The following is a 41,628-nucleotide window of genomic DNA, read 5'->3' on the forward strand; positions in this document are numbered from 1 at the left end:
AGCGGCCCACGAAGCGGCCCTGTCGCGCATGGTGCAGGCCGGCGCGGTGCGGCTGACCACCATCGGCGCCCTGCTCGAATTCCAGCGCGACTGGAAAAACCGGGAACACTACGATGCGCTCATGGGCATCCTCAAGCAGCACGCCGGCGCCTACGGTTCGGGCGTGGAATATGCCTACACCATGGTACACAAAGCACCCCAATCAGCCATGGAACCCCAGGTCGTTCCGCCGAGCAACCACTGACCCAACGCTTGCTCGAACGCACATCGCCACACCCGCCTCCTCGCCGGCATCGACCGGCGGCACGGGGGCGGATCGGATGGAAGCACTGTCATGACCGTTAGCGTCGCCATTACCCGCCGGGTCCGCCCAGGACTGGAGGCACAATTCGAGGAAGAACTGCGCCAGTTTCTGCAGACCTCCTTCGCTCATGGAGGTGTGCTCGGTGCCAGCCTGCTGATAACACCCGCCGGTTCCGGCTCCCGCGAATTCGGCATTCTCAGAACCTTTCGCGATGAGAAGGAACGGGATGCCTTCTACGCATCGCCCCTGTTCGCGGCGTGGGACGAACGTGCTCGGGACATGACCGAAGACGAACCCGAGTATCGGGCGCTCGATGGCATGGAGGCCTGGTTCCGCGAACCCGGTCGCCCCCCACCACGCTGGAAGATGGCGCTGCTCACCTGGCTCGCAGTGTGGCCGGTCAGCTTCATCGTGCCTGCCGCGCTGTTCCCGCTGCTGGGTACACACCTGCCCGGCTTTCTGTTTGCCGGCTGCGTTGCCGCAGGCATCGTGGTCATCCTGACCTGGGGCGCCATGCCGCTCCTCGTCCGCCTCGCGCGGCCATGGCTGCAGGCCGTCCCGCGACCAAGAGAAGCGCCCGACAACAAGTTCCCGACGACCTCATGAAAGGAGTTCCCCAATGCCCGCCGACATGATTCTGCACAACGGACGGATACATACCGTCGATGCGCAGCGCCCCCAGGCCAGTGCGGTCGCCATTGCAGACGGCCAATTCACCGCGGTCGGTGACGACGCGGAGGTCATGGCCGAACGCGCACCGCATACCCGGATCATCGACCTGAAAGGCCGCCGGGTGATTCCCGGCCTCATCGACAGCCACATGCACATCATTCGTGGTGGTCTCAACTACAACATGGAGTTGCGCTGGGACGGCGTGCCCTCGCTCTCCGAGGCCATGGCCATGCTCAAGGCTCAGGTGGCCCGCACGCCAGCACCCCAGTGGGTGCGCGTGGTCGGCGGATTCACCGAACACCAGTTCGCGGAGAAGCGCCTGCCCACCCTCGACGAACTGAATGCCGCTGCGCCGGACACGCCGGTATTCATTCTCCACCTCTACGACCGGGCCCTGCTCAACGGTGCGGCGCTACGTGCAGTAGGCTATACGAAGGACACACCCAACCCGCCGGGCGGCGAGATCGTGCGCGACGCCCAGGGCATGCCCAACGGCCTGCTGCTGGCCCGGCCCAACGCGATGATTCTCTACGCCACCCTCGCCAAGGGCCCAAAGCTGCCGGAGGATTATCAGAAGAACTCCACCCGCCACTTCATGCGTGAAGTGAACCGCCTTGGGGTCACCGGTGTCATCGACGCGGGCGGCGGCTTCCAGAACTACCCCGAGGATTACCGCATCATCGAAGAACTGCATGCGGAAGGCCTGCTCACGGTGCGCCTCGCCTACAACCTCTTCACCCAGAAGCCGAAAGAGGAAATCGCCGATTTCAGGTCCTGGGCCGACCAGGTCAGCCCCGGCCAGGGAGATGCCCTCTATCGCCACAACGGGGCCGGCGAAATGCTGGTCTACAGCGCCACCGACTTCGAGGACTTCCGGGTCGAGCGTCCCGAGATGCCACCGAACATGGAAGAGGATCTCGACGGCGTCATCCGCCTGCTGGCCGAGAAACGCTGGCCGTGGCGGCTGCATGCCACTTACGACGAGACCATCTCGCGCGCGCTCGACGTGTTCGAAAAGGTCAATCGCGACATTCCCTTCGACGGCCTGCACTGGTTCTTCGACCATGCCGAGACCATCTCCGGACGCAACATCGACCGGGTCGCCGCCCTGGGGGGCGGCATCGCCGTGCAGCACCGGATGATGTATCAGGGCGAATATTTCGTCGAACGCTACGGTGCGCAAAAGGCCGAGGCCTCGCCCCCGGTCAAGCGCATGCTCGATATGGGCGTCAAGGTGGGCGCCGGCACCGACGCGACGCGGGTCGCCTCCTACAACCCTTGGGTCTCGCTGTCCTGGCTGGTTTCCGGGCGCACCCTGGGGGGGCTGTCGCTCTATCCGCGCCGCCATCTGCTCGATCGGGAGACCGCGCTGCGTCTGTGGACCGAGGCCAACACCTGGTTCTCCAACGAGGAAGGCAAGAAGGGACAGATCAAGGCCGGCCAGTATGCGGATCTGGCGGTCCTGTCCAAGGACTACTTCGCGGTGCCTGAAGACGAAATCCAGGGCATCACCTCGGTGTTGACGGTACTCGGCGGCAAGGTTGTGCATGGCGACGGAGAATATCGTCCGCTCGCCCCGGAGCTGCCGCCTCCCATGCCCGACTGGTCGCCGGTACGCCAGTTTGGTGGCTACTACCAGCGTGTCGAACCACCACAGCAAACGACTGCCCGCATGGCTGCCGCCTGCACGTGCACCAGCGCCTGCGGTGTGCACGGTCACGCACACGCCAAAGCCTGGAAGGCGGGTCTGGCGGTGGCTGACGAGGCGTCGTTCTGGGGCATATTCGGCTGCAGTTGCTGGGCGCTGTGAGCGATGAGAACCTTCACCAAGGCACCACCCACCGGCCCGATGCTGGGCATCGAACGCTTCGCGACGCCCGCCCTCCGCTGGATTGCCCTTCTCGGCCTGTGTGCAGCCTACCTGCAGGGCGGATTCGCCAAGGCGAGCGACTTTGCTGGTGCAGTGGCCGAGATGCAGCATTTTGGGCTGAGCCCCGCCACGCCCCTCGCAGCGATGACCGTTGTTCTGGAACTGGGCGCCTCGGCAATGATCCTGGGTGGTCTACTGCGCTGGGCAGGTGCGCTCGCGCTGGCAACATTCACCGTGTTCGCGACCTTCATTGCCAACCCCTTCTGGACGATGGCCCCGCCCGAACGGTTCATGGCCACGAATGCCTTCTTCGAACACCTCGGTCTGGTCGGCGGATTTCTGCTCGTGGCATGGCACGACCTCAAAGAACGGACCACGATCACAGGGCACGCCCAGCCCGACAACGGAACGCCGCCATGAAACCCAGCCTTCCGGTCCTTCTGAGTGCCAACGGAGGGTACGTCGACACGGCAGGCTTCCTTGCGCTGCACGGTCTATTCACTGCCCATGTTACGGGCAACTTCGTCACACTCGGCGCGGCGCTCGCCCTTGGCACCTCGGGGACGGTGGGCAAGCTAATGGCGCTGCCGGTATTCTGCATCGTGGTAATGCTGGTGCGCATGCTCGGTGACACGCTCGCCGCCAGGGGGCACACCCAGGTCCGTCCGCTGCTGGTGCTCCAATTCCTCCTGCTGACCGCCGGCTGCGCGCTCGCAATTGTACTGGGTCCATTCGAAGATGCAGATCATATCGCCGGACTAATCACTGGCATGACCCTGATCTGCGGCATGGCAGTACAGAACGCGGTACACCGGATCCATCTCCCGAGCGCGCCACCATCGACCCTGATGACCGGCACCACCACCCAGATCATGATCGACCTTGCCGACCTCGTACGCGGCGCTCATTCCGCCCAGGCCACCGAGACAAGGGCGCGGCTGATGCGCATGTCAAAAAGCCTCGGCGCATTCGCGCTAGGCTGCGGTGCAGCAGCACTCATCTACGCGGAATTTGGTATGTGGTGTTTTGCCGTACCCGTTCTCATCGCCCTCACCACCTGCCTTTGTGCCGACGCCGACGTGAGAACGCCGCCCTGACGCGCTCCCCCGATCCATGGATATCGCCCCGGCTCAAATCGCATGCGTCCACAAGCAGAGGTGGCGCCAGAAGGCAAACGCGGGCAACGGCACGCCAAACATCATCGTGTACGACGACGCATTGCACACGCTGGCGCGGAAGGTCAGCTTCCTCAACCTGGACGGGATGACCGACGCTGCCCACATTCACTGCGGCACGTCAACGCCCAAGCGCACGATGAACTGAAGCGTACTGCGGGCCGAACATCCGAGGCACGACGGCGCGTCCCGGTGTTTCGCCAAGCACACATCTACCCGCCAAGCAAGCGACGCAAATGATTGGGCAACACGAACTGGGCCCAGTGCACATCACCGTTGTAATGCTGCAAGTTGCCGATGCCACGCTCGGCAATGCGTCGATCGATCTCAGCGGCGTCCACCGACAGCGGGTCGAGCGTGGCCGACGCGGTGGCCAGCCCCCACAGGCTGCCGTACAGCGGGATGTAGAGAAAATAGGGCCTGACTACGGCAAACACCCGACGCAGTCTGGACACCAGATCGCGCACGCGCGCGGGCTGGAACACCGGAGAGCCGATATGCAGGCTGAGCGCACCGCCCGGGTTCAGCATCGCCGAGCAGGCGCGCAGGAAGTCTTCCGCGTAGAGGGCCTCGGCGGGGCCGACCGGGTCGGTCAGGTCGAGCACGATGAGGTCGAACGATTCGCCGGCGGCGGGGCCATCTTCCATGACATAGCGCAGGCCGTCACCGATACGGATATCCAGCCGCGGATCGTCGAGCGCGCCATGATGTACCGACTGCAGGTGGTGGCGCGCGATATCGATGACTTTTGGATCGAGCTCGGCGAGCACGACCCGCTCCATGCCCGGGTACTTGAACAGCTCGTCGGCCGAACCACCGTCGCCACCGCCGATGATCAGCGCACTGCGCGGCCCGGGATGAGCCATGGCCGGCACATGGATCATGTTCTCGTGATAGTAGAACTCGTCAGCCTCTGAGGTCATGAAACAGCCATCGAGCCGGAACAGGCGACCGAACTGCGGCGTGTCCCACACCTCGTACGCCTGAAACTCGGATTGACCGCGCTCGATCAGGCGCCCGCCACGGTAGAAGTATCCGGCATCGTCGTTGAGCTCCTCGAAAATCAGCCCCTCGGCTTCAGGCAGTCCGGCATCGCTCATCGATCAGACCTCAGCAGGCAAGCGACCACGAACGACCTCATGATCCACGCGATCCTCCGGCCCCATTGCTGCAATCACGCGCTCGAACACCCGTCGGGCACGATCGCTGTTGTCGCGCGAGAAATTGCACACATACACATCGAGGGTCACATCGCCACTCTCCGGCCAGGTGTGGATGGCCAGATGGGATTCGGCCAGCACCACGGTACCGGTCACGCCCGCAGCGTCTCCCGAAACCTCGTCCACGAACTGGTAGAAGTATGCACCCAGCGGTGTCAGGCCGGCGGCGCGACATTCGCCAACGCACAGCGCTTCGAGTTCGGCGCATTCACACATGAGTTTTCCCGCATCGGCACAGCGATACAGATCGGCAATCAGATGAAGACCATTCATTGACAGAATAGAACGTCCGGGTTGAAACAAGCCCGACATTCTAGCATGCATGTTTTGTCAAACATTTCTGCAAATATTACTCAATGACGTGTGGCGATGTGAAACCTGTCTGCCAGGCGGCCGTGTCGAAGGTAAAGGACGCTTGATCGCGCCGCCAGACAACGGCCTCCGGCGCAACCATCAGCCACCAGGTCTGGCTGGCACCATAGGGCGAAGGCCGCGAGAAGCCATCGATCGAAAGCAGCGCGACGCACCACGCCGGATCGGGGTCTCGCACCGAACGGTAGATAATCGCGCCGACGCCGGCATCGCGCGCCACGCGGGCAAACGCCTGTGTGCCCGCGTAGTCTGACGGATGGCCCCAGCGCTCGACATCGCGATCGAAGGGCGCCGCACGCAGGTCGACGGCCGACGTCGCCATCTGCGCACGGAATGCGGTGTGTGCCAGCGGGTCCAGCCGCTGCAGATCGACCGCATCCATCAGAAAGCGCCAGCGCCAGTAGCCGAGTTCGGCGCAGGCGGTGCGCACGCCGGCCGCACCGTAGAACACGCCGGGATCGGTGGCGGCGCGAAAGCGTGAACCGCCGCGCCGGGTGGGGTAACGAAACGGCGCAGCAAGCAGATAATCCAGCGTTTCGGCCTGGCGGGGCAGTGCGGGCTTGCCATCCTCGAGCAAGGCTTCGAGCACATCCTGCTCGTCCCGGCTGTCAACGATCTTCATCGTGGACGCGACATGCTGCGCCTCCACGATGCGCCACGCAGTGCCACGCCAGGCACGCGCCTCAGACGAGACCGCGCGAGGCGTCCAGGTACTGAACGACACGGACCAGCCCCTCGGTACTGCGTATGAGTTCAATCGGGCGCCCGTTAAGCGCGCGGTTCTCGCTCTTGAGCCATGCGCGCGCGCTGACCTCGTTGCCGACGATGGAGTCGAGCGCCCGAAATGCGCGCACGAACAGCACGGCGAATTCCCACTCCTTGCGCCCTTGATCGAGCAGATAGTCCCCGCTGTAGATTCGCGTCACCGTCGCCGGGCTGACACCGAGCACGCGCGCGAGCAAGGCACGGGATACCTCCAGCCGCTCGGCCGCGCGCGCCACCGCCTTGCTCAATACGAACGCGGCTTCAGGCTTGACTGCGGACTGGGGAGAAACCAATGCCATTGAGCACCTCCTTTCTACTGAAAGAATAGCACAATCATTTTTCCATGGAAATCAATGGACATCCGACTCAGGACGATCGAAACCGCCCGGCGCCAGCATCGTCTGCGTACTCAAGACCGCCCTCCGTCACGAACGCCACCAGCGCGGGATAGAAGCGAAGAAACCCGGCCTCCATCGCCGCCCATTGCGCCGGATCGAGCGTATCGAGGCTGGCACCGAGTGCGAGGGGTCGGCGCAATCTCCTGCCGATGCCGTCGAGCGCATGACGCAGCCCCTCGACACTGCAATAGGTGGACAGCCAGTCCTGCTCCGCCATCCGGCGCAAGGGCAAGGGCAGGCCGTCGGGTAATGCGGGATGCGCCGGTGTGCACGACAGCAACTGGGCATAGTTGTCCGCGAGAAACGCCTGCAGCGCCTGATCATTGAAGGCCGACCAGTGCCTTGCCAGCCAGTGGTCGTAGAGCATATCCACCAGCACGCCGCCATAGCGGCGCCATGGCGGCGCAAAGCAGCGCACGGCTGCACGATGTTCGGGGTGCGCATCGGTAAAGGCATCGACCCGGCGATGCAGGCGAATACCCAGCGCCAGCGCAGGCGGCAGGTCGTCCGGCAACGGCCCCTTGACGAAATCACCCAGCAGGTTGCCCAGCGGCGAGGTGCCGCTGACGTGGGCCAATTGCAGGTGCGCAAGGAAATTCATCCGCCAGTCACCCTGAGTGTCGTGTTCGCGGCCTTCGTCCGAGCTCCCGGTCGTGCCAATGCGACAGCAGCAACACCGTCACCAGCGCACCGAGAAAAGCCATGAACATGTCGGACTGGGTATCCCACTGATCGCCCTGGGTGCCGAGGAATTCGTCCGCACCCTGCCCCATCGCCAGCGCAGCCCCCCATTCGACGAGCTCATACCAGGCACTGATGGCCATGGCTACGCAGATAGACAGAAAACCCGCCATCCGTCGCCCATTGACGTAAGCGCCGGCCAGAAGAATCTCGCGTGCCGCCAGCGCCGGCACCAGCCCCTGCGCAAAATGGCCAACCTTGTCATAGGGATTGCGTGCACTCGACAGCAGGTCCTGCAGCCAGAAGCCGAACGGCACACGCGCGTATGTATAGGTGCCGCCCACGATCAGAATCACCGCATGGACAAAAATCAAGCCGTATAGAAGCGAGGTGAGCGGGTGCTTGCGGTAGCTGAGCACCAGCACCGGCAAGACAATGATGACGGGCGCTACTTCCATCAACCACGTCGCGCGATCGTAGGGTGACACGCCGGAGACGACCAGGAACAGGCAAATCAGCACTGCCGCCCCCAACAGTCGCAACTCGCGCGACGTCACCACACTTGCGGCCCGGTTCATTGCTCCACCTCGCTACGCTGCATCGTTCAAGCCTGACGGAAGGACGTCGCCATTGCACAGCGCAACATGATGCCAAAAATCAGGGCATCCAGAACCTCGCATCTTCGGTCACCGATATTTCGGGCCGGTCGACATCCACCACAGTAAAGCGAATCGGATGCGATCCGCCGTGCAGCGCACCGGGCTCGACACGAACCCTGGCTGTCGCCGACGCTGACGCCGCCGCGGGAACGACCAGCTCGAGTGGTGCCGACAGATGGATGCTGTCGATGCCCGCCACGGTGACGGCAAAAAGCCGCGGCTGTTCGCTGGCGTTGATCACCTGCAGTTGGAATGCGTTTTCGATCGATCCCTCGGTGGTCTCGGTCGCGAGCGCCGCACGATCGCGTTCGATATCGAGCTTGACCGGCACCCGCATGGCGAGCGTCCATACCGTGACCGCAAGCAAGGAAAGGAACACCACCGAGTAGATCAGCACACGTGGGCGCATACTGCGCTTGATGATCGTGGCCCGCGACGACCGGTTCTTGAGCGCGTTCTCGGTGGAGTAGCGGATCAGCCCTCGCGGATAGTTCATCCTGTCCATGACCTGATCACATGCATCGATGCAGGCCGCGCAACCGATACATTCCAGTTGCAGTCCGTCGCGGATGTCGATTCCGGTCGGACACACCTGGACGCAGATGCTGCAATCGATGCAGTCTCCCAATCCCTTCTCAGCCGGCACCACCTTCTTCGACCGCCCGCCACGCGGTTCGCCCCGCTTTTCATCGTAAGCAACGATCAGCGTGTCGGGGTCGAACATGACAAACTGGAACTGCGCATAAGGGCAGATGTACTTGCACATCTGTTCGCGCATGAAGCCGGCGTTGCCATAAGTGGCAGCACCGTAGAACAGCACCCAGAAGGTTTCCCAGCCACTGAGCGACAAGTTCAGCATTGCGCTGGCGAGTTCGCGAATCGGGGTGAAGTAGCCCACGAAGGTGAAGCCTGTCCACAGCGCCAGCACCAGCCATGCCCCATGCTTTGCCACCTTGAGTCCAAGCTTGCGCGCAGACCACGGCGCCGCATCGAGCTTCATGCGCTGCGGGCGGTCGCCTTCGATGTGGTGTTCGATCCACAGGAATAGCTCGGTATAGACCGTCTGCGGACAGGTATAGCCGCACCACAATCGCCCTGCCACCGTGGTGAAGAGAAACAATGCCAGCGCCGACAGGACGAGCAGCACCGCAAGATAGATGATGTCCTGCGGCCACAGCACGAAATCGAAAACGTAGAAGCGCCGTGCATCGAGATCGAACAGCACCGCTTGACGACCGTTCCAGGGCAGCCAGCACAGACCGTAGAACACGATCTGGGTGAGCCAGGCGAACACCCAGCGCCAACGCTGAAAGACACCGCGTATCGAGCGAGGATAGACCTTGGGGTCGGATGCAAAAAGCGGCTGAATCGGAATGACGGTCTGAGGCTTGCGCGAGTCGGACATGGATCGGTGGCCGTTGGGGTTGCGATGAGCCGGTCTGGGTGCCGACATTAAGGTGTATTTTTAATATATGTTCAGCCTAACAGCGCAGCGGTTCATAATCAACATATTGGATACACCTTCAAACCCATATGCGTCTCAGCGCTTTTTCCGATTACTCACTTCGCGTGCTGATGCTCCTCGGCGCGAATACGGATCGCCTTGTCACGATCGCCGAGATTGCGCGAATTCACGGCATCTCCGAGAACCACCTGACCAAGGTCGTGCATCAACTGGGGCGCGGCGGCTTCATCGAAACCCTGCGTGGCAAGGGTGGTGGCATGCGCCTGGCGCGCCCCCCGCACCGGATCGTGCTTGGAGAGGTATTGCGCCAGACCGAAACCGACTTCTCCCTGGTCGAGTGCTTCACCACCGATTCGCACTGTCAGATCGAAGCCGGCTGTCAGCTCAAGCCTATCCTGGGCGAAGCCATGGCCGCCATGTTGCGCGTTGTGGACCGCTACACCCTGGCCGACACGCTGCGCCCACCGCTCGACACGAGAGCCCTGGTCCGCATGGTCCCGTCCCGGCACACGACGGAAGGCGACGAGTAGTCTGGCATCATTCGCGGCCCATGCGATCGGACATGGTCACCCTGGCGCGGCAAGCCGCCCCTGATACAGGGCGGTAATCAGATCCCGAGGCGTAATGATTCCGATCAGACGCCCCTCGTCGTCGACGATCGGAATGTGGCTATGGCCTGCCCCGCCCAACAGCGCAATCACCTCGACCACCGGGGTCAATTCACCCGCCGTCTGCGCAGGCGCACTCATGACCTGACCGACCACCTCGGCCTTGCGGCTGTGCGTGCGGCCGCTGCGGCGAATGAACTGCCGCAGCCGATCGTCAAAACCGCGATAGGCGCCCAGATCGGCGCGTCGCATCAGGTCGGCGCGGGTCATGATGCCAACCACCCGCCGCGCCCGATCCACGACCGGCAAGGCCTTGATCCGATGCCGGCGCATGATCTCCCACGCCTCCTCGAGCAAGGTGCCGTACTCCACCGAAAGCACCTCGCGCGCCATCACATCGCCGCACCTCACGGTGCCGAAGCGGCGCTGGTAGGCATGCGCTTCAGCCCGCAGAAAGAGGTCCCGCAAATCGTCGCGGCTGATGTCGAGCACCTGGTTGTACTCGTCCAGCACCGCATCCAGATCCGCTTCGGCCAAACCCGCCCGCATGAGCGGTGCATGCCCCACAGGTTCGGTTGCGGCGATCACCGCCTTGCGTTGTGGATAGTGCCGCCCGGTTGCGCGGTTGTAGGTCACGGCCAGCGCCAGCAGACACAGCGAGTTCACCAGCACCGGGTAGATCACGAAGCCATATCCCAGCGACTCGACACCCGGGCCGCCGACGACCGCAGTCAGCGCAACCGCACCGGCCGGCGGATGAATGCAACGCAGCGCGAACATCACGCCAATCGAAAATGACACCGCCACTGCAGCCGCAAGCATCGGTGCCGGAAAGCCACGCGCACAGGTCACGCCGATCGCCGCGGCCAGCACGTTTCCGCCCAGCATCGCCCAGGGTTGCGCCAGCGGGCTGGCGGGCACGGCGAACAGCAGCACCGCCGAAGCCCCCATCGGGGCAATGATCCAGGGACCTGCGCCATCGGCGGCAAACAGGTGACCAATCAGCGCCGTGGCAAGTATTCCAAGCAGCGCACCGAAGCCCGCCCGCAAACGCTCCTGACCATTGACATGCTGCTGGTCGGGCAGGAAGCCCGCCATCCGCGTCGACAAGCGCGAACACAGCGCCCGCAGCCGATCCCTCATCGGGACCACCTCTGCGCGCCGCGCGAACAGTCGATGAACAGGATGCAATTCAGCTCACGGGAGAACCCGACAAGAACGTCAAGGGAACGCATATGATGATGTCGCAGGCAGACGATATGATGCTCGCGATTAGACCTGCCGGCGCCCACACATGGAATGACCCTGATCAAGCAAGCCAGGCAAGCGCAAACGGCGCATACCGCGATTCACACCGTAGCTGCATGACGCTTCATGCGCCCCGGGCCCTCGCGGCGAACGCCGCACGCACCTTGCCCACCAGGGTCACGGCTACCAGCACCACCGCACCCGCAAGGATTCCGACAACGACATCCAGCGCCAGCGGCGTCAATACGCCGAGCACGCTGCCGACCACCTGCACCCCGGCCACAACGGCGGCCGCAAGCTCGATTCCGTGATGCAGTACCGGCACACCGTGCGTGAGAATGCCGCCGCCGACCATGAACATGGCCGCGGTACCAACGACGGTCAGTGCTTTCATCAGCCTCGGCGCGGCAAGCAACAGCCCCCGCCCCACGGCACGCCCGAACGCGTTCGCCTTGTCGAGCAGATGTTGCCCAACATCATCCATCTTGACGATCCCGGCCACCAGACCATAGACGCCCAAGGTCATGACCACGCCGATGGCCGACAGCACCGCCAGCTGGCTTGCCAGCGGCTTGTCCGCCACCGTGCCCAGCGCAATGACGATGATCTCGGCCGACAGCACGAAATCGGTACGGATCGCGCCCTTGATCTTGTCGGCCTCGAAAGCGGCCAGGTCCACCGTGTCGTCGGCCACGGCCGCCAACTGCCGGACATGTCGAACCGCCTCGTCGGCCTCGCGGTGCAGGAATCGGTGCGCCAGCTTTTCCACGCCCTCGAAACAAAGGTAAAGACCGCCCACCATCAACAAGGGCGTGATCAGCCACGGCACGAAGGCACTGATCGCCAGCGCAGCCGGAACCAGCACGACCTTGTTCCTGAGCGAACCCAGGCAGACCGCCCACACCACCGGCAGTTCGCGCTCCGCACGCACGCCGGAAACCTGCTCCGCATTGAGTGCAAGATCGTCGCCAAGCACGCCAGCAGTCTTCTTCGCCGCGACCTTGGTCATCACTGCGACGTCGTCGAGGATGGTAGCAATATCGTCCAACAGGGCAAGCAGACTGGCTCCGGCCATGGTTCTTATCCGTCATGATTGGTGAATGCCGCCACGTGAGGGCCCTGCGTACGCTCAATTCCAGAACCTGGCGAGATCGCGGCGGTGGCGGAGAGGAGTGTATCCCTTACCGCAACGATCCGAACATATGGGCTCTGAGCAAGAACCTTCTGCCACAGGCCTCAATTTACTCCAATGGCATTAACGTGGAATTTCCGTGATCCATCTTCTATCCTGCCTGTATGGAGTGGGAAAATGGAGGAGACCATAAAATGGAAAATATTGGACGCGTGGCGACCTGGCTCGAACTGGCGATCGCACCTGAATGGCGACGTGAGGCAATGCGCATTTGCGTGCACCCCGTCGGTCCGGAAGACGACCAGTGCTTTGCGGTTTCAATGGATGGGCGCAGATTGTGTGCCAGCGACGGCAAGCTGACGACCTTCCGCGGGCGCCGGGCAGTCGAGCGCTTCCTGAGCATGGTGCATATCGATGACTTCGACATTTGCGCCCCCGACCCGACGATCCGGACATTCCCCCGCGGGCATTTCTGCCTGTGCCTGAATCGGCAGAACTGCCTGAGCCCTTGTGAGGAGCATTGTGAGGAAGACGGGCAAGCTCCCGCGTCATGCAAGCGCGGCCAGTTCGAGTGGCATCAGGTTGCTCCGCGTGGCGCTGACATGTTCACCGCGCGACGCATCTGACTGACCCGGCCACCCGATCAATCCAGCCGGTTGCAACCCGGCCGTTTACACCAACATACCGGCCCCATCATCAATCGCCCTCGCGCTCACAAACGCTCTGAGGGCGTATCCGAACACGTCCCTTCGAGAAACTCTTCAGGTGTCGGCAAGGGCGACGACGGATAGACCATGTCCTGCGGCCGCAACTGCTCGGTAAAGCCCTCCAGCGACCCCATCGAGTGACTGTCGCGACGTGCTACCGGTTCGCTGGTCATGTAGGCAATCACCAACTGGGTAAGCGCCTCGAGCGCATCGCGATGGGTGCGCTCCTGTCCATGCGAGGCGTCCGCGCCGAAACCGATGAGCGCGGTCCGGATATCGTTGCCGGCCTCCACGGCCGCAGCCGAATCGGACCGATAGTAGCGAAAGACATCCCGACGGTGCGCAATGCCATGCTCCTTGGCGAGACTGATCAGTTTGTGCGTCAGGTGGTAGTCGAACGGGCCCGACATGTCCTGCATGCATATGGTGGCAGCATGTTCCGACGTGTTCTGTCCAGGCGCCGCGATGGCGATATCAAGGCTGAGCATTTCCGCAATCTCGCCATGCAGCGCTGCGGACGCCCCGGAACCTACCTCTTCGGTGATCGTGAGCAGCGGATAGACGTCGACGGGCAACTGCAGGCGATGATCGCGGACGGCCTTGCACGCGGTGAGCAGTGCTGCCACCGCAGCCTTGTCGTCGAGATAGCGCGAATTGATATAGCCGTTGGGTAGCAGTTCGGGCTCGGGATCGAAGGCGATCCAGTCGCCGACATTGATGCCCGCCTGCTCCAGCCCCGCACGGTCGGTCACCGGCAGGTCAACCCTGACCTCGACATGCTCCCACCCGACCGGCTGGGAGTCGATTTCGCCACCAAAGGCATGGCCGGAGGTCTTCAGGGGCAGGCAGGTTCCGCGCACGTTTCCGTCATCGGTATAGATGGTCAGCCGCGAGCCCTCGGAAAAGCGTGAAGACCAGTGTCCGATCGGCGTGATTTCCAGCCGGCCATTGGCTTTGAGACTGCGTACCATGCCACCGAGGGTGTCCAGATGCGCCACGATGGCGCGCGCCGGTTGCGCCTCGCGGCCGCGCAAGGTGGCTCGGATTGCGCCACGGCGGGTGAGCTCGTAGGGAATGTCGAGTGCTTCGAGGCGACTGGCGGCGTAACGCACCACCGCATCCGTCAACCCGACCGGACTGGGAATCGCCAGCAGTTGCAGCATGGTTTCCTCGAGATAGTCGTAGTCGATCTTCGGCATCTTCTTTTTCATGCTTGAGGGTCTCCTGAAATCGCACGACTGCGCGGGAACAACATGTCCACGAAACGCTCGGCCGTTGGTTGCGGCTCATGGTTTGCCAGCCCCGGGCGTTCGTTCGCTTCGATGATCACGTAATCCGGCCCATCCACCACCGGCACCAGGAAATCGAGCCCGGTCACCGGGATGTCCAGCACGCGGGCGGCCTTTTCCGCCGATGCGCGCAGGGTCGGATGCAACTCAGCCGTGACGTCGTGAATGGTGCCGCCGGTATGCAGATTGGCGGTATTGCGCACCCGCAGCCGAGTGTCCGCAGGCAGCACGGAATCGAGCGTCCACCCCTGTGTGCGCACACAGCGCCCGGTTTCATCATCAATGGGAATGCGCGACTCGCCGCCGGTGGCCGCAGCGCGGCGGCGGCTCTGTTTTTCGATCAACGCACGCACCGTACTCACACCGTCGCCGACCACGACCGGCGGCCGACGCACGGCAGCGGCAACAACGCGAAAGTCGATGACGACGATGCGCAGATCCTCGCCCTCGCAGTACTGCTCCACGACGACATGTTCGCAGAAGGCGTGCGCGCGTTCGATCGCGGCAGCCACTTCGTCAGCGCTGGAGAGATTGACGCTGATACCCTTGCCCTGCTCGCCCTCGACCGGTTTGACCACCACGGCTGCGTGAGCGGACAGAAAGGCCTGGCGCGCTGCGGCATCGTCCGCGTCGATCTGCGCGGGCACCGCCAGTCCGGCTGCAGCCAGCAATTTCAGCGTCACGCGCTTGTCCTGGCAGCGGCTCATCGCCACCGCCGACGTCAGCTCGGAGAGCGACTCGCGGCAGACGATGCTGCGCCCGCCCAGGGTGAGACGAAAATAGCCGGCCTCGGCGTCGATCACGTCAGCATGAATGCCACGTCTCACCGCCTCATCCACGATCAGCCGGGCATAGGGATTGAGTCCATCCAGGCCTTCGGAAGGACCGGTAAACAGCGCCTCGTTGATCGCATTGCGACGCTTCAGCGCGAATGCCGGAATACGCTGGAATCCGAGCTTGTTGTACAGCGCAATGGCCTGCTGGTTGTCGTGCAGCACGGACACATCCATCCAGGCCCGTCCACGGGCAAGGTAGTGTTCTGCCAGATAGCGCACCAGCGCCTCGCCAACCCCCGGATGGGTGGCCTGCGGCGCCACGGCAAGCGCCCACAGGCTGGAACCATGCTGCGGATCGCCGAAGGCCTCGACATGATCCAGCCCCATTGCCACACCGATCACCTCGCCCGTGCTGCAGTCCTCTGCCAGCGCGTAGGTCACGGTCCGGTTTGCGCGTTCGCGCCACACCCGCTGTGGGTCCACCGGTACCATGCGGCGTGTCCGGTAAAGCGCGTTGACCGCAGCAACATCGGCCCGCGTGCGCAAGCGACGCAGATTGAACCCACGCCGCGCTGCACGCTGTGTTCGATAAGCGCTCAGGTGCAGACGGAACGCATCCGAGGGGTCAAGGAAAAGCTGTTGCGGCGCCGACGCCACCACCACCTGGGGCTTCTCCACGTAGAAGGCGATATCGCGTTGCCCGGGACGCTCCTGCAACAGCGCGGTTGCAAGTGCGGCCGGATCGCGCCAGGTCTGCGCCGGCAACCAGCGTCCCCAGCCGCACTCGACAACGACGTTTTCCGGCATCGCCGCAGCCTCGGGCTGACGTGCGGGAAGATGAAGCGGCTGATTTCCCGCGCGACGCGCACGTGCAAGTTCTCTTCGGATCATGACTACACCCTCAGGACACATGGGTCTGCAGCCACCACTCCAGCAAGCCGAGCTGCCAGAGTTTGGAACCGCGCAGCGGCGTGATATGCGCCATCGGATCGGCGAGCAACATGTCGACATAGTCCTTGCGGAACAGCCCACGCTCACGGGCCGCCCGACTCGACAGGGCGTCACGCACGCGCTCGAGCACCGATCCCTGCAGATACTTGAGCGCGGGCACCGGGAAATAGCCCTTCGGCCGGTCGATGACGGCAGCGGGAATCACCTTGCGCGCGGCCTCCTTGAGCACGCCCTTGCCACCATGCGAAAGCTTGTGGCGGGCGGGGATGCGCGCGGCCAGTTCGACGAGTTCGTGATCAAGAAACGGCACCCGCGCCTCCAGTCCGAAGGCCATCGTCATGTTATCCACCCGCTTCACCGGATCATCGACCAGCATGATGGTGGTGTCGAGGCGCAGCGCCTTGTCGACCGGGTCTGCGGCGCCCGGCGTGTTGAAGCTGGCCGCCACGAAGGCACCACTGCAATCCACGCCCTGATAGGGTGCGCTCACGACCCGGCTGTACTCGTCGAAATCCCGATCACGGAAAGCCTGCAGGTAATCGGCCACCGGGTCGGCGCTGTCCGCGACCTTGGGGTACCAGTGGTAGCCACCGAACACTTCATCTGCGCCCTGCCCGCTCTGCACCACCTTGCTGTGGCGCGACACGGCCTCGGACAACAGATAGAAACCGATGCAATCATGACTCACCATCGGCTCGCTCATGGCTGCCACGGCCTCGGGCAGACGGGTGAGCAGTTCGGCCTCGGGGACGAAGATACGCTCGTGCCGCGTGCCGAATTCACGTGCGACGATGTCGGCGTACTCGAACTCGTTTCCCTTCTCGCCACCCACGTCTTCGAAGCCGACATTGTAGGTGCGCAGATTCTGCACCCCGGCCTCGGACATCAGCCCCACGATCAGGCTCGAGTCGACACCGCCGGACAGCAGCGCGCCGACCGGCACGTCCGCCACCAGGCGACGCCGGACTGCAGCGCGCAAGCCTTCGAGCAGCATGTCGGTCCATTCCTCGAAGCTGCGGTTCTCGTCCGCAGCATTCTGCGGATAGGACAGGGACCAGAAACTGCGCTCGGTGCGTTGTCCATCGGCGGCAATCGTCATCAGCGAGCCCGGCGGCAGCTTGCGTACCCCGGTAAACAGCGTGTGCGGTGCCGGGACCACGGCGTGAAACGACAGGTAGAAATTCAGTGCGGCAGGGTCGACGCTGGTATCGACCCCGCCTGCAGCCACCAGCGCGGGCAAGGTCGACGCGAAGCGAAAGCCGCCCGCGACCTCGGCGTAATACAGCGGCTTGATGCCGAGGCGGTCGCGCCCGAGCACCACCTTGCCGCTATCCCGTTCCCAGATCGCGAACGCGAACATGCCATTGAGGTGCTGAACGAAGTCTTCCCCCCAGGCGTGATAGGCCTTCAACAACACCTCGGTGTCGCCATGGGAGAAGAACCGGTAACCCATGGCCTCGAGTTCCCGCCGCAACTCGGGGTGGTTGTAGACCGCGCCATTGAAGACGATGCCGAGTCCCAGTTCTGGGTCGACCATGGGTTGCTGGGCCGATTCGGAGAGATCCATGATTTTCAGTCGCCGGTGGCCCCAAGCCTGCGCACCCTGCGCAAACACGCCACCATTGTCGGGACCGCGCTGCCGCTGACACTCGTTCATCCGCGCCATCGCACCCAGATCGGGCACCTGCCCATCGAATCTCACTTCACCTGCAATCCCACACATAAGCCATCCTTGACATCGATCGCACCTATATTCTAGCAAATTTGTTTTGTGCAAATATTCAGCAATCCATTTTGCATCGAAACGACGTCAATCCACGGCGCACGGGCCCCTCTGCCGCGACGTGGAAGTCAGGTAAACTGCGTACCTCGAATTGCACTCGATTCGCGGTCCGATGCCAGCAGGCCGCGCCCCACCCAAGACCGGAGCCACCATGAGCCTTCTCGCACAGCTCAAGAAAGATTCACTGCTCGCGCGCAAAGCCGCCGACGGCGTTCGTGCAACCCTGTTGAGCACTTTGATCGGCGAAGCCGAGATGGTCGGCAAGAACGCGGGGAACCGCGAGAGCAGCGACGACGAAGTGCTACACACCATCCGCAAGTTCCTGAAGAACAATCAGGAAGCCCTCGCCGTCATCAAGGACGAAGCTCGTCTTGCCGTCTTGCGGACGGAGTCCGACATCCTCAACAGCTATCTGCCGGCCATGGCATCCGAAGCGGACGTCAAGGCGTTCATCGACCAGACCGTCGCCGGCCTTGCCGACCGCAGCCCAAGATCCATGGGCACGGTGATGGCCGCGCTGAAAGCAAGATATGGCACCAATTTCGACGCCAGGCAGGCGAACGTCTGGGTCAAGGCAGCGCTGACTGGCTGAGCGCGGAAGGCCCGAATGCCTGATGCCTCATCGCCCGAGTTGACCGTCGGCGCGCATCGGCGCACTCGCCCGATGGGCGCCGCAGCACGTGCCCGTCCGGCGGATCGTCACGCCTTCTGGCGCTCGCCGGATCTGCCCTTCATCGAGGCCAGGGAAGTACATGACGGACGCGAGGTGTGTTATGACCGCCATGCCCACGCAACATTCTCGGTCGGCGTGATCACCGGCGGCGAGTGCAACTACTGGAACCAGGGGATCGAAGAACGGGCCGGCCCGGGCACGCTCGTGTTGATGAATCCGGAAGACGTCCACGCATGCAACCCGGCATCGGACATTGCCTGGTCCTACCGCATGATCTACGTGGATGTGGAGTGGCTGACACGTCAGCAACTCGGCTGCGAAGACACCAGTGCCCGCGACTTCCGGCCATTCGCCGATATCGTCAGCACGGACGGGGAACTGTATCGGGGACTCAATGCCCTGTACGATACCCTGACTGATCGGCACGGCGACCTCCTGTCCAAGGAGAGCGCCGCCATCGAGTACTTCCACACACTGTGCCGGCGCCTTGAGCAGACGCCCGGAGCTTGCCCCCTGCCGGCAAACCTCCGCGTGGACCGCGCCGCGGAGTACATTGATGCGAACTGCACCGACACGCTGCGCCTGGCAGATATCTGTAAGGCTTCCGGGCTGTCGCCCGCCTACCTGATCAGGGCATTCAAGACGCGTTTCGGCATGACGCCGCACGCCTGGCTGATCAATCGCCGCATCCGCTTTGCTCAAAGCGAACTCAAGCGCGGCCGCCCCTTGGCCGACGTCGCGCTTGCAGCCGGTTTTGCCGATCAGGCGCATTTCCAGCGCCTGTTCAAGCGCCACGTTGCCGCAACACCGCGCCAATATACTGCAGCGCAGCGCTGAGAACCCGTCGCTACAGCAGGTACACCACGCTGGCCGCAATCAGCACCGCCATCACGCGATTCAGCAGTCGAACGCGCCGCGGATCATTCAGGAACCGTCTCAGATATTGCCCCGCGCCGGCCCAGATCGCGACGGAAAGATAGCAGATCACGAAGTAAATGCCTGCGAAGACCCACAGCGCAGCGGTGTCGCCGTGCGCACAATACAGACCGACGCCCGCCATCGAGGCAAGCCATGCCTTGGGGTTGAGCCACTGCATGATCGCCCCGGCCAACAACGATGGCCGTTTCGGTTCGCTGCCCGAAGACATCGCGCCGTCGTCTCGAACCAGCCTGACAGCCATGTACAGCAGGAACAGCACTCCCGACCACTTTGCGACGTGGCCGAGCTCCGGCCACCGCCCGACAACTTCGTTGAACCCGAGACCGGTCACAAGAAGGAGCACGACGAAGCCCAGCGTCGCCCCACTGACGTGCCACATCGCCGCCCGGAATCCAAATTGGAGACCGGATGCAAGCGCGACCAGATTCACGGGTCCTGGCGTAATCGAGGCCACCAGTGCAAAACCCGACATTGATGCAAGAAGTCCGAAATCCATTACTCAACACCTCGCGCGTACCGGCACCCGCGCACCGACTGCAGTGGCGAAGATTAGACGCCACGCTTGCGCAGTCGACGCGGCACCGGCGGTGAGCATTTGTCTGGGATTGAATACGGATCTGCTCATGGATGCGTCCCTCAATACGGGCCGCAGCGGATGCCGGGGCCTCGAGGCAATGATCCACGTGCATCCGGAATGCGTATTGAAGGAAAATGCCCCCATGAAAGCACACCACGCTCCAATCAACATCCGCTTCGCATGCTCGCGCCCCCATGTCACAGCATGCGTGCCGAATTCAAACCCGGCCGCGATGCCGCTCGGAGGGCGCGTTGCGCATTCGCGTCCATGGTGATGAACCATGCTCATGCACCGCTGACCGACGCACTGACCGAGGGAGTCCAACGGCATTTGCTCATCCCTTCCGGATCGGGACGTTCTTGCGCATGAAGATTCTGATTTTCAGCAACTCCAGTGCATTGGGCGGTCTGGAACGGCGGATCGCAGAAGAGGCGGCTCTTCTGAAAACCATGGGTCATGAGGTCGTGGTTGCCACGCCCCGCTTTCGCGAACAGGACAGTTTGCGGCACGACATCGAGCGGGCGGGTGCTCGCCACATGATCTGGACGCCCTACAAGTTCATGGAGCGGGGCCACCTGAACGCGCCTTTTCGCCTCCTGGCGCGTGGCAGCCTGCCACGGCTGAGGCGCGAGCATTTCGACTTTGCCCATATTGCGCTACCGTACAACTTCATTGGAATGTCTGTTGCATACTTGCTCAGCCGCGAGAAGATTCCATTCGTCGTCAGTGTTCACTGCGTATTCGGCACGACCCGCCTGTCACCTGCCGGCGAACGCCTCCTCCGGGCTGCGACACGGGGAATGGTGGGTGGCTACGCCGTCTCGAGACACGCCATGCATGGATTCTCTCGTGCCTACGAGGGTCTCCTGCCCCCCGGTTTCAACATCAGGCCCCTTCTCAACGGCGTCGAGACCGAGCGATTCAAGCCCGACGTCGCCGCGCGCGAAGGACTGAGACAAAAGCTCGGACTGAATGAAGAGGACTTCGTGGTGATCTTCTGCGGCCGCATTCACGCGATAAAACGTCCCATGCTCGCGCTCGCCATATTCGAGCAGTTTGCCGCAAACGTGCCCGCCGCCAGACTGCTCGTCGTTGGCGACGGCCCGGACGCGCCAGCGCTACGCGAGGCCGTCGCAACGCGCGGACTTGCCGGGCGGGTCAAATTCGCCGGACACGTCTCCGACGTCTCCGCATACTTCGCCGCAGCCGACTGCTACATCTCGACCAGCATGCAGGATGAGGGGTTCTCCCTCACCACCGCCGAGGCCCTGGCCACCGGCCTGCCATGCATCTTGCCGGACGAAGGCGTCTATTGCGAAGTGTATGGACAAGCCGCCGCCGTTCGCCTGTGCAGTCCCGAGGCCCCTCAAGCATGGTCCGCAGCACTGCAAGCGTTTGCCTCTTGCCCGGAAGGTATCCGGGACAGGATTCGCGACGAGGCACGGGCGTTTATCCGCAAGAATCTGTCCAGGGAGGTCATGTACGACAATCTCCGCATTTTCTATGCTGAAATGATGGAAGTCGTCGAGAAACAGAAAGGTCGAACCGCAGCGCATTCGAACCGATAAACCACCGACGCGTCGATCCGACCGTCGCCCCCGGAGATCCCCATGAGCAATCTGACCCGACAAGTGGAACATGCATGTGAATTGGCACAGGGCTGCGACGCCATCGAATTGATCATCCGCCCCCGGGACAAGGACCTCGGTGGCTTCTCGGTGCGGCGCACACTGCCGACTGCCCAGCGCAAGATGGTGGGGCCGTGGATCTTCTTCGATCACATGGGGCCGGCTGAATTTCCAGCCGGCCAGGGCATCAACGTCAGGCCCCACCCGCACATCAATATCGCAACGGTAACCTATCTGTTCGAGGGCGAAATCCTGCACCGCGACTCGCTCGGCAGCCTGCAGGCCATTCGCCCCGGGGATATCAATCTGATGGTGGCCGGCCACGGCATCGTGCACTCGGAGCGCGAGCAGCCGGCGCTGACTGCCGTTGCACACCGTCTGCATGGCCTTCAGCTGTGGCTCGCGCTGCCTGAGGAGGACGAGGAGATCGACCCGGCCTTCCATCACTATCCGGCGGCCGGAATACCGGCGCTCATGATCGACGGCGTGCCGATGCGGGTCATGATGGGCTCGGCGTACGGGGTCACGTCACCCGTGAGAGTGTTTGCCGACACCCTGTACCTCGAAGCCCGCCTCCAGGCCGGCCAGACGCTCGCCCTGCCGTTCGCCGAGGAGCGTGCCGTGTACGTAGCCCAGGGCAGTCTGAAGGCGCGGGACACCATCATCCCTGAACATTCGATGGCGGTGCTGACCGATGCGCCCGACGTCGTGCTGGAAGCGACCACCGATTCGCGCATCGCAATCATTGGTGGAGCGCGCCTGGGCAAGCGTTTCATCGACTGGAACTTTGTGTCCAGCCGCAAGGAACGTATCGATCAGGCGAGGCAGGACTGGAAGGACGGGCGCTTTCCCAAGGTGCCGGGCGACGAAGTCGAGTTCATTCCGCTGCCCGAGTAGGACACCAGGGACGCCGTCGACTCGGTCAGCGCATCCGCGCTGCGCCGACACCATTCTGTACAAAGCCCAATAGCAGCGTTTGCGTGCTGCGGATCGGCCTGCACGCCGCCCTCCCAACCGGGAAGGGTCGAGCACGGTCCTTATATTTGACATTTCAACTTTTCACACATAAAAATACGAACCATAACAAAACTGACTCCGGCAGCCCAACACAAGAGAACAGCATGCTTCGCTCGAGATCGTCAAACACGCATTCACACCCTTTCCCGACCGGAAGACTCGTCGTCCTCAAGTACGACATGGACTTCCGCATCACCTACGCCAATGAAGCCTGCGCCGAATTCCTCGGCATGACGCGCGAATCACTGATTGGCACCAGCATGAAGGACATTGCACACCCTGACGTGCCTCAGGAACTGCTGGCCGATGTGCGCGGCACGACGGCGTCAGGCAGGCCCTGGCTCGGGCTGTCGAAGCTCAAGCACGCGTCGGGCGGTCCGGCGTGGTCGAGCGCCCTGACGATTCCCGTTCGCAAGGACGGCAGGAACGTGGGGTTCATGAGCCTGCGCAGCCCTGCCCCGCCCGAGCGGGTCGACGCCGAGGAACGCCTGTACGACGTCATGCGGGCGAAGAAGGCACGATACCGCAGCCTGGACATGCCCCGGCGCAAGTCCGTATCCAATGCGGCCTTGCTTGGTTTGCTCGGCCTGGGTGGAAGCGCTTTCGCGGCAATGCTCCTGCTTGCGGGATTCATCTGCGGGATCGACACTTTTCCCGGCCAGGGCTTCATCCTCGCCGGCGGCGCGGGTCTGATCGCGATACCGACCCTTGTCCGCTTGCTGTGGCGTCGTTGCGTGACCGAATCCTCTGCCATGTTGAAGGCCTTCGAACGCATTGCCGAAGGTGATCTGACCAGCGTGCTGCCGGTCGGACGTTCCGACGAGATGGGTCGCCTGATGGAGTCGCTGATGTACATGCAGGGCAGACTCAAGGTCATGCTCGATGAGATTCGCCTTGCCGCCACGCTGACTGATGCCGAGAACCTTGCGCTACGGGCGCAGGTGTCGTCGCTGCAAGCTGCGGCCCGCGCCCAGCGCGACCACATCCTGTCCGTCTCGGCAGCAAGCGAGCAGAACAGCGTCTCGGTGTCCGGTGTCGCCAGCGGCGCGCGCTCTTCGGCCGAGGCCGCCGACGACGCGCTGACCCTGGTGGCCCAGGGCCGCGACCACCTGCATCAGACGGTCAGCGCCGCGGGGCGCACCGTACACGCGGTCGAAGGCGCCAATCAGGCCATGCGCGCGCTCGGTGAGTCGATCCAGAACATCGCGACGATTTCGGCCGAGATCAGGGAAATTTCCGACCAGACCAACCTGCTGGCGCTCAACGCGGCCATCGAAGCGGCCCGAGCCGGTGAAGTGGGGCGCGGTTTCGCCGTGGTCGCGGACGAAGTGCGCAAGCTGGCCGAACGCGCAGCGCACTGCACCGGGAGCATCGCCACCAAGGTCAGCCAGATCCGCGAGGTTTCGGACGGCGTAACGAGGGACATGCAACAGGCCGCGGCCCTGGTCGGAGACGCCAGCAACAGCGTCAGCGACAGCCTGGGCGTCATCGAGCGCATCGAAACCGGCAGCGGCGAGGTGGCAAGACTGGCCGGACAGATTGCGGCAGCATCCGGGGAACATTCATCCGCTTCGCAACAGATCGCGCGCGACATGGAGAGAATCTCGGGCCTGATCGAACACAGCGTGGCCGGCATCGAGGCTGTAGACCGTGCCGCAGGCGGCGTCAGAACCCATGTGGAGAACTTGAAGCAGCTGGTTGGCTTCTTCCGTGTAATGGCATGACCGCCCCTGAGCCATCGACACTGGCCAGAAGAGCAACGTTTGCCGTCACGGCCGCCGACGGGCAGCCATGTCCTGCATGCAAACGGATGCATCGAGTCGGATTACTCGATGGTGACCGATTCGATCCAGCGCTCGCCAGCGGAGACTTCGTCCCGCATGGCCGGGCCGTACGGCGGCACGGCGGTATCCTCGGGCGGCGCGCTGATGTGATTGAGGTCGATCGACTGCGGCCTCCCTCTCCAGCCCTTGCCGTCAGGCTCGAACCGGAAATACAGACCGTTGCGCAGATTGGCGCCGAACTCGCTCGGGCGTTTGAAAACAAAGAGTAGCGCATGCTCCAGCCAGCTCATGTCCTGTTCGCTGACAGTACGCGGATTCGCATAGGGATAGACGACATGGCAGACAATCTCGACCTTGCCGTCCAGACACTTGAACTCCTTCATTGACAGGAAGTAGTCCGCAAACCGCGAATAGTCCATGCTGAGGACGAAGGTACTGAGGCCTCCGCCCTGCGGTTCGAAGCGAACACTGCCAATCGGGATGCGCTCCTTGTCGCGGGTGTGCGCGAAAACCGCCTTCGTGCCCTCAAGCCCCGCCGCGCTCGCGGTGAGGGACGACGACGCAAGGCCCGCCATCAACGCGCCTGCGCAGAACCTCGCCAGCAGACCGATCGTATTCGTCACGACGCGCCCCCCCCCGTGAGCCGGGCGCGAGGAACTCGAGCCCCTCACGAGTCTGCACGCATTGAATCCACGACTCAAGCCTTGACCCGCAATTGCCGTTCCAGCGCCCAGCAGCCAAATGGGCAAACGGCAACCGTCCACCTCAAGCGCGGCCGACCAGGACGACCTGCCGGCGGTCGCCGCGATGGCGGCTGAAGGCAGCGATTAGCCCCTGCACTTTGCTAGACTTTGCCCCCTTGATCACCACGCTCTCACGCCAATGAACGATTCCGCAAACTTGTTCGCCCCCAGCGCATCCTCTTCCCGTACGCGCGTGCAACATGCCTTGCGCGCACTCGGCATGCCGTCCGAAATCGTCGAATTCGCGGTGCCCACCCGCACCAGTGCGGAGGCCGCGGCGGCCATCGGCTGCAGCGTCGAACACATCGCGAAGTCGATCGTATTTGTCACCAGACCATCGGAGCGTTGCGTGCTTGTCATCGCCAGCGGCGCCGACCGTATCGACGAGAAGAAGCTGAAGGGCATCCTCGGCGAAGGGGTCAAGCGTGCCGACGCCGATTTCGTCCGCGCCATGACCGGCTTTGTCATCGGCGGGGTTGCACCGGTCGGTCACACTGGCGACGTCACCGTGCTGGTCGACGCGGCATTGTGGTCGCTCGACCCGATCTGGGCGGCGGCCGGCACCCCCAACACGGTCTTCCGTCTGGCGGCGGACGATCTTCACCGCATCCCCGGCATTGCGGTCGTCGACGTGCGGCAGTGATGATGCGACGCCCTTCGACCGCATCGGAAACCCGCTCGAAGAGTGAGGTTTTTCCTTGTGCCGGACCCGCTGCCAGAGCGAGAATCGCGACTCATCATGACCCGGATTCCCTCATGTCACGCTGGAAGCTGCTCCCTTTCGTCACCGTGGTCTCGCTCCTGCTCCAGAACATGGCGAGTGCCAGCCCGCCCACCGAGGAGCTGATCTGTACGACAGCGCCGCGCTCGGCGTGGATGAGTGAAGAGCGCATCCGCGACATTTTCCGCGCGTCGACCTACGCCCTGGTCAAACTCAAGATCTCGAGCAGCAATTGCTACGAGTTCTATGCGGTTGACGTCAACGGTGACGCCGTCGAAGCGTATTACAACCCGGTCACGGGCGAACGCGTCCGCTTCAATGAAGTCCGGGTCAAGGAGAAGCAACTGGACTACACGAAGGAAGTCCACCCAACCGCTGCGAACTGACCGCCCGTCAGGAGCGATCGCACAGCGGCTCAACGCAGGCAGGCCCACAATGTGGCAAGCACGATGAGCATGCCGCCCACCCAGCCGGCCACACTCAGCGTTTCCCCGAGCCAGACCACGGAAAATAGTGCACCGAATACAGGTTCGCTGCTGGTCAGCAGGGCAATCCGGCTCGGCGAGCCATGTTTGAGAGCCCAGTTCTGTGCAAAGAACGCAAACAGGGTGCAGCCCAGTACCAGATAGGCCGTTGCCTGCCAGAATGCCGCCGCGACAGGCAAGGGTGGCAGGCCATCGGCGTTCGACAACGCAAGCCCCAGACATCCGAATCCGATGACGCCCGCCTGGACTGCCGTCAGCGCCAATGCCGGGGCACGGCTTGCGCGAGTGAGCCTGCTTGTCTGGCATACGGTGATGGCACGCAACAGTGCAGCCGCCAGCATCAGGGCGTCGCCAAGCCCGAGCTCGCCCAGCCACGCCCCACTGAGCAGGGACGCCCCGGTCAGCGAGATCGCCGCAAACAGGAACATCCCGGGTGCCGGTCGGATACGCAGGATCCACCACTCGACAAATGGCGTGAAGACGACGCACAGACTGATCAGGAAGGCCGCATTGCTGGCTCGCGTATGCGCCACCCCGAAGGTTTCGCAAAGGAAAATCGCGAGCAGCAGAACACCAAGCGGTAGCCCAGTACGTACAGCGTCGCGTCGCTGTATGGCGGTTGCACGCCACAATGCCGGCAGCAGAAGCATGAAGGTCAGGATGAAGCGAACCGCCAGAAAGCCCAGTACCGGATAAAAGGCCAGAGCCCCCTTCGCCACCCCGTAACTGCTGCCCCAGACAATAGCGACGAGCAACATGGCGAGATCGGACAGGCGGAGCCGTCGTGAGTGAGCAATGGCAACAAGCGTGGACATGGGGGCACCCGTGCGGATCGTATGGATGCATACATTGTCAATTCAATCCGGCATAGTGATAATCCACGACAATTGAACAACACTTGTTCCTCATGCGCATCAATTACCCGCTGGAGTGTCTGCCCGACATGGCCGCGTTCGCATGCGTCGTCGATAGCGGCAGCTTCTCAGCGGCTGCGATCCGTCTCGGGGTGACACCTTCCGCGGTAAGCAGGCAAATTGGCAGACTGGAAGCGCTGCTGCAGGTGCGCCTGCTGGAGCGCACGACCCGCAAGTTGCGACTGACCGACGCCGGCACTGCCGCCTATGAGCGCTGTCAGAACATGGTTTCGGCTGCACGTGAAGTCCTTGCCCTGAGTGACACCCAGACGGCAACGCCACGCGGCATGATCAGGGTGAGCATGCCCAAGGCCATCGGCCGACTGCTCATTCACCCCTGGATGCCCGAGTTTCTGCAACGTCATCCCGAGGTGTCGGTGCACATGGTGGTGACCGACCGCACGGTGGATCTCTTCGCAGAAGCCATCGATCTGGCGATTCGCGTCACCGACGCCCCACCACCTGGCCTTGCAGGGCGACCGCTGACAAGGATCCGCCATCTCCTCTGTGCGAGCCCGCAATACCTTCTGCTTCGCGGCACGCCGGCACACCCGCGAGACCTGCCGGCACACGACTGTCTCTATCTGGGCGAAGACGAGCGCGACCGCCATTGGCGCTTTTGCCGCGCGGCTGAAGATGTCAGCGTGAAGGTCAGCGGCCGCTATATCGCTAACCACAGTGAAATGCGCCTTGAAGGCGCCCTGCACCACCTCGGCATTGCCAGCTTGCCGGAATTCACCGCACGTGCAGCGCTAAAAACCGGCACCCTGATCGAGGTCCTGGCAGACTGGGAGCATCGGACCGACTACGCCGGCACCGCGTGGCTGCTCTACCCCTCGAATCGTTATCCGCCTGCAAAGCTGCGCGCCTGGATCGACTTCATCGTTGAGAAGATGGCCTGAACATCCGCACGCCGGTGCGCACGGACCGGTTTGACTCACGGCCGTATTGCGGTAGGCTCTGCGCTTTCTAAACGGGAGCAATCCACATGGCAAAAGCCACCGCACGTCACATCCTTGTCGCCACCGAAGCCAAGTGCAATGAACTGAAGGCTGCGATCGAAGCCGGCGCCGACTTCGCCCAGGTTGCCAAGGAGAACTCGACCTGCCCGTCCGGACGTCAAGGTGGCGATCTCGGCGCTTTCGGCCCCGGCCAGATGGTCAAGGAATTCGATACCGTGGTGTTCAGCGCACCGATCAATGTCGTGCAGGGTCCGGTCAAGACGCAGTTCGGCTATCACCTGCTCGAGGTCACCAGCCGCCAGGACTGAGTCCCGAGGCACGCAGTGGGCGCGGAACGGCGCGCCTTTCATGACGCCCACTGTCCGCAGGCCGCAATGTCGAATCACGCCTGACCGGCACGCGGCGGGCGGCCAGGGCGTCGGCGGCCGTGATCAGCCGGTCTGACGCTGTTCGAACGCGTCGAAACACCCCTCACCTTCGCTCACGACGACGTCCCGCACCACCGCAGCCGCAGGTCCCTCCCTGGCCCAGTCGACGATCTCCTGCAGGGCGGACTCGTGCCCGGCGACCATCGCCTCAACCGACCCGTCATGACGATTGCGCACCCAGCCCGTCACGCCGATCGATGTTGCCTTCTCGACCATAGACGCCCGGTAGTAGACCCCTTGCACAAGTCCAATAATCTCAAGATGCAACACGCGCTCCGACATGATTCCGGTTTTCCCTTCAATTCGATTTGAATCGTGTTTCCGCCATTGCCACAATACGGGGTGAATTGACCGCCCCGCAAGTTACGCTCACTGAGGCTCGAGCCGGCCGACGCCTGCCCGGCACCTCACCCCACCATCAACCTTAGCCCGGCCGGCAGGGATTCGCCAAAGACGCGGCGGTGATCGGCCTCGTCGAGCGCGACCCGCTCGCGCACCTGCCTGACCCAGCTTTCCGGTGCGTCAATCTGGGCCAGACGGTGCGCAACCTCCTCGCGCACCTCGGGCGCTACATCCCGCGCACGATCGCCGGTATAACGGGCAAGCTGGGCGGCAGCAAAGGCGGCGGGCTCGACCTTCTTCCAGTCCAGCGCCAGCACTGCATCCAGCCACCCGCCCGCAACCTCGATCGGCACCACCGTATGTGCGCTGGCGTGGAGCGGCTCGCGTGCGCCCACGCGTCCCAGGGCCCACCAGCCCTGCGGGTTCTCGGCGGGCAAGGCGAGACGCTCGAGCAGCCAGCGCCCGACCTCGACCTTGTGCTCGATGGGCACCCGTTCCAGTGATGCGGCCAGGCGCACCATGTCGTCGTAAGCCGCGTGCGCGGGCTTGGGATTGCGCCGCGACGCGGTGCAGACTTCCTCCAACTGGTTGGCCAGGGTCTCGAGCAGCACCAATTGCCCGGCCTCCTCCAAACCGGCCGCAGCACGGCGCCACAACGTCCACCACTCCGACCAGTTCTGACGTTCATTCACATATTGCAGACCCTGGGCGAAAATCGGCCACAGTTGCGCCACCCGCCAGTCGTCGAGCGGCGCGCCGTAACCCGGACGCAGGCAGAAGCCGGTCAAATTGAGCCAGACCCGCTCATGTGCCGGAGACCGCCTGCGCCGGCGCACACGCTCGAGTAGTGCGTCGCAGAGGCCTCGCGCCAGCGTCATGTCCCATGACTCGCGCCTGCCCAACAAGGACTCGAGATCGCCGCGCAACTGCCGCACCAGTCCGTCGTGACGGCCTTGGGCAACATCGCCGAATACACGGTCGATCAGGGCCACGGCATCGCCAAAGCGTGCCGGCAGGCCGAGACCGGATTCAGCATCAGCTTCGCCGCGAGCATTCAGTTCTGACGCGTCGCCACGCAGTTCGAACTCGAGCAGCCAACGTCGCTGCGGATCATCTACCGCGACGCAGTGCATCTGCAGCGTGCCGACTTCGGTCATGGTGGCGATCAGTTCGACCGCCACCTCGCCTCGCCCCTCATCAGCCGATCGCCCGACAACCGTGGCAATCGGCGGCAGGCGGACGCAGGACTCACTGCGCAGCGAAACCACTGTTCCGGGCAGGTGCACCGTATCCGCGCTCGAGGCGAGCAGATGAAAGCGCACCGGCTGGCCAAGCCGCAGCGCAAAACGCCGCCCGTGTAGATGCACCTCGTGCCCCTCGTCCGTGCCACGCGGGAGGATGCAGATGCCGCGTGGTTCATCGCCGGAGTCGGCGGGATCATCCAGGCGCAGAAAATAGCTGCGTGGCGAGCCGCCGCCAATCGCGGGCGCACGCCCCTCGCGCACCAGCGCGTAAGCCACGGCCCCGCGCGCCACTGCAATCTCGGTATCGTTGGCAAGCACGCGCGGCCGCGCCCCACGCCACTGCGCAAACACGTCCACCAGGCGCTCGCCAAGCACGCCTGCGCGAAACACCCCACCATTGAGCAGCACGGTATCGGGCACCGGCACCGCATCCGAACCCGGCGCACGATCTCCCAGCGCTACGCGCGAAACCGTCGCATGACGCGCCAGGAAAGCGGCAACATGGCGCGTCACCGCCGCGTCCGCCGGATACGGCAAGCCGAACTCAACGATCCCGGCACGTCGCCGGCGGGGCTGCTCATTCACTGCGCCCAGCGGAAAAAACCCGTCGACAATCAGGCGCACGACTTCATCGCGGGTGAGTTCGGTCGACCGCGCACCGCCCACCAGCTTCGCGCCGCTGCCAAGCAGCGTCACCATCACCCGCTCGGGCGCGCCTTCTGCAAGCAGTCGCTCTTTTGCGGCTCTGCAGCGCTGCACCAGCTGGGAGAATCGCGCGGCAGTGAGCTTCGCCCCACCGCCACTCAAGCGCGGTTCGAGCAGGTGCGCCAGCGCCAGATCCATGTTGTCGCCGCCGAGCATCAAATGCTCGCCCACCCCGATGCGGGTCAGCCGGGGCATCCCCTCCATCGCGGCCGGGTCATGCTCGACCTGGATCAGCGTGAGGTCGGTCGTACCGCCGCCGACATCGCACACCAGCAACAGGCGCGTATCGCGCAGGGCATCGGCAAGCGTCTCCCGGTGCCGGAACAGCCAGTCGTAGCTGGCCGCCTGCGGCTCTTCAAGCAAGCGCAAGGTGGGCAAACCGGCCATCCGCGCAGCGTCGACCGTGAGGGCACGGGCCCCTTCGTCGAAGGACGCCGGCACGGTGAGTACGATCTCCTGCGCCTCCAGTGGCGCCAGCGGAAACTGTTGTTGCCAGGCGGCCCGCACATGGGCGAGATAGCTGGCACTGGCCACCAGCGGCGACACCTTGGCGACATCGTCCGCGGCGCCCCAGGGCAGGATGGGTGCAAGCCGATCGACCGCGGCATGCGAAAGCCAGCTCTTGGCGCTGGACACGCCCCTGCCCGGCACCTGCGCGCCAAGCTCGCGGGCGAGACTGCCCACCACCGCCTGTGATACCCCTGCGAGGTCGGCCGCGGCCCATGGCAAAACGGTGTCTCCCGCGGCCAGTTCGCCGATGGCGGGGTGATAACGCACCGAGGGCAGCATCGACCGTGCCGCGACGGCCCCGGGCGCCACCAGCTGGGCAATGGGCAGCAACTGGATATCGTCGCTGCCGGGCGCGGCGTAGGCGACGACGGTGTTGCTGGTACCAAGGTCGATTCCGACCCGATAACGCGTCAAGCGCCCCTCCCGTCCGTCCACTGCATTACCGCGTACGCCTCGCACATCCGACGCTCACTCAGACGCTCCTCTCGCCGCGCATTTCGAGCTCAACCTTCCAGCGCTGACTGCCGTCGACGGGCAGGGCTTCAAGCTCGAGCGTGCCCGCCTCGGTGATACGTGCATGCAGCCGCACACGCACGATCTCTCCCGCCGCCCGCCCCTCTGCCGGCAGCGTGGCCTCGATCTCGTCGAGTTCCTGAAGCGCTTCGGTCGCCCACATGTCGAGCATCGTGCCGACCTGATCGTTGCGCCGCACCGACGAGCCAAAGAAGCGGAAGCGCACCGGCTCCCCGACGACGAGGCCGAACACCTGCGCCGGAACGTCCGCCTCGGTGCCCTCCTCCATGCCGAAAGGCGCAAGACACAGCGCTTCGATCGGAGGTTCCATGCCCGGCACGGCGGGCATGCTCGACTCCACCGCCACGTAGTAAGCTCGCGCAGTGCCACCACGAATGCGCACCCCACGGCCGCGTCGCACGTAGCCGTAATAGGCCGCGCCGCGCGACACCGCAAGATCGAGCTCCGCGCCGTCGAGCAGACGTGCCGGCGGCGCCCCTTCGGCGGCCAGCCAGCCATTGAGCGTATTCATCAGACGCTCGGCCAGCAGCGTCGACTTGAGTACTCCGCCATTGAAGAGCACGACGCTCGGGTGCAGAAAACTCGCGTCTGCGCTCGCCGCCCCCGCAAAATCCTCGAGTGCGGCGGTTGCCTCTCGCTGACGGCACAGAAAGGCGGCCAGATGGCGGGTAATGGCGGCATCCTGCGCATATGGCAGGCCGACCTGGGTCAATGCGGTGCGTGCGCGGCTTTGCGGGTGTTCGCTCACCGCCACTTGCGGGAAGAAACCCTCGAGCAGGATCGCGTCCAGCTCGCCGCGGGTCAGCTCGGATCGGATCGAGCCACCGATGAGCTTCGAGCCGCGACTCGGCACCACCAGCGCGACCGCGTCCACGCTGGCATCGCCCAGCAGGGTTTCCTTGGCGCTGCGGCATGCATGCGCGAGCGCCCGCGTCTGCCACGCATCGAGCCGCGTACCCTGCGCGGCCAGCTTGCGTACCACCCCATAGGCAAGCGCCAGATCCATGTTGTCGCCGCCCAGAAGGATGTGGTCGCCCACCGCCACCCGGTGCGGCTCGAGATTGCCGTCACGCTCGACGATGGCAATCAGGGACAGGTCGGTCGTGCCGCCGCCGACATCCACCACCAGCATGATGTCGCCCGGCTTTACTTCCTTGCGCCATCCACCCTTGCTGTTCTGAATCCAGCTGTAGAGCGCGGCCTGGGGCTCCTCGAGCAGGGTCAGGCGGGCGTAGCCGGCTGCGCGCGCCGCGTCCGCAGTAAGCTCGCGCGCAACCGGATCGAAAGACGCAGGAATGGTGACGGTGACATCCTGCTCGGCCAACTGGGCCTCCGGATGGGCGGCGTTCCAGGCATCGCGCAGATGGGCCAGATAGCGTACCGAGGCGTCGAAAGGCGAGATTCGCGCCACCTCGTCGGGTGCATCGACGGGCAGGATGGTCCCGCGACGATCGACGCCCGGGTGGCACAGCCAGCTCTTGGCGCTGGCCACCATCCGGATCGGCGTACCGGCACCGCGCGCACGTGCAAATGCCCCTACGACATCGCCCTGGCCACCGCCCCAGGGCAGATCGAGATCACCCGGGGCAAGCTCGCTTTCGTGCGGCAGATAGACGAAGGACGGCAGCAGCGGGAGATTTTCCACCTCGCCCGGCGCACTCACTTGCGGAATCGGGAGCACCTCGAGCCGGGCCTGCTCGCCGTCGCTGGCCTCGGTGTCGACGAAGGACAGCGCGCAGTGCGTGGTGCCGAGATCGATGCCGATCACGTACCTGGAAGCCGCCGCACCGTTGGCAGCCGAGGCCCCATCCATGTTGCTTGCGCCGCTCACAGCTCGACCTCGGCTGGTGCCACGATAGCCGCATCATGGCCTTCGGCAAGGCGCGGCAGGCGCACGTCGACGACGCGCCAGCCACGATGGGTGAGTTGCCCGCTGAAGGGCGGCTGGCCCACGACATTGCCACTCAGGCGGATGGCGCCGGCATCGAAGCCCGCCGCGAGCGTGATGCGATCCCCTTCGGATTCGCTGCGTACCGGCTGCACGGTGAAATGCTCACGCAAGGTCTTGCGACAGCCGTCATGCACCAGTCGCGCCGCGGCACCGATGTCCGCATCGCTATAGGACGAGATGTCTTCCTCGACGAAGTCGACCAGGCGCGCTTCGCGCTGCAGCAGTCCGAGCAACTGCAGTGCCGCGTCGGGCGTCGCCTCGCGCACGACCTGGGCAGGCGCCGCGACCGTTGCGGGCGCAGCCGGGGGTTCGGTTGGCGCGGCGTCGCCATGTTCGCGCAGGCGACGAATCCGTGCCGCCAGCGCGGCATTGCCGATGATGGAGAAGAAGGTGCCGAAAGCCAGCGAGATGCGGCTCGGCAACGAAGGGCTAGAGTCGTTCATGGGGACGCTCCTGAATCATGATGTCTGTAGGTGATTGATCTGCGTGCCGGTGCCGACGCAGACGGGCGAGCGACATCGGTCGCAATCGCCGATGGCAGCCCCTTATTGCAGCGCAATATAACGCATTACGGCACAAGGTCCACCCCTCGACCGCAGCTGCAGGTTTCCGCCCGGGGCAATCGGCGTCGCCACCACGCAGCCCCGGCCAACAGGCAGCGCCCTATGCCACCCGCCCGCTCGCTCCGGACGGCGAGGGTATGGCCGCAAGCACGGCCACCAGCAGGTGCCAGGCGCGGGCGACGCTGTCAATCTCGACGCGCTCGCCTGGCGCATGGGCGCCGCGGATATCGGGACCGAATGAGATCATGTCCATGTCCGGCCAGGTCGCACCGAGAATCCCACACTCCAGTCCGGCATGAATCACCTTCACGGCCGCCTCACCGCCAAACTCGCGCCGATAGACCGACTGGAACAAGGCCAGCAAGCCCGAATCCGGATTCGGCGCCCAACCCGGATAATGCCCCGTCGCCTGTGCCTCGAACCCGGCCAGCGCGAACAGGCTGATGATCTCGCCTGCCAGATTGCGCGTCCCCGAATCCAGCAGCGAACGCACCATCAATGTCGCCTGCAACCGATCGGGGCTCACATTTACCACCCCGAGATTGCAGGATGTCTCAACCACACCCGGAACCCGCGTGCTCATGCGCCGCACACCGTGAGGCGCGATACCCAATGCGGAAAGGATCCGACAGCAATCGTCATCCCCCAGCACCCGCTGCGGCGCGACCGTTTCGGGCACGACACGCAACCTGAAACCGTCGTCCACGCCGGCGAGTTCATCGCCAATCTCGGTCTCAACAGCCATCACCGCCTGCTGCAGCGCGGTCATGCAGTCATCCGAGGCCAGGATCAACGCCTGCGCCTCGCGTGGCAAGGCATTGCGCGCACTGCCTCCGTTCAGCGCTGCGAGATGGAACGACAGCCCTGCGGAGGACAGTCCCTCCAGGGTACGCAACAGCAGCTTGATCGCATTGCCACGCTGCAGATGGATGTCGACACCGGAATGCCCGCCCTTTAGCCCGTCGACCACGATGCGCAAAGCCTGCAATCCGGGCGGTGCGACGCAGGACTCCACTGCCGCGTCCACCACCACATCCGCCCCGCCCGCACAGCCGAGATAGAATTCGCCCCAGTCCTCGGTATCGATATTGATCAACAGCCGCCCCTGCAGTGCGTCTGCGCGCACGCCATGCGCGCCGCTCATGCCCGACTCCTCATCAACGGTCAGCAGCACCTCCAGCGCGGGATGCGCGATCTCGTCCGACTCCAGCACCGCGAGCGCAAGCGCCACCCCAATGCCGTTGTCCCCACCCAAGGTGGTGTCGTCCGCCACCAGCCAGCCATCGCGCAACTCGACCTTGACGGGATCGTGCAGAAAGTCATGCGTGCTGCCGGCGTTCTTCTGGCACACCATGTCCAGATGGCCCTGCAGCACCACCCCTGGCCGATCTTCGTAACCGGGCGTCGCCAACTTGGACAGCACGAGGTTGCCGATTTCGTCGATCACGACGCCCAGCCCCCGTCCCCGAGCCCATTCGCATATAGCTTCGCGCACGGCCCCCTCGTGGTGCGACGCGCGCGGAATCCGGCACAACATCGCGAAATGCCGCCACACAGCCTGCGGCTGCAGCTTGGTGAAGTCCATTCTCAATACCTTCTGTTTGCGCGGGTAACGCAATTTTCATAGTTGACCCCACCAAATCCTTTACGGGACGCCCAAACGCTGAAAATCAACTGCCCCCTCAGGCGTCCGAGTACTTGGTTCATCGTATTGTAGTCACCAGCCTGACAAGCAAAATATGCGTAGGCATTCAAGTTCCATGCAGCAGGATAGCGTTCGACCATATCCTCAAAACCCTGCTTCATGTCGGCCCAATGCGCATTGCTCTTCTCGAACAACTTGCCCTCGTACACCAGTTGATCGAGGTACCAGTAGACTCGGGCGTACATGGCCTGCCCCTGAGCCTTGCGCGTCGCGTTCGTGGCATCCTTTGCTAGCGTTTCAACCCGAGTGGTCGCGTTGTCAGCATGCGAATACAGGTTGCGGGCGGCGGCGAAATACAGTTCGGGGTAATTGATGTGCTCGTTCATCGCTTGCTGAACGACCCCCTCAATTTCGCCCGATACCGCATTCGTTTCCGACAGCAAGTTCACCATCGCCCGGTACCATTCGGGATCATTCTTGGCATCCTGGCGAATCATTTCCAGAAGGGTGATGGCTTGCTCGTTGGCCTGGATTGCCTCCAGCTTCAAATCCTCCTGACTTGAGAGCATCCGATTTCCACCCCTGCCAGCTTTTGCGGAAATATTGGCGAGAAATATCCGGGCGGCGACCGAAGCAGGTGCAGCCCGAGTCCAATCCTTGGCCATCTGAAATGCCGCCTTCTTTTGGGCGGCACTGGCATTTGGCGGCAGAAAAGCATTGAGCTGGTTGTAGAAAATAGCCAGTTTCGATGTTCCGGCCGGGGTACGCTCGTTCTTTTGCAGCAAAGACTGGTAGAGAGATTCCAGTTTCTCGTAGTCGGCATAGCGCACGGAATCCCATGCCTCCTTGGCCACCGCATTACGCGACAGCAATTCTTCATCCCGCGTTCCCTCAAGATTTTCCTGCCGAAAATGCTCGCGGCAACGCGCATGCAAAGTGGCATCCGCGCCCAGGCGAACGAGTTCCGCCTTGATTGTTTCGCTCCTCCGCGATGCAGCAACGGAATAAGCCGTCTCACACGGGAACCGCAAGGTATTGACTTCCGCTCCATAGGCCCGCAGCAAACGCATTGCCTCGGCAATTTTATTCTCGGTCCGTTGAATAGCCTCCAGCCTCTTTACATCTTCAGGCCATTCTCCAAGGTAGCCGCTTAGGTGTGCCAGCAGTTCCAGCGTTGTATTGTTGTCGATTTCCCGGATCTGGTTTGGATTCGCTCCTCGCTCCAGTAGCAGTTTCAACAGCGGTTGCTCCAAGCGGCCTGCTGCGCTCATTACGACGGGTGTTGCCTGTTGCGCGTTGACATCTGCGCCACGTTTCAAAAGCAGTTCAGCGATTGACAACTTGCCATCTCTGACGGCACGACCAAGCGGCGTTTCAAATAGTTTCGAATTGCGTGCCAGACTATCTTCCGGCGGATCGATCTTGGCACCTCTGGATAGGAGGTGGTCAATCATTTTCACATCGTCAGCGCTCACTGCTGCTTTAAGGGCTGCACTTTCCTTGGCATCGATTCTGGCGCCGCGCTGCAACAAGAGGTCTACCGCTGCTTTCTGTCCTGCGCCGGCGGCCACGGCAATAGCCGGTTCCGTAAAGTTATTTTTCGACTCAAACGGAACGCCTTGCTCCAATAGCTCCTGCATCCTTTCGAGATCGCCCTGACGTATAGCCTGATGAAAACGCTGTATTTGGTTCTGGTTGTTTAGCCTATCGATTTGTTTCCGATATTGCTCAGGGCTGACGCTTGCCTTAAGCAGGGCTCGCCCGAGGCGACCATCTCCTGGTTCTGAGCTGGCCTCGGGATCGAGGAGAGATTCAATTCGCTCGGTCATGGCAATCGGCCGTTGCAACGTTTTGCCGGCGTGATAGACACTTAGAAAGCCAAAATAGTTGTTTTGCATCAAGCCGCTGACATTACCTTTGGTGTGAGGGGGCTGCTTTAACGGTTGTATCGGCAACGGGGGAAAAGCCATGATCTCCTGGATCAGCGTGGCGACCCGTTCGCGCTCAAGCGGCGTGCATGGACGGCTACTGAACTTGGGATGAAACACACAAAGCTGGGCACCCGAACGTGTCTTGATGAACCACGTAGCGAGCGGGTCGCCGGTATGGTGGTCGGGTTCTTCCACAAGGACGGAATCTTCAATTTCCTCGCCCTGATAGCTGGCCAGCCTTTCGTGAATCAAGCGCTTGGGGTAACGATCTGGCCAAGTCCGCATCAACTCGTTGGCCGCCATAGGATTGGCCTTCAACGCCGTCTGGTAACTCAAATCCCAGCCCAAATCCACAGCAGATCGAGAAGCATTAATCAGGAGCATGCCCAGTAGCAAGACAAATAATTGCCGCAGCCAGATCTGCCATGACCGGTACAAAGAAGGAAACACCATTTCATTTTGCTGGCGAGTGCCGCACAGTGATCTGAAATATGTCTTGGTCTGTCCCCGTTTACACATACTCAAGCCCATCCCATTCCACAGAATTCATAACGCATGATTCGAACGCATTGTCTCGACGCCCCTGACGAAGCTGCTGACTCTGGCGAAGCCTTGCCAGAGCGTTTTGACTTCGGGGTCACCATCGCCTTTTCGGGCAAGGAATCCGCCGAGCATGGCGATGCGGCGGATGACTTCACGCAGGGTGGGTGTTCTCTTGGGTGACTCCTTCTAAACCAGCGGCCAGGCAGCTTACCTTTCAACTTGGTCAAACACTTCGCTGGCGGGCAGTTCAGAATGGACGCGCCCCAACCGTACCAAGTAGGCCAGTCGCCAGGCGACGACCGGATAGATTCCCAGGGCCAGTTCGAGTCTCTTGACATGCTCCAGTTGCGGCGCCTCGACGCGGCAGCCGTTCTTGCGCACATGCAGCGTCTGGCGCACTTGTCGTGAGGGCTGCTTGGCACGCGCGGGCAGGATGAATTCGATTTCGCCCAAGGGCGGCGCAGCAGCGTCGCCGGCCACAGTTTGCCGCCCTGTAGCAGACAGCGGTTGTGTTGGGCTCGCAACAAATAGTCCGCCGGATACGACAACGCGTGTGCGCGTTGCATCAATTCCAGGAAGTCGGCCTCGCAATCAGCGATATAGACCAGACGCGTGGCAGGCAGTTGCCCGGCCCGCTCTGCAAGCCGCTCGTAGCCCTCGATCCAGCGCTGACTCTTCGCGATGTCGAGCGGGCGCGCCCACATCCAGATGTCGAGAATCCCCAGCGGCAAGCGTTGCGGGCTCACCGCGTAGGTCGGATGCACGTACATCCCGCGTTGCGCTTCATAGGACAGGCGCCCCAACCCATCGATGGCCTGACCGCTGAAGTCAAGCTCAGTCGCGTCCTGCAGACACAGCACCACCGGATGCTCCGCCATCCGTGCCTCGGTGCGCGCCATGTGCGGCGCCAGCACAGACTCAAGCACAGGGTATACCAGCCTAAAGAAAAGGGTCATTCAGGGCGTGCCCCCGTCAGCAGTTAAATGACAAAAGAGTTGTGTGGGCTGGGATGCGCTCAACCCCGCTATTGCGCATCGTTGCAGGGCTGCCCTTCGATCAGCGGCCGTCCAAAGTAGTCCGTGCCGCCACATGGCGGGTACATTGATTTGTCGCGGCGGGGCGTATCGGGAACATCCATTTGGGGCACCTGAATAACGAAGTTCTTTCTGTTGTTCATGAACTTGATATTCTTCAGCTCGATCTTCGACCCAGGAAAACGGTAATTTCCCTCTCGTTCGTCAATCTCCGGCATGTCGGCCCGAGCAGGGTACCGGGGAGAGTCGCGAAATATCCCAACTGAAAAATCCTGCAATGTGCCGTTTCTGATCTCGATCGAAGAATATCTCGAGTCAATCAGGATCCCGAATCCGCCGGGATTCTTGAAGAAACGACCGCGTCCCAATGTGTGTCCTTGCAGGTCCAGTATCACGTTACTTGCAGAAATAGCGATCAACGAAAACTCCGCTCGGTGATCCGCAAATTCGATACGAGCATGGAGATCTTCGGTAAGGCAGTATCCCCCAGACTTGTGGATCTCGATTTTGGAGATTCCATCGGAAGCACCTGGCTTTACCAAAGTGCAGTCGTCTGTTGATCCAGCTTGACCAGATGCTGCATACGGCGTCGCTATGCTCAAAATTAGCGCAGCGGCTACCACTTTTTGTTTCAGTAAGTGCACGTCTCATTTCCGGAAATTTCGGTGTCGAGGATGGCTCCAGGGTACAGTGCGCGACCATCCTTCGTAACTCGACCCAAGTCATTGATGAGGAATGCGTTTCTCAGATACTTGATGCGACAAGCTAACCCTAAATATTTATCGTATCTTTCCGTAAGTCCTTCTAACCCCAGATTCTTGATCTTGCGTTGGAGCAAGACTATTTTCTCTTCTTCATTGACCTCTTGATTCCATCCGACCAAGAACCCTTCAATATCCGTGAACTGAATGGGGACCCCCTCCTTGTCCGTCGCCTCCCGGCCGAAATCCCTTTGAAACTGTTTAAACATCGTCCTTTCCATCTCCAGCGTGCGCTGTTCGTTGAGCTGCCAACGGCCGTGGTTGTAGGTCATGTCGGGATCGGTACCGTTGTACCAATGACCCGCGACGGCGCCATAGGGGTCGTTGTTTGCATCACGGTGGCCGAACACGTCGGCAAGGGCATGCAGGTACTCGCCGTAGAACTGACCCTTCATGCAAGGCCCATAGTCGTCACCGGCCTTGATTGCGTAATCGTGCAGAAGTCGAACCTGGGGATTGTTCCAGGCCTTCAGGCGCCGTAGTTGATATTCCGGACTGTAGGTGGACTCAAATATCGGCATTCCAATCTGCGTGTAGCCGACGATCTCCTCGTGGACGTCGTTCGCGCTGGCGGGAGGGTCGAAACCATCCTGGGTGAAGTGGTACTTCTGTCTCTGCTCGTAGGCCCAGCCCGCGCCCTTGAATGGCATGGCATCGGTGTATGGATTGACGTCATCGATGGTCTGTGCAGCCGTGGCGATCACCCAAGCCTGCCGCTGATCGATGCCGGCAACGAGCGCCAGGAAATAGGTCATGTAGTAATGCACGTCGATTGCATAGAGCCCCATCGGATCACCACGATTGACCGGATCGCCAGAGGCATACAGGTACGCATCGGGCCCATCGGGATAGCCCATCGGGTCCGGCTGGAGGTAACGCCCGGTGCGTGGGTCGTAGGTTCGATGCCAGTTGTCGTGCA

Annotated in this window: 40 protein-coding genes and 1 pseudogene (1 of these 41 only partly in view); 17 read left to right on the top strand and 24 right to left on the bottom strand. The window is 62.8% G+C overall.

The features are described 5' to 3' along the window. The 6 genes from J5J83_RS07955 to J5J83_RS07980 all read left to right on the top strand — a co-directional run. Window positions 1-244, top strand: the end of a protein-coding gene (locus J5J83_RS07955; protein WP_212347571.1) for a hydrolase. 431 nt of this gene lie to the left of the window's left edge; only the last 244 of its 675 coding nucleotides appear in the window; the start codon falls outside the window, past its left edge; the stop codon is at window positions 242-244. A 90-nt stretch (window positions 245-334) separates the two neighbouring features. Next, the gene (locus J5J83_RS07960; protein WP_212347573.1) at window positions 335-910 is read left to right on the top strand and encodes an antibiotic biosynthesis monooxygenase; all 576 of its coding nucleotides are present in this window, start codon (window positions 335-337) and stop codon (window positions 908-910) included. 13 nt (window positions 911-923) lie between these two features. Continuing rightward, complete coding sequence (locus tag J5J83_RS07965) at window positions 924-2,786, top strand: amidohydrolase (RefSeq protein ID WP_212347578.1); 1,863 nt, start codon at window positions 924-926, stop codon at window positions 2,784-2,786. 39 nt (window positions 2,787-2,825) lie between these two features. Beyond that, complete coding sequence (locus tag J5J83_RS07970) at window positions 2,826-3,266, top strand: DoxX family protein (protein WP_249115653.1); 441 nt, start codon at window positions 2,826-2,828, stop codon at window positions 3,264-3,266. Then, on the top strand, window positions 3,263-3,943 hold the full coding sequence (locus tag J5J83_RS07975; protein ID WP_212347582.1) for a YoaK family protein: 681 nt from the start codon (window positions 3,263-3,265) through the stop codon (window positions 3,941-3,943). The genes J5J83_RS07970 and J5J83_RS07975 overlap by 4 nt, the downstream gene beginning before the upstream one ends. Window positions 3,944-3,959: 16 nt before the next feature. Then, complete coding sequence (locus tag J5J83_RS07980) at window positions 3,960-4,169, top strand: hypothetical protein (RefSeq protein WP_212347585.1); 210 nt, start codon at window positions 3,960-3,962, stop codon at window positions 4,167-4,169. Window positions 4,170-4,233: 64 nt separating this feature from the next. Here J5J83_RS07980 and speE read toward each other — a convergent pair whose 3' ends face one another. The 7 genes from speE to ccoG all read right to left on the bottom strand — a co-directional run bounded on the left by speE (window position 4,234) and on the right by ccoG (window position 9,521). Continuing rightward, on the bottom strand, window positions 4,234-5,121 hold the full coding sequence (gene speE, locus J5J83_RS07985; RefSeq protein ID WP_212347588.1) for a polyamine aminopropyltransferase: 888 nt from the start codon (window positions 5,119-5,121) through the stop codon (window positions 4,234-4,236). Window positions 5,122-5,124: 3 nt separating this feature from the next. Continuing rightward, on the bottom strand, window positions 5,125-5,514 hold the full coding sequence (locus tag J5J83_RS07990) for an S-adenosylmethionine decarboxylase (protein ID WP_212347591.1): 390 nt from the start codon (window positions 5,512-5,514) through the stop codon (window positions 5,125-5,127). 76 nt (window positions 5,515-5,590) lie between these two features. After that, complete coding sequence (locus J5J83_RS07995; RefSeq protein ID WP_212347595.1) at window positions 5,591-6,337, bottom strand: RES family NAD+ phosphorylase; 747 nt, start codon at window positions 6,335-6,337, stop codon at window positions 5,591-5,593. Then, the gene (locus J5J83_RS08000) at window positions 6,297-6,677 is read right to left on the bottom strand and encodes an antitoxin Xre/MbcA/ParS toxin-binding domain-containing protein (RefSeq protein ID WP_212347598.1); all 381 of its coding nucleotides are present in this window, start codon (window positions 6,675-6,677) and stop codon (window positions 6,297-6,299) included. The genes J5J83_RS07995 and J5J83_RS08000 overlap by 41 nt, the downstream gene beginning before the upstream one ends. Before the next feature lie 67 nt (window positions 6,678-6,744). Further along, a complete protein-coding gene (locus tag J5J83_RS08005; protein WP_212347600.1) occupies window positions 6,745-7,377 on the bottom strand; it encodes an ACP phosphodiesterase in 633 nt (210 codons plus the stop codon). 7 nt (window positions 7,378-7,384) lie between these two features. Continuing rightward, window positions 7,385-8,035 (bottom strand): DUF2238 domain-containing protein, encoded by a 651-nt coding sequence (locus J5J83_RS08010; protein ID WP_212347604.1) that lies wholly within the window; start codon window positions 8,033-8,035, stop codon window positions 7,385-7,387. 79 nt (window positions 8,036-8,114) lie between these two features. Then, window positions 8,115-9,521, bottom strand: coding sequence for a cytochrome c oxidase accessory protein CcoG (gene ccoG, locus J5J83_RS08015; RefSeq protein ID WP_212347607.1), 1,407 nt, complete (start codon window positions 9,519-9,521; stop codon window positions 8,115-8,117). Window positions 9,522-9,649: 128 nt separating this feature from the next. Here ccoG and J5J83_RS08020 point away from each other — a divergent pair, with 128 nt between their 5' ends. Continuing rightward, window positions 9,650-10,111, top strand: a complete 462-nt coding sequence (locus tag J5J83_RS08020) for an Rrf2 family transcriptional regulator (protein WP_212347610.1) — start codon at window positions 9,650-9,652, stop codon at window positions 10,109-10,111. A 36-nt stretch (window positions 10,112-10,147) separates the two neighbouring features. Here J5J83_RS08020 and J5J83_RS08025 read toward each other — a convergent pair whose 3' ends face one another. Continuing rightward, entirely contained in the window at window positions 10,148-11,332 is a 1,185-nt protein-coding gene (locus tag J5J83_RS08025; protein WP_212347613.1) for an HPP family protein, read from the bottom strand. A gap of 229 nt (window positions 11,333-11,561) precedes the next feature. Then, on the bottom strand, window positions 11,562-12,512 hold the full coding sequence (locus J5J83_RS08030; protein ID WP_212347616.1) for a DUF808 domain-containing protein: 951 nt from the start codon (window positions 12,510-12,512) through the stop codon (window positions 11,562-11,564). Between the two features lie 251 nt (window positions 12,513-12,763). Between J5J83_RS08030 and J5J83_RS08035 the strand changes: the two genes are divergently transcribed. Continuing rightward, on the top strand, window positions 12,764-13,195 hold the full coding sequence (locus J5J83_RS08035) for a hypothetical protein (RefSeq protein ID WP_212347619.1): 432 nt from the start codon (window positions 12,764-12,766) through the stop codon (window positions 13,193-13,195). Window positions 13,196-13,281: 86 nt separating this feature from the next. Here the strand turns inward: J5J83_RS08035 and J5J83_RS08040 are convergent, their stop codons facing one another. Genes J5J83_RS08040 through J5J83_RS08050 form a run of 3 tightly spaced genes read right to left on the bottom strand, consistent with a single transcriptional unit; the run spans window position 13,282 to window position 18,015 of the window. Next, the gene (locus tag J5J83_RS08040) at window positions 13,282-14,487 is read right to left on the bottom strand and encodes an osmoprotectant NAGGN system M42 family peptidase (protein WP_212347622.1); all 1,206 of its coding nucleotides are present in this window, start codon (window positions 14,485-14,487) and stop codon (window positions 13,282-13,284) included. After that, a complete protein-coding gene (gene ngg, locus J5J83_RS08045; RefSeq protein WP_212347625.1) occupies window positions 14,484-16,232 on the bottom strand; it encodes an N-acetylglutaminylglutamine synthetase in 1,749 nt (582 codons plus the stop codon). Before ngg ends, J5J83_RS08040 begins: the two co-directional genes overlap by 4 nt. A gap of 10 nt (window positions 16,233-16,242) precedes the next feature. Next, window positions 16,243-18,015, bottom strand: a complete 1,773-nt coding sequence (locus J5J83_RS08050; protein WP_212347628.1) for an N-acetylglutaminylglutamine amidotransferase — start codon at window positions 18,013-18,015, stop codon at window positions 16,243-16,245. Between the two features lie 211 nt (window positions 18,016-18,226). On the opposite strand from J5J83_RS08050, the gene J5J83_RS08055 reads away from it, so the two are divergent. After that, window positions 18,227-18,667, top strand: a complete 441-nt coding sequence (locus J5J83_RS08055; RefSeq protein ID WP_212347631.1) for a GatB/YqeY domain-containing protein — start codon at window positions 18,227-18,229, stop codon at window positions 18,665-18,667. A gap of 15 nt (window positions 18,668-18,682) precedes the next feature. Next, window positions 18,683-19,585 (top strand): AraC family transcriptional regulator, encoded by a 903-nt coding sequence (locus J5J83_RS08060; RefSeq protein WP_212347634.1) that lies wholly within the window; start codon window positions 18,683-18,685, stop codon window positions 19,583-19,585. A 10-nt stretch (window positions 19,586-19,595) separates the two neighbouring features. On the opposite strand, the gene J5J83_RS08065 is transcribed toward J5J83_RS08060, so the two are convergent. Next, a complete protein-coding gene (locus J5J83_RS08065; RefSeq protein WP_212347637.1) occupies window positions 19,596-20,183 on the bottom strand; it encodes a LysE family translocator in 588 nt (195 codons plus the stop codon). Window positions 20,184-20,629: 446 nt separating this feature from the next. Between J5J83_RS08065 and J5J83_RS08070 the strand changes: the two genes are divergently transcribed. From J5J83_RS08070 to J5J83_RS08080, 3 genes are all read left to right on the top strand, one after another. Next, on the top strand, window positions 20,630-21,832 hold the full coding sequence (locus J5J83_RS08070) for a glycosyltransferase family 4 protein (RefSeq protein ID WP_212347640.1): 1,203 nt from the start codon (window positions 20,630-20,632) through the stop codon (window positions 21,830-21,832). A gap of 42 nt (window positions 21,833-21,874) precedes the next feature. Next, complete coding sequence (locus J5J83_RS08075) at window positions 21,875-22,789, top strand: pirin family protein (RefSeq protein WP_212347643.1); 915 nt, start codon at window positions 21,875-21,877, stop codon at window positions 22,787-22,789. Window positions 22,790-23,013: 224 nt separating this feature from the next. Beyond that, window positions 23,014-24,633 carry a methyl-accepting chemotaxis protein gene (locus J5J83_RS08080; protein WP_212347646.1) on the top strand — a complete coding sequence of 540 codons (1,620 nt, stop codon included), beginning with the start codon at window positions 23,014-23,016 and terminating at the stop codon, window positions 24,631-24,633. A gap of 101 nt (window positions 24,634-24,734) precedes the next feature. Here the strand turns inward: J5J83_RS08080 and J5J83_RS08085 are convergent, their stop codons facing one another. Then, window positions 24,735-25,316 (bottom strand): hypothetical protein, encoded by a 582-nt coding sequence (locus tag J5J83_RS08085; RefSeq protein ID WP_212347649.1) that lies wholly within the window; start codon window positions 25,314-25,316, stop codon window positions 24,735-24,737. A 259-nt stretch (window positions 25,317-25,575) separates the two neighbouring features. On the opposite strand from J5J83_RS08085, the gene J5J83_RS08090 reads away from it, so the two are divergent. Then, the gene (locus tag J5J83_RS08090) at window positions 25,576-26,079 is read left to right on the top strand and encodes a YbaK/EbsC family protein (RefSeq protein ID WP_212347652.1); all 504 of its coding nucleotides are present in this window, start codon (window positions 25,576-25,578) and stop codon (window positions 26,077-26,079) included. A gap of 113 nt (window positions 26,080-26,192) precedes the next feature. After that, window positions 26,193-26,543: a PepSY domain-containing protein gene (locus J5J83_RS08095; RefSeq protein WP_212347655.1), complete on the top strand. Its 351-nt coding sequence runs from the start codon at window positions 26,193-26,195 to the stop codon at window positions 26,541-26,543. 29 nt (window positions 26,544-26,572) lie between these two features. Here J5J83_RS08095 and J5J83_RS08100 read toward each other — a convergent pair whose 3' ends face one another. Next, window positions 26,573-27,457, bottom strand: coding sequence for a DMT family transporter (locus J5J83_RS08100; protein WP_212347658.1), 885 nt, complete (start codon window positions 27,455-27,457; stop codon window positions 26,573-26,575). Between the two features lie 92 nt (window positions 27,458-27,549). Between J5J83_RS08100 and J5J83_RS08105 the strand changes: the two genes are divergently transcribed. After that, the gene (locus J5J83_RS08105) at window positions 27,550-28,458 is read left to right on the top strand and encodes a LysR family transcriptional regulator (RefSeq protein WP_249115929.1); all 909 of its coding nucleotides are present in this window, start codon (window positions 27,550-27,552) and stop codon (window positions 28,456-28,458) included. Window positions 28,459-28,544: 86 nt separating this feature from the next. Continuing rightward, window positions 28,545-28,826: a peptidylprolyl isomerase gene (locus J5J83_RS08110; protein WP_212347663.1), complete on the top strand. Its 282-nt coding sequence runs from the start codon at window positions 28,545-28,547 to the stop codon at window positions 28,824-28,826. A gap of 123 nt (window positions 28,827-28,949) precedes the next feature. On the opposite strand, the gene J5J83_RS08115 is transcribed toward J5J83_RS08110, so the two are convergent. From J5J83_RS08115 to J5J83_RS08165, 9 genes and pseudogenes are all read right to left on the bottom strand, one after another. Beyond that, entirely contained in the window at window positions 28,950-29,216 is a 267-nt protein-coding gene (locus J5J83_RS08115; protein WP_349251945.1) for an acylphosphatase, read from the bottom strand. Window positions 29,217-29,353: 137 nt separating this feature from the next. Then, entirely contained in the window at window positions 29,354-32,161 is a 2,808-nt protein-coding gene (locus J5J83_RS08120) for an Hsp70 family protein (RefSeq protein WP_212347669.1), read from the bottom strand. A 58-nt stretch (window positions 32,162-32,219) separates the two neighbouring features. Continuing rightward, window positions 32,220-34,094: an Hsp70 family protein gene (locus J5J83_RS08125; RefSeq protein WP_212347672.1), complete on the bottom strand. Its 1,875-nt coding sequence runs from the start codon at window positions 34,092-34,094 to the stop codon at window positions 32,220-32,222. Window positions 34,095-34,108: 14 nt separating this feature from the next. Beyond that, entirely contained in the window at window positions 34,109-34,675 is a 567-nt protein-coding gene (locus J5J83_RS08130) for a DUF2760 domain-containing protein (RefSeq protein ID WP_212347675.1), read from the bottom strand. A 220-nt stretch (window positions 34,676-34,895) separates the two neighbouring features. Further along, on the bottom strand, window positions 34,896-36,380 hold the full coding sequence (locus J5J83_RS08140; RefSeq protein ID WP_212347677.1) for an aminoacyl-histidine dipeptidase: 1,485 nt from the start codon (window positions 36,378-36,380) through the stop codon (window positions 34,896-34,898). Window positions 36,381-36,382: 2 nt separating this feature from the next. Further along, window positions 36,383-38,824 carry an ankyrin repeat domain-containing protein gene (locus J5J83_RS08145; RefSeq protein WP_212347681.1) on the bottom strand — a complete coding sequence of 814 codons (2,442 nt, stop codon included), beginning with the start codon at window positions 38,822-38,824 and terminating at the stop codon, window positions 36,383-36,385. Between the two features lie 93 nt (window positions 38,825-38,917). Further along, window positions 38,918-39,834: pseudogene (locus tag J5J83_RS22915) on the bottom strand (IS4 family transposase); the annotation flags it as partial. 104 nt (window positions 39,835-39,938) lie between these two features. Continuing rightward, entirely contained in the window at window positions 39,939-40,592 is a 654-nt protein-coding gene (locus tag J5J83_RS08160; RefSeq protein WP_212347687.1) for a hypothetical protein, read from the bottom strand. Further along, a partial coding sequence (locus J5J83_RS08165; protein WP_212347690.1) for an RHS repeat-associated core domain-containing protein occupies window positions 40,580-41,628 on the bottom strand: 1,049 nt, incomplete at its 5' end. The genes J5J83_RS08165 and J5J83_RS08160, both read right to left, overlap by 13 nt.

It is taken from the genome of Azoarcus sp. L1K30, from assembly GCF_018122735.1.
Classification (GTDB): Bacteria; Pseudomonadota; Gammaproteobacteria; order Burkholderiales; family Rhodocyclaceae; genus Parazoarcus.

Coding starts and splice junctions, on each gene's coding strand:
- J5J83_RS07960 (WP_212347573.1), top strand. CDS start 335: ATGACCGTTAGCGTCGCCATTACCCGCCGGGTCCGCCCAGGACTGGAG.
- J5J83_RS07965 (WP_212347578.1), top strand. CDS start 924: ATGCCCGCCGACATGATTCTGCACAACGGACGGATACATACCGTCGAT.
- J5J83_RS07970 (WP_249115653.1), top strand. CDS start 2,826: ATGCTGGGCATCGAACGCTTCGCGACGCCCGCCCTCCGCTGGATTGCC.
- J5J83_RS07975 (WP_212347582.1), top strand. CDS start 3,263: ATGAAACCCAGCCTTCCGGTCCTTCTGAGTGCCAACGGAGGGTACGTC.
- J5J83_RS07980 (WP_212347585.1), top strand. CDS start 3,960: ATGGATATCGCCCCGGCTCAAATCGCATGCGTCCACAAGCAGAGGTGG.
- speE (WP_212347588.1), bottom strand. CDS start 5,121: ATGAGCGATGCCGGACTGCCTGAAGCCGAGGGGCTGATTTTCGAGGAG.
- J5J83_RS07990 (WP_212347591.1), bottom strand. CDS start 5,514: ATGAATGGTCTTCATCTGATTGCCGATCTGTATCGCTGTGCCGATGCG.
- J5J83_RS08000 (WP_212347598.1), bottom strand. CDS start 6,677: ATGGCATTGGTTTCTCCCCAGTCCGCAGTCAAGCCTGAAGCCGCGTTC.
- J5J83_RS08005 (WP_212347600.1), bottom strand. CDS start 7,377: ATGAATTTCCTTGCGCACCTGCAATTGGCCCACGTCAGCGGCACCTCG.
- J5J83_RS08010 (WP_212347604.1), bottom strand. CDS start 8,035: ATGAACCGGGCCGCAAGTGTGGTGACGTCGCGCGAGTTGCGACTGTTG.
- ccoG (WP_212347607.1), bottom strand. CDS start 9,521: ATGTCCGACTCGCGCAAGCCTCAGACCGTCATTCCGATTCAGCCGCTT.
- J5J83_RS08020 (WP_212347610.1), top strand. CDS start 9,650: ATGCGTCTCAGCGCTTTTTCCGATTACTCACTTCGCGTGCTGATGCTC.
- J5J83_RS08025 (WP_212347613.1), bottom strand. CDS start 11,332: ATGAGGGATCGGCTGCGGGCGCTGTGTTCGCGCTTGTCGACGCGGATG.
- J5J83_RS08030 (WP_212347616.1), bottom strand. CDS start 12,512: ATGGCCGGAGCCAGTCTGCTTGCCCTGTTGGACGATATTGCTACCATC.
- J5J83_RS08035 (WP_212347619.1), top strand. CDS start 12,764: ATGGAAAATATTGGACGCGTGGCGACCTGGCTCGAACTGGCGATCGCA.
- J5J83_RS08040 (WP_212347622.1), bottom strand. CDS start 14,487: ATGAAAAAGAAGATGCCGAAGATCGACTACGACTATCTCGAGGAAACC.
- ngg (WP_212347625.1), bottom strand. CDS start 16,232: ATGATCCGAAGAGAACTTGCACGTGCGCGTCGCGCGGGAAATCAGCCG.
- J5J83_RS08050 (WP_212347628.1), bottom strand. CDS start 18,015: ATGTGTGGGATTGCAGGTGAAGTGAGATTCGATGGGCAGGTGCCCGAT.
- J5J83_RS08055 (WP_212347631.1), top strand. CDS start 18,227: ATGAGCCTTCTCGCACAGCTCAAGAAAGATTCACTGCTCGCGCGCAAA.
- J5J83_RS08060 (WP_212347634.1), top strand. CDS start 18,683: ATGCCTGATGCCTCATCGCCCGAGTTGACCGTCGGCGCGCATCGGCGC.
- J5J83_RS08065 (WP_212347637.1), bottom strand. CDS start 20,183: ATGGATTTCGGACTTCTTGCATCAATGTCGGGTTTTGCACTGGTGGCC.
- J5J83_RS08070 (WP_212347640.1), top strand. CDS start 20,630: ATGAAGATTCTGATTTTCAGCAACTCCAGTGCATTGGGCGGTCTGGAA.
- J5J83_RS08075 (WP_212347643.1), top strand. CDS start 21,875: ATGAGCAATCTGACCCGACAAGTGGAACATGCATGTGAATTGGCACAG.
- J5J83_RS08080 (WP_212347646.1), top strand. CDS start 23,014: ATGCTTCGCTCGAGATCGTCAAACACGCATTCACACCCTTTCCCGACC.
- J5J83_RS08090 (WP_212347652.1), top strand. CDS start 25,576: ATGAACGATTCCGCAAACTTGTTCGCCCCCAGCGCATCCTCTTCCCGT.
- J5J83_RS08095 (WP_212347655.1), top strand. CDS start 26,193: ATGTCACGCTGGAAGCTGCTCCCTTTCGTCACCGTGGTCTCGCTCCTG.
- J5J83_RS08100 (WP_212347658.1), bottom strand. CDS start 27,457: ATGTCCACGCTTGTTGCCATTGCTCACTCACGACGGCTCCGCCTGTCC.
- J5J83_RS08105 (WP_249115929.1), top strand. CDS start 27,550: ATGCGCATCAATTACCCGCTGGAGTGTCTGCCCGACATGGCCGCGTTC.
- J5J83_RS08110 (WP_212347663.1), top strand. CDS start 28,545: ATGGCAAAAGCCACCGCACGTCACATCCTTGTCGCCACCGAAGCCAAG.
- J5J83_RS08125 (WP_212347672.1), bottom strand. CDS start 34,094: ATGGATGGGGCCTCGGCTGCCAACGGTGCGGCGGCTTCCAGGTACGTG.
- J5J83_RS08130 (WP_212347675.1), bottom strand. CDS start 34,675: ATGAACGACTCTAGCCCTTCGTTGCCGAGCCGCATCTCGCTGGCTTTC.
- J5J83_RS08140 (WP_212347677.1), bottom strand. CDS start 36,380: ATGGACTTCACCAAGCTGCAGCCGCAGGCTGTGTGGCGGCATTTCGCG.
- J5J83_RS08145 (WP_212347681.1), bottom strand. CDS start 38,824: ATGGTGTTTCCTTCTTTGTACCGGTCATGGCAGATCTGGCTGCGGCAA.